49 protein-coding genes and 1 riboswitch (2 of these 50 running past the window's edge) are annotated in these 56,561 nt (G+C 73.3%); of the genes, 13 read left to right on the forward strand and 36 right to left on the reverse strand.

All coding sequences use genetic code 11. From position 1 onward, the window contains the following. The 6 genes from ABD332_RS36850 to ABD332_RS36875 form a co-directional block, all read right to left on the reverse strand. Positions 1-62: the 5' portion of a hypothetical protein gene (locus ABD332_RS36850; protein ID WP_344507548.1), read on the reverse strand. It extends 82 nt beyond the left edge of the window; the window shows 62 of its 144 coding nt (coding positions 1-62); its start codon is at positions 60-62; its stop codon lies off the left edge, out of view. A gap of 21 nt (positions 63-83) precedes the next feature. Then, positions 84-965, reverse strand: a complete 882-nt coding sequence (locus tag ABD332_RS36855; RefSeq protein ID WP_344507550.1) for an ADP-ribosylglycohydrolase family protein — start codon at positions 963-965, stop codon at positions 84-86. A gap of 109 nt (positions 966-1,074) precedes the next feature. Next, entirely contained in the window at positions 1,075-1,479 is a 405-nt protein-coding gene (locus ABD332_RS36860; RefSeq protein ID WP_344507552.1) for a VOC family protein, read from the reverse strand. A 23-nt stretch (positions 1,480-1,502) separates the two neighbouring features. After that, a complete protein-coding gene (locus ABD332_RS36865; protein ID WP_344507554.1) occupies positions 1,503-2,492 on the reverse strand; it encodes a C40 family peptidase in 990 nt (329 codons plus the stop codon). A gap of 7 nt (positions 2,493-2,499) precedes the next feature. Beyond that, positions 2,500-2,679, reverse strand: a riboswitch (cyclic di-AMP (ydaO/yuaA leader). A 121-nt stretch (positions 2,680-2,800) separates the two neighbouring features. Beyond that, entirely contained in the window at positions 2,801-4,057 is a 1,257-nt protein-coding gene (locus ABD332_RS36870; RefSeq protein ID WP_344507556.1) for an MFS transporter, read from the reverse strand. Between the two features lie 70 nt (positions 4,058-4,127). Further along, a complete protein-coding gene (locus ABD332_RS36875) occupies positions 4,128-4,745 on the reverse strand; it encodes a TetR/AcrR family transcriptional regulator (RefSeq protein ID WP_344507558.1) in 618 nt (205 codons plus the stop codon). 62 nt (positions 4,746-4,807) lie between these two features. Here ABD332_RS36875 and ABD332_RS36880 point away from each other — a divergent pair, with 62 nt between their 5' ends. Together ABD332_RS36880 and ABD332_RS36885 are read left to right on the forward strand one after the other, a co-directional pair. Next, a complete protein-coding gene (locus tag ABD332_RS36880) occupies positions 4,808-5,800 on the forward strand; it encodes a protein kinase family protein (RefSeq protein ID WP_344507560.1) in 993 nt (330 codons plus the stop codon). Between the two features lie 63 nt (positions 5,801-5,863). Continuing rightward, positions 5,864-8,020 carry an SNF2-related protein gene (locus ABD332_RS36885; protein WP_344507562.1) on the forward strand — a complete coding sequence of 719 codons (2,157 nt, stop codon included), beginning with the start codon at positions 5,864-5,866 and terminating at the stop codon, positions 8,018-8,020. A gap of 7 nt (positions 8,021-8,027) precedes the next feature. On the opposite strand, the gene ABD332_RS36890 is transcribed toward ABD332_RS36885, so the two are convergent. After that, positions 8,028-10,268 carry an Hsp70 family protein gene (locus ABD332_RS36890; RefSeq protein WP_344507564.1) on the reverse strand — a complete coding sequence of 747 codons (2,241 nt, stop codon included), beginning with the start codon at positions 10,266-10,268 and terminating at the stop codon, positions 8,028-8,030. Positions 10,269-10,297: 29 nt separating this feature from the next. Here ABD332_RS36890 and ABD332_RS36895 point away from each other — a divergent pair, with 29 nt between their 5' ends. Beyond that, positions 10,298-11,536, forward strand: a complete 1,239-nt coding sequence (locus tag ABD332_RS36895; protein WP_344507566.1) for a hypothetical protein — start codon at positions 10,298-10,300, stop codon at positions 11,534-11,536. A 12-nt stretch (positions 11,537-11,548) separates the two neighbouring features. Here the strand turns inward: ABD332_RS36895 and ABD332_RS36900 are convergent, their stop codons facing one another. Genes ABD332_RS36900 through ABD332_RS36910 form a run of 3 tightly spaced genes read right to left on the reverse strand, consistent with a single transcriptional unit; the run spans position 11,549 to position 13,847 of the window. Then, positions 11,549-13,018: a hypothetical protein gene (locus tag ABD332_RS36900; protein WP_344507568.1), complete on the reverse strand. Its 1,470-nt coding sequence runs from the start codon at positions 13,016-13,018 to the stop codon at positions 11,549-11,551. Next, positions 12,994-13,551, reverse strand: coding sequence for a signal peptidase I (gene lepB, locus ABD332_RS36905; protein WP_344507569.1), 558 nt, complete (start codon positions 13,549-13,551; stop codon positions 12,994-12,996). Before lepB ends, ABD332_RS36900 begins: the two co-directional genes overlap by 25 nt. Beyond that, the gene (locus ABD332_RS36910) at positions 13,548-13,847 is read right to left on the reverse strand and encodes a YciI family protein (protein ID WP_344507571.1); all 300 of its coding nucleotides are present in this window, start codon (positions 13,845-13,847) and stop codon (positions 13,548-13,550) included. Before ABD332_RS36910 ends, lepB begins: the two co-directional genes overlap by 4 nt. Positions 13,848-13,944: 97 nt before the next feature. On the opposite strand from ABD332_RS36910, the gene ABD332_RS36915 reads away from it, so the two are divergent. Together ABD332_RS36915 and ABD332_RS36920 are read left to right on the forward strand one after the other, a co-directional pair. Then, positions 13,945-16,017, forward strand: coding sequence for a PAS domain-containing sensor histidine kinase (locus tag ABD332_RS36915; protein WP_344507573.1), 2,073 nt, complete (start codon positions 13,945-13,947; stop codon positions 16,015-16,017). Positions 16,018-16,025: 8 nt separating this feature from the next. Then, positions 16,026-16,388, forward strand: coding sequence for a response regulator transcription factor (locus ABD332_RS36920; protein ID WP_344507575.1), 363 nt, complete (start codon positions 16,026-16,028; stop codon positions 16,386-16,388). Here the strand turns inward: ABD332_RS36920 and ABD332_RS36925 are convergent, their stop codons facing one another. The 5 genes from ABD332_RS36925 to ABD332_RS36945 all read right to left on the reverse strand — a co-directional run bounded on the left by ABD332_RS36925 (position 16,389) and on the right by ABD332_RS36945 (position 22,381). Then, entirely contained in the window at positions 16,389-17,795 is a 1,407-nt protein-coding gene (locus ABD332_RS36925) for a TerD family protein (protein ID WP_344507577.1), read from the reverse strand. Between the two features lie 42 nt (positions 17,796-17,837). Further along, positions 17,838-17,972 carry a hypothetical protein gene (locus tag ABD332_RS36930; RefSeq protein WP_344507579.1) on the reverse strand — a complete coding sequence of 45 codons (135 nt, stop codon included), beginning with the start codon at positions 17,970-17,972 and terminating at the stop codon, positions 17,838-17,840. 17 nt (positions 17,973-17,989) lie between these two features. After that, positions 17,990-18,358: an HNH endonuclease gene (locus ABD332_RS36935; RefSeq protein WP_344507581.1), complete on the reverse strand. Its 369-nt coding sequence runs from the start codon at positions 18,356-18,358 to the stop codon at positions 17,990-17,992. A gap of 16 nt (positions 18,359-18,374) precedes the next feature. Continuing rightward, positions 18,375-20,738 carry a putative bifunctional diguanylate cyclase/phosphodiesterase gene (locus ABD332_RS36940; protein WP_344507583.1) on the reverse strand — a complete coding sequence of 788 codons (2,364 nt, stop codon included), beginning with the start codon at positions 20,736-20,738 and terminating at the stop codon, positions 18,375-18,377. A 74-nt stretch (positions 20,739-20,812) separates the two neighbouring features. Further along, complete coding sequence (locus ABD332_RS36945; protein WP_344507585.1) at positions 20,813-22,381, reverse strand: putative Ig domain-containing protein; 1,569 nt, start codon at positions 22,379-22,381, stop codon at positions 20,813-20,815. Between the two features lie 169 nt (positions 22,382-22,550). Here ABD332_RS36945 and ABD332_RS36950 point away from each other — a divergent pair, with 169 nt between their 5' ends. Next, complete coding sequence (locus ABD332_RS36950; RefSeq protein ID WP_344507586.1) at positions 22,551-24,158, forward strand: amidohydrolase; 1,608 nt, start codon at positions 22,551-22,553, stop codon at positions 24,156-24,158. Here ABD332_RS36950 and ABD332_RS36955 read toward each other — a convergent pair. The 7 genes from ABD332_RS36955 to ABD332_RS36985 all read right to left on the reverse strand — a co-directional run bounded on the left by ABD332_RS36955 (position 24,146) and on the right by ABD332_RS36985 (position 34,352). Next, positions 24,146-29,032 carry an FtsK/SpoIIIE domain-containing protein gene (locus ABD332_RS36955; RefSeq protein WP_344507587.1) on the reverse strand — a complete coding sequence of 1,629 codons (4,887 nt, stop codon included), beginning with the start codon at positions 29,030-29,032 and terminating at the stop codon, positions 24,146-24,148. The genes ABD332_RS36950 and ABD332_RS36955 overlap by 13 nt on opposite strands. Continuing rightward, positions 29,029-30,177, reverse strand: a complete 1,149-nt coding sequence (locus tag ABD332_RS36960) for a VWA domain-containing protein (RefSeq protein WP_344507588.1) — start codon at positions 30,175-30,177, stop codon at positions 29,029-29,031. Before ABD332_RS36960 ends, ABD332_RS36955 begins: the two co-directional genes overlap by 4 nt. A 3-nt stretch (positions 30,178-30,180) precedes the next feature. Beyond that, on the reverse strand, positions 30,181-31,125 hold the full coding sequence (locus ABD332_RS36965) for an AAA family ATPase (RefSeq protein ID WP_344507589.1): 945 nt from the start codon (positions 31,123-31,125) through the stop codon (positions 30,181-30,183). Continuing rightward, positions 31,125-32,366, reverse strand: a complete 1,242-nt coding sequence (locus ABD332_RS36970) for a S1 family peptidase (RefSeq protein ID WP_344507590.1) — start codon at positions 32,364-32,366, stop codon at positions 31,125-31,127. Before ABD332_RS36970 ends, ABD332_RS36965 begins: the two co-directional genes overlap by 1 nt. After that, the gene (locus ABD332_RS36975) at positions 32,363-32,710 is read right to left on the reverse strand and encodes a CU044_2847 family protein (RefSeq protein WP_344507591.1); all 348 of its coding nucleotides are present in this window, start codon (positions 32,708-32,710) and stop codon (positions 32,363-32,365) included. The genes ABD332_RS36970 and ABD332_RS36975 overlap by 4 nt, the downstream gene beginning before the upstream one ends. Before the next feature lie 105 nt (positions 32,711-32,815). Beyond that, the gene (locus tag ABD332_RS36980; RefSeq protein WP_344507592.1) at positions 32,816-33,352 is read right to left on the reverse strand and encodes a hypothetical protein; all 537 of its coding nucleotides are present in this window, start codon (positions 33,350-33,352) and stop codon (positions 32,816-32,818) included. Positions 33,353-33,467: 115 nt separating this feature from the next. Further along, positions 33,468-34,352 (reverse strand): fructosamine kinase family protein, encoded by an 885-nt coding sequence (locus ABD332_RS36985; protein ID WP_344507593.1) that lies wholly within the window; start codon positions 34,350-34,352, stop codon positions 33,468-33,470. Positions 34,353-34,523: 171 nt separating this feature from the next. On the opposite strand from ABD332_RS36985, the gene ABD332_RS36990 reads away from it, so the two are divergent. Next, the gene (locus tag ABD332_RS36990; protein WP_344507594.1) at positions 34,524-35,618 is read left to right on the forward strand and encodes a hypothetical protein; all 1,095 of its coding nucleotides are present in this window, start codon (positions 34,524-34,526) and stop codon (positions 35,616-35,618) included. Then, positions 35,611-36,276 carry a DNA alkylation repair protein gene (locus ABD332_RS36995; protein WP_344507596.1) on the forward strand — a complete coding sequence of 222 codons (666 nt, stop codon included), beginning with the start codon at positions 35,611-35,613 and terminating at the stop codon, positions 36,274-36,276. Before ABD332_RS36990 ends, ABD332_RS36995 begins: the two co-directional genes overlap by 8 nt. A 12-nt stretch (positions 36,277-36,288) precedes the next feature. Here ABD332_RS36995 and ABD332_RS37000 read toward each other — a convergent pair whose 3' ends face one another. Both ABD332_RS37000 and ABD332_RS37005 read right to left on the reverse strand, forming a co-directional pair. Next, positions 36,289-36,954, reverse strand: a complete 666-nt coding sequence (locus ABD332_RS37000) for a hypothetical protein (RefSeq protein WP_344507598.1) — start codon at positions 36,952-36,954, stop codon at positions 36,289-36,291. 105 nt (positions 36,955-37,059) lie between these two features. Then, a complete protein-coding gene (locus ABD332_RS37005; protein ID WP_344507599.1) occupies positions 37,060-37,467 on the reverse strand; it encodes a DUF6069 family protein in 408 nt (135 codons plus the stop codon). 118 nt (positions 37,468-37,585) lie between these two features. On the opposite strand from ABD332_RS37005, the gene ABD332_RS37010 reads away from it, so the two are divergent. Beyond that, entirely contained in the window at positions 37,586-39,808 is a 2,223-nt protein-coding gene (locus ABD332_RS37010; protein WP_344507600.1) for a DUF4132 domain-containing protein, read from the forward strand. Between the two features lie 31 nt (positions 39,809-39,839). On the opposite strand, the gene ABD332_RS37015 is transcribed toward ABD332_RS37010, so the two are convergent. Then, a complete protein-coding gene (locus tag ABD332_RS37015) occupies positions 39,840-40,304 on the reverse strand; it encodes a methyltransferase family protein (RefSeq protein ID WP_344507602.1) in 465 nt (154 codons plus the stop codon). Positions 40,305-40,360: 56 nt separating this feature from the next. Here ABD332_RS37015 and ABD332_RS37020 point away from each other — a divergent pair, with 56 nt between their 5' ends. Beyond that, positions 40,361-41,011 (forward strand): TetR/AcrR family transcriptional regulator, encoded by a 651-nt coding sequence (locus ABD332_RS37020; RefSeq protein WP_344507604.1) that lies wholly within the window; start codon positions 40,361-40,363, stop codon positions 41,009-41,011. Between the two features lie 58 nt (positions 41,012-41,069). On the opposite strand, the gene ABD332_RS37025 is transcribed toward ABD332_RS37020, so the two are convergent. From ABD332_RS37025 to ABD332_RS37055, 7 genes are all read right to left on the reverse strand, one after another. Then, the gene (locus ABD332_RS37025; RefSeq protein WP_344507606.1) at positions 41,070-42,134 is read right to left on the reverse strand and encodes a glycoside hydrolase family 11 protein; all 1,065 of its coding nucleotides are present in this window, start codon (positions 42,132-42,134) and stop codon (positions 41,070-41,072) included. 191 nt (positions 42,135-42,325) lie between these two features. Continuing rightward, positions 42,326-43,318 (reverse strand): ABC transporter permease, encoded by a 993-nt coding sequence (locus ABD332_RS37030; RefSeq protein WP_344507608.1) that lies wholly within the window; start codon positions 43,316-43,318, stop codon positions 42,326-42,328. Then, entirely contained in the window at positions 43,315-44,832 is a 1,518-nt protein-coding gene (locus tag ABD332_RS37035) for a sugar ABC transporter ATP-binding protein (RefSeq protein WP_344507610.1), read from the reverse strand. Before ABD332_RS37035 ends, ABD332_RS37030 begins: the two co-directional genes overlap by 4 nt. After that, positions 44,832-45,872: a sugar ABC transporter substrate-binding protein gene (locus ABD332_RS37040; protein WP_344507612.1), complete on the reverse strand. Its 1,041-nt coding sequence runs from the start codon at positions 45,870-45,872 to the stop codon at positions 44,832-44,834. Before ABD332_RS37040 ends, ABD332_RS37035 begins: the two co-directional genes overlap by 1 nt. A 20-nt stretch (positions 45,873-45,892) precedes the next feature. Further along, a complete protein-coding gene (locus ABD332_RS37045) occupies positions 45,893-47,209 on the reverse strand; it encodes an enolase C-terminal domain-like protein (protein ID WP_344507614.1) in 1,317 nt (438 codons plus the stop codon). A 438-nt stretch (positions 47,210-47,647) separates the two neighbouring features. Next, positions 47,648-48,424, reverse strand: a complete 777-nt coding sequence (locus tag ABD332_RS37050; RefSeq protein ID WP_344507616.1) for an alpha/beta fold hydrolase — start codon at positions 48,422-48,424, stop codon at positions 47,648-47,650. Positions 48,425-48,510: 86 nt separating this feature from the next. Beyond that, the gene (locus ABD332_RS37055; RefSeq protein WP_344507618.1) at positions 48,511-48,978 is read right to left on the reverse strand and encodes a hypothetical protein; all 468 of its coding nucleotides are present in this window, start codon (positions 48,976-48,978) and stop codon (positions 48,511-48,513) included. 164 nt (positions 48,979-49,142) lie between these two features. Here ABD332_RS37055 and ABD332_RS37060 point away from each other — a divergent pair, with 164 nt between their 5' ends. Continuing rightward, complete coding sequence (locus ABD332_RS37060) at positions 49,143-50,684, forward strand: penicillin-binding transpeptidase domain-containing protein (protein ID WP_344507619.1); 1,542 nt, start codon at positions 49,143-49,145, stop codon at positions 50,682-50,684. A gap of 23 nt (positions 50,685-50,707) precedes the next feature. On the opposite strand, the gene ABD332_RS37065 is transcribed toward ABD332_RS37060, so the two are convergent. From ABD332_RS37065 to ABD332_RS37075, 3 genes are read right to left on the reverse strand one after another with little or no spacing between them, the layout of a single operon-like run. Further along, positions 50,708-51,625: a GNAT family N-acetyltransferase gene (locus tag ABD332_RS37065; RefSeq protein WP_344507621.1), complete on the reverse strand. Its 918-nt coding sequence runs from the start codon at positions 51,623-51,625 to the stop codon at positions 50,708-50,710. A gap of 37 nt (positions 51,626-51,662) precedes the next feature. Continuing rightward, entirely contained in the window at positions 51,663-52,298 is a 636-nt protein-coding gene (locus tag ABD332_RS37070) for a response regulator transcription factor (protein WP_344507721.1), read from the reverse strand. After that, positions 52,298-54,232 carry a sensor histidine kinase gene (locus tag ABD332_RS37075; protein WP_344507623.1) on the reverse strand — a complete coding sequence of 645 codons (1,935 nt, stop codon included), beginning with the start codon at positions 54,230-54,232 and terminating at the stop codon, positions 52,298-52,300. Before ABD332_RS37075 ends, ABD332_RS37070 begins: the two co-directional genes overlap by 1 nt. Positions 54,233-54,363: 131 nt before the next feature. Between ABD332_RS37075 and ABD332_RS37080 the strand changes: the two genes are divergently transcribed. Further along, complete coding sequence (locus tag ABD332_RS37080) at positions 54,364-54,915, forward strand: hypothetical protein (protein WP_344507625.1); 552 nt, start codon at positions 54,364-54,366, stop codon at positions 54,913-54,915. A 420-nt stretch (positions 54,916-55,335) separates the two neighbouring features. On the opposite strand, the gene ABD332_RS37085 is transcribed toward ABD332_RS37080, so the two are convergent. Continuing rightward, positions 55,336-56,229: a DUF998 domain-containing protein gene (locus ABD332_RS37085; RefSeq protein ID WP_344507627.1), complete on the reverse strand. Its 894-nt coding sequence runs from the start codon at positions 56,227-56,229 to the stop codon at positions 55,336-55,338. Between the two features lie 167 nt (positions 56,230-56,396). On the opposite strand from ABD332_RS37085, the gene ABD332_RS37090 reads away from it, so the two are divergent. Then, positions 56,397-56,561, forward strand: partial view of a hypothetical protein gene (locus tag ABD332_RS37090; protein ID WP_344507629.1) — the 5' end (the start) only. Its footprint extends 615 nt past the window's final position; the window shows 165 of its 780 coding nt (coding positions 1-165); its start codon is at positions 56,397-56,399; the stop codon falls past the right edge of the window.

Here is a 56,561-nt window from a genome sequence, read left to right on the forward strand (position 1 = left end):
CCCGGGTCGGTGCCGTGCAGGACGGCGAGCTGTACCCGGCAGCGGTCGGGCCTGCTGGTCACGGTCGACTCCTCGGTCGTGTCCTACCAGGTTGGAAGCGGTTCACAGGCGTCGACCCACTCGGCGGGCACGCCGTCGAGGCCGGTGCGGGCGGCGACGATGCCGCCGACGATGGCGCAGGTCGTGTCCATGTCGCCGCCGGCGCTGACCGTCGCCCACAGCGCCTCGGCGAGGTCGTCCAGGTGCCGGGCCGCGCACCAGATCGCGTAGGGCACGGTGTCGGGGGCGGAGATCAGCGTCCCGCAGCCGACCTCGCCGGCGATCCACCGCGGATCCCGGTCGAACGGTCGCCGGTACAGCAGGCGGAGCCGGGCGGCGACCTCGCTGTCGGGTGTGCGGTCGGCGACCCGCGGCAGCAGCTCCCCGGCCGGCACCCGCCGTGCCGCCAGCGCGGCCGCGACGGCCACGGCGACCGCGCCGGCGGCCGCCTCGGGGTGCGCGTGGGTGACCGCCGCAGACAGGGTCGCCTGCTCCACGACCAGGTCGAGGTCGTCGGCGAACCAGGCGCCCAGCGGGGCGACGCGCATCGCGGCGCCGTTGCCCCACGAGCCCTGGCCGTCGAACTGGGCGGCCGTGACCGACCGCCAGGCCTCGCCGTCGCCGATGGCCTGGAGCACGCCGTGCATGGACGGGCCGTAGTTGCGGTACGGGTCGGCGGCGTACGCGCCGGCGAACCGGCCGGCCAGCTCGTCCTGCTCGACCCGGCCGTGCTCGCGCAGCGTCCGGTACAGGGAGACGGCCATCGCGGTGTCGTCGGTCCACGGCCACGTGCCCTGCGGCACCAGCCGCTCCTCGATCTGCCACCGCATCTGGTCGGCGGGCCGGAAGAACCAGGTCTCGCCGAACGCGTCGCCCAGCGCCGTCCCGTGCAACGAGCGGGTCGCGGCGTCGACGTCGGTGATCACCGTCCGATCGTGGCAGCCGGTCACCGCGCCTGTCGAACCGTTTCCGCGCACCACCCGCCACGCCGTGCAGCCGGGCGGCCGGGCGGCCGGGCGCATGACAGGCCGGCGGTCAGGCGAAGTCGGCCGCGGTCATGCCCTCCGGATGGCCGGGCGGCCACTGTACGAGCTCGATGCGGTACCCGTCGGGATCGGTGAGCCAGGACGTGGCCATGCCCTCGCCGTGGTCGGTCGGTGGCTCGGCCGCGATGCCCCTGCCGGCCAGGTCGGCGACCGTGGTGCCGAGGTCGCCGACCTGGATGACGAGGTGGCTGACGGCGCCGGTGTCGGTGACCGGCCGGGCGGGGTCGTGCACCAGCTCGAGGCTGACGAACGGGTCGCCGGGCAGCTGCAGCATCGTCAGGCTGCCGAACCCGGTCTCCGGGACGTGGCCGACCTTCGCGTAGCCGACCGCGGTGTAGAACGCGAGCGAGCGCTCCAGATCCGTGACCCGCAGCCCGAGATGCAACATGCGCATGCCCGGCAGACTACCGTCCGTGACTACGCGACCCTGCCGTAGCCGTACAGCGTGTCGATGTCGACGGGAGCGACCTTGACGACCGTGCGGCTGTTCGGGGCGTGGATGATCTGGTTGTTGCCGATGTAGATGCCCACGTGCCCGAGGCCGTTGTAGAACACCAGGTCGCCGGGGGCGAGCTGGCTGCGGGAGATGTGGCGGACCTTCGACCACTGCTGCGCGGCGTTGTGCGGCAGCGTCACGCCGGCCGCCTTCCACGCCATCATGGTCAGGCCCGAGCAGTCGAACGTGTTCGGTCCGGCCGCGCCCCACACGTACTTCTTGCCGAGCTGCGCCCAGGCGTAGTTGACGGCCTTGCCGGCGTTGCCGGACACGGCCGGCGGCTTGGCCGGGGTCGTCGCCGGGGGCGGGGTGGTGGTCTTGACCTTCGCCGCCGCGGCGGCCGCCTCGGCCTTGGCCTGCAGCGCGTCGAGGCGGGCGATGTCACCCTCGATCTTCTTGCGGCGGGTCTCCAGCTCCGTCTTCTGCTGGCTCTGCGCGGCGAGGGTCTCGTCCAGGCGCCGCTGCTCGGTGTCGAGCGCGCCCTTCGCCGCCGTGTACGCCGCCAGGTCCCGCTGCTGGCTGTGCGAGATCTGCTGGAGGGTGCCGACGCGGGCGGTGAGCGTGTCGGTCGACGTCGCCCCCAGCATCAGCGACAGGGTGCCGAGGTCGCCCCCGGTCTTGTACGCGTTGACCGCGAGCGCCGAGGCGTTGTCCTGCGCCGTCGCCATGGTCGCCTGCAGCGGCGCCATGTCGGCCCGGAGCTTCGTGATCGCCGCCTGGGTGGTCTCCAGGTCGCCGTTGACCTTGTTGTACAGCTCGACGACGTGCTCGACCTCTTGGTTGCCCTTGTCGATCTGGGCCTGGAGCTCCTGCGGCGTCGGGTCCGCCTGCGCGGCGCAGGCCGGGGCGATCATTGCCGCCACCGCCAGCGCGACGACCGAGGCGCGGAGCGTCGTACGTCCGTTGAACACGGCACAGTCCTTCTTCGCTGACCGCCTACCGGGTTAGCTGACGGATTCGGGCGAGAAGAAGGCGCGCCCTACCGCGCCCCGGTGTGGCGGGCGCGGATTCACCCCATGGGGAAGCCCCGATTGGTTCCCCGGCTCACCGGCCGCACGCATCGTGCCCGCGCGACCGACAACTCGGCGGTGGCTGCCCGGCCACCCCGGCGGGGCGGGCGATGTCCGGCAGGCCGGCCCAAACGTAACGCCGGACCACACTGCCGGCGCTCGATCTAAGCCACACTTAACGTAGACACAAGACTGACCTGCCCGGCTCGTCACCGGTGGCGGTCGGTGGAGCGGGCCATGACGGCCAGGCCGGCGACGGCCAGCAGGGCGAGGGCGGCCGGGATGAGGAACACCCGCGGGAGCCCGATGGCGGCGGCGCCGGTGCCGCCGGCCGCACCGCCGAGGGCGGAGGCGAGCGCGGTGGAGCTCATGAAGATCGCGGACGCGGTGGCGACGGCGGTCGGCAGGAGCCGCTGGGCGACGATGATGCCGAGCGTGGCGAAGACGCCCCACACGCCGCCCATGAGGATCTGCCCGGCGAACAGACCGGCGGCGTTGCCGGTGACGGCGAAGCAGACGTTGGCGGCCACGCCGAACCCGGCGCCGAGGACCATCAGCTCCATCATGCCGGTCCGGCGGGCCACGACCACGGCGACGGGCATCAGCACGATCTCGACCAGCGGCTGGATGCCGATGACCGCGCCGCTGAGGCCGGCCGGGAAGTGCAGCTGGTCGTTCATGTACAGCGGGAGGTACGCGTACTTGACGGGCTCGCCGGCGTACACGAGGACGTAGAGGCCGGTGAACGCCAGCAGCGGCAGCATCGCCCGCAGGCCGGGGCCGCGGTGGCCGGCCCCCGGCGCGTCGCCGGGTCCGGCCGGTGCCGCCGGTGCTGTCCGGAGCGCGCCGAGCGGCACGATCTGGGCGAGCGTGCAGACCGCCGTGGCGACCAGCATGGTGCGCAGCGACGTCTGCGCCGCCAGGAACGACCCGGCCACCGGGCCGACGACCCAGCCGCCGGTCAGGGCCATCCGCACGACGGCGACCACCCCGTCGTTGTTCGGGCCGGGGTGCGCCTTGAGCTCGTCGTGGACGGCGGCGAAGAGCTGCGACGTCGCGGCGCCGCCGAACCCGCCGACGACGGCGCTGATGACGTAGGGCATCCACAGCTCGGTCGAGTACGCGATGCCGATCCAGCCCACGAACCCGGCGGCGGCGCAGACGCGGAACAGCCCGAGACGGCGCCCGGTGCGGTCGGACCGCCGGCCGACCAGGAATCCGGCCACGGGCGCGGCCAGGTTCGTCAGGTAGAACAGCCCCGCCGCGGTGAGCGAGGCGTGCAGGTCGTTGACCAGGAACGTCGCGATCTGCGGGGCGGCGGCCGAGAAGCCGAGCGCCGACAGGAACACCGCGAGCGTGGCGCCCCGGTAGAGCGGCGACGCGAGGGTCAGCCGCAGCGCCGACGCGTGCGCCGTGGGCTTGTCGAGCGCCGGATCCGCCGGCTCGACCTGCTCGGGAAGGACCATGTCTGCGTGCCTCCGCTCCGCGCTGCGGGGCAGCGGCTCGGCGTGATTCTTCCAATGGAAGAATCTGGGGTCAAGCGGCTCCGGGCCCGTCCGCCGGCGACGAGGGGAGCAGCCGCTCGAGCAGGGCCAGCGCGCGCCGTACGTCCACCGCCTCGGGATCGAGGAGCCACTGCAGCTGCAGCCCGTCGGACGCCGCGATGACCAGCGACGCCGCGTCGTCGGGATCGATGTCCGCGGCGATCGCGCCGGCGCGCTGGCCGGTGCGGACCCGCTCGGCGAGGTGCGAGCGCAGCAGCCGGAAACGGTCCCGCACGAACTCGTGGGTGAGCGGGTGCTGCCCCGCCTGCAGGGCGTCCGTGGTCAGCGTGGCGTAGAGCTCGACCAGGCCAGGGATCGTGCGGTTGCGCTCGGCGCTGCGCTCCATCAGCCGGACCGCCGACACCCCGTCCTGCGGCGCGTCGCCGTGTTCGACCTGCTCGTGCGCCCGGTACACCTCGACCAGCAGCTCGTCGCGCGACGAGAAGTAGTACCGCAGCGCCGCGTGCGAGACCCCGATCGCCGCACCGATCGCGCGCAACGACGCGTCCACGCCCCGCTCCGCGAACAGCGCGATGGCCTGGGACAGGATCTCCGCCCGCCGCACCGCGGCCTTGCGGTAGGAGCGTCCCTCTGTGCCGTCGTTGCCCATGCGCGCATCGTACGGAGCGCCACCCGCCCCCGGCGGCGCCGCGCACGGGCTAGGCTGCCGCCATGTCCCGGCTGAGCAGGTTCTGCGCGGTCTCCACGGAGCTGGCCCTGCTCAGCGACGCCAGGCTCGCCAAGCTCGTCGACAACGCCCAGGCGCTCGGCGTCGGCGTCGGCGGCGCCTCGGCCCTGGTGGACGTCGCCGGCACGCCGGTCTTCGCGAAGCGGCTCGCGCTGACCGACCTGGAGCGGCTCCCGCGGCACGTGCGTTCGACGGCGAACCTGTTCGACCTGCCGACGTCCTGCCACTACAGCGTCGTCGCGCACGGCGGCGGCGGCTTCGGCGCGTGGCGGGAGCTCGCGGCGAACACCATGACGACGAGCTGGGTGCTGGACGGCAGGACCGAGGCGTTCCCGCTGCTCTACCACTGGCGCGTGCTGCCGGGCGCGCCGCCGCCCGCCGAGGAGCACCAGGACATCGACCGGGCCGTCGCGTACTGGGACGGTTCGACGGCGGTGCGGCGGCGCCTGGAGGCGCTCGCGGCGGCGTCGGCGAGCGTGGTGCTGTTCCTCGAGTACGTCCCGCAGCGCCTGGACGCGTGGCTGCGCGAGCATCCGGACGCCGTCGGCACGGTGGAGCGCCGCCTGAAGACCGCCGTCGCCTTCATGAACGCCAACGGGCTGCTGCACTTCGACGCGCACTTCGGCAACATCCTGACCGACGGCGACCGGCTCTACCTGACGGATCTCGGGCTGGCCACGTCGCCCCGGTTCGAGCTGACCGCGCAGGAGCGGGCGTTCGTCGTACACCACCGGGAACACGACGCGAAATACGCCGTGCGGGAGCTGCTCAACTGGATCGTCGCCAACGTCGCCGGGATCACCGGGCCCGCCGAGCGCCACGCCTACCTGCGCCGGTGCGCGGCGGGAGCGGCACCCGGCGGGCTCCCCGCACCGCACGCGGAGATCGTCGCGCGGCACGCTCCGGTCGCCGCGGCCATGAACGACTTCTTCTGGCAGGTGTACGGCGTGACCCGCACCCCACCGTTCCCGGAGTGACCCGCCGAGCGGCACCGGCGCTGTATCGGTACCTTCAAGAACATGTATGCCGGCGCAGCGAGCATGAGGCCGCGGGAGGCGCGTGCCCTGCTGGCGCGGGCGGGCGAGATGCAGGGCGACGCCGAGACGGTCACCGGGACCGTGGCGGCGGCGCGGCAGGAGGTCGTCGCGGCGTACGAGGTGGCGCGCGAGCCACAGGTGTGGGACGCGATCGGCAAGATGTCGATCGAGACGGTCAAGGACACCGTGGACGGCCGGGCGCGGCTCGACGAGCTGCCGGCGCACGGGATCTGTTCGGTGGCGGACGTGCTGCGGTCCGGGCCCGAGCGGCTCACGAAGGTGCCGGGGATCGGGGCGGAGACGGCCCGCAAGACCATGACCGCCGCGGAGCAGCTCAAGCGGGCGGCGACGGACTCGCTGCAGTTCAGGATCGAGTTCGACCCGAAGAACGCGGACATGACGCGGCTGGTGCGGGCCCTCGCGGTGTGGCGCGGGGTGTGGCAGGCGGCCGGGGCGCAGGAGACCGACGCGCAACGGTGCCAGGAGCGGCTGGAGGCGCAGCGGCCGATGGCCGGGCCGGCCGCGGCGGGCCCGTGGCGTCGGATGTTCATGCGGGCCGCGCACAGGGCCGCCGCGGTCGAGGCGGCGCAGGCCGTACAGGCGACGCTGCAGGAAGCGGAGCAGGCCGGCCTGCCGGAGGCGGCGCGGGAGGTGCGCAAGGTCCGCACGCCGGGCGACCGGTGGGTGTGGCGGGACTTCGAGCGGCACTCGGCGGACTACTACGGCCTGCTCAGCCAGGTCGTCGGGCTCGGCGGCGACGTCGCGGCCAGCGAAGGGTTCCTGCCCGCCGACATCGTCGAACGCGTCGGCGCGCAGCAGCTGGACACGTCCCGGCTCAGCGACAGCCTGCGGCTGCGCGGCTACCAGTCGTTCGGTGCGCGGTTCGCGCTGGTGCAGCGGCGCGTCGTGCTCGGCGACGAGATGGGGCTGGGCAAGACGGTGCAGGCGATCGCCGCGATGGCGCACCTGGCCGCCCGGGGAGCGACCCACTTCCTGGTCGTCTGCCCGGCGAGTGTACTGATCAACTGGTCCCGCGAGATCGCCCGCCACTCGACGATTCCCGTCGTCACGCTGCATGGCAACGGGCGGGCGCGGGCGGCGGCCCGGTGGCGGGCGCAGGGCGGCGTCGGGGTCGTCACGTTCGGGTCGCTGGGCGCGGTCCCGCTGCCGCCGCCCCGGCCGGCGCTGCTGGTCGTCGACGAGGCGCACTACGTGAAGAACCCCGACGCGAAGCGTTCGCAGGCGGTGAACCGGGTCGCGGCGGAGTCCGACCGGGTGCTGTTCCTCACCGGCACCCCGATGGAGAACCGCATCGACGAGTTCCGGGCGCTGATCGAGCACCTGCGGCCGGAGATCGCCGCGGACATGGGGCCGGAGCACGCGGCGATCAGCGTCGAGGCGTTCCGCCGGGCGGCGGCACCGGTGTACCTGCGGCGTAACCAGCCCGACGTGCTCACCGAGCTGCCGGAGCTCGTGCAGGTCGACGAGTGGGAGGAGTTCGGCGCCGAGGACGCCGCCGCCTACCGCGCCGCGGTCCAGGAGGGCAACTTCATGGCGATGCGGCGGGCCGCGTTCGTGACCCGCCGCCCGCGTGACTCGGCGAAGCTGACCCGCCTGCTGGAGCTCACCCAGGAGGCGCTGGCGGCCAAGCGGCACGTGGTGGTCTTCTCGTACTTCCGTGACGTCCTCGCCGTGGTGCACGCGGCGCTCGGCGCCGACGCCCGAGGGCCGATCACGGGGTCGACGCCGGTGGCCGACCGGCAGCGCATCGTGGACGAGTTCACCGCCTCCCGGAAGCCCGCCGTGCTGGTCTGCCAGATCGAGGCGGCCGGCGTCGGCGTGAACATCCAGGCCGCCTCCGTCGTGATCCTGTGCGAGCCGCAGGTGAAGCCCTCGATCGAGGCCCAGGCGATCGCCCGCGCCCACCGCATGGGCCAGGTCCGCGCCGTCCAGGTCCACCGCCTGCTCATCGCGGACTCCGTCGACGAGCGCATGATCGAGATCCTCGGCTCGAAGGCCCAGCTCTTCGACGCGTACGTGCGGCACAGCACGATCGCGCAGGCCTCGCCCGGCGCCGTGGACATCTCCGAGGTCCAGCTGGCCCGGATGATCGTCGCCGAGGAGCAGCAACGCCTCGCCGGCGCCCTGGTCAACCAATGACGTCCGGCTATTCGGCCAGGCCGCGGAGCCGGCGCTTGATGCGGTGCGACAGGGTGGCGTTGCGCTCGGCGACGTGCGCGAGGCGGTCGCGGGCCTTCGCCGCCAGCGGGCTGTCGTCGCCGAGCAGCCGGGGGAGCGCCGCCGCGGCGTCCCGGTAGATCTGCTCGGCCTCGTCGGTGTCGCCGCCGTCGGTGAGCCGGCCGGCCAGCTCCAGCCGCAGCTGCCACGTGCGGGGCCGGTCGCGGCCCATGACCTCGTCGGCGGTGCGCAGGGCGGCGCGGAGCTCGGCGATCCCGGTGGCGCGGTCGCCCGCCTCGATCAGGCAGTCCCCGAACCGGAACCGGGCGAGGACCGTCCGGGGATGGGCGTCGCCGTTGAGGTCGCGGTGCTTGCCCAGCGCGGCCCGGGCGACGCGGACCGCGTCGGCGTGGATTGCCTTGACCTCGTCGGCGCGGGCCGGGCCGGCGGGCACGGCCCGCGCCTGCCGGGTGCGCAGGTGGCAGTACGCGTCGGCGGCCGTCAGCCGCAGCGGGTGGCCGTCGCCGTGCTCGCGGAGCCGCCGGTTGAGCGCGGCCGCCTCCGTCCGCGCGGCCTCCCAGTCCTTCCAGGCGCTGAGCGCCCGCACCAGCGCGAGCCACGTCCGGTACGTCGCCGGGTCGTCCGCGGCGAGGCGACTGCGCTGCGCGTCGAGCACCGCGCGGAGTGCCGGCTCTGTCCGCGCCCGCGACTCGCCGAGCGAGATCTCCACGACGGTGGCGAGCGCGCGGGTGGCCAGGGTGTCGGGGTCGTCCGGGCCGGCCGCCCGGCGCTGCTCGTCGTGCAGGGCGTTGACCCGCGTGAGCACCCGTACCCGCTCCGCCCGCGACAGTCCGACCTCCTCCACCCGGCACCGAGCCAGGTGGTGGCGGGCCTGCAACGCCACCCGGTCGCCGGCGCCGTGCGCGTCCCGGACGAGCTGGAACTGCCGGGCGGCGGCTTCCTGGTCGTACCGGAGCAGCAGCAGCTCACCCCACAGCAGCCGGCCGGCGTCGCTGGGCGCGGTCCCGACCAGGCCGGCGATGGTCCGCTCCGCCTCGACGAGCCTCCCGTGCCGGTACTGGTACTCGGCGTAGTGGAGCCGCTCGCCGTCGTCTTCGTGCGGGACTGCCGGCTCGTCGGGCGCTGGTGCACCGCCTGCGGTCGTCCGGCGCGGGGCCACGGTGAGGCTGCCCTCGGCGACGGCGAACTCCGGCTGGTCCGGCCGCACCGGCGGGATCCGGAACCGCTCGAGCAGCATCGTCGACACCAGCGGCAGGCGGCTCGCCCCGCCGACGAGATAGACCGCGTCGAGCTCGCCGGGGCGCAGCCCAGCGTCGCGCACCGCCTCGAACGCCGCGCGGACGGTCCGCTCCACGACCGGCCGGGCCAGCCGGTCCAGGGTCTCCCGCCCGAGCACCGCGTCGGTGTCCAGGATCGGCACGTGGACCGACGTCGAGCCGGCCTCCGTCAACGCCTCCTTGGCCTCGCGCAGGTCGTCGCGGAACAGGTTGCCCGCCCGGCGGGACGCGGCGTCGCCCGGCGCCCGCAGCTGGGCCCAGCCGGGCCGGTCGCCGTACACCTCGGCGAGATGGTCGAAGATCGCCTGATCGATGTCGAGCCCGCCGGCGTCCGGCAGCCCCGCCGAGGCCAGCACCGTCAGGTGCTCGTCGCAGCGGATGACGGACGCGTCGAACGTGCCACCGCCGAAGTCGTAGACGAGCACCCGGGCCCCGGGCCGCACGCCCACGTCGTGCCGCACCAGGTGCGTCCCGGCCGCGACCGGCTCCGCCACGAGGTCGACCTCCGCCACGCCGGCACACTCCGCGGCCACCCGCAGCACGTCCTGCCGGAGCCGCCCCCAGCCGGCCGGATGTGTCAGCGTCACCCGCCGCACGCGCTCGCCCCCGGTCAGCTCGCCCGCCGCCCGGAACACCCGCCCCAGCACCGCCCCGACGAGGTCCTCCACCCGCACCTCGTGCGCCCCGAGCAGCACCCTGCCGTCGTCGACGCGCTTCTTCGGGTGCGGCTCGAAGCACTCCGGCCTGATCCTGGCGGCCCGCAACGCATCCCGCCCGACCAGCAGGCTCCCGTCCTCCTGCGCACACACCGCCGACGGCAACAGGTTGTCCCGCCCGAACACCAGCCTGCTCCGCCGCCCATCCGGTCCGGCCAGCACCGCCGCGGTGTTCGACGTCCCGAAGTCCACACCCAGCCGGTATCCATCGACCACGCCTGCAGCCTAGGCCCTACGCTCACCGGGTGCCCGACACCGACCGCGCCCGCCTGGCCCGCATCTCCGCCAAGCTGACAGCGGCCCGCGCCCTGCCGTCGCTCCCACCCGCGTTCGGCGTGGAATCACACAAGTTCGTGCTCGAACCGCCGGTCCCCGAGGCGGCGGTGACCGCGTTCGAGGAGCGGCACGAGGTCACGCTTCCCCCGGCGTACCGGCTGTTCATCACCGAGCTCGGCGGCGGTGGGGCCGGCCCCGGCTGCGAATTGCTGAGCTTTGCGGGCGCGTGCAGTGATGCGCGGTGCCGGCCGGGGCACCTCGCACAACCCAGCCCGTACCTGCCGGGACCGCGGTACCCCGACGACTGGGAGCAACGCTACGAGGACCCGCCGGCGATGGACCGGATCTTCCTGCGCGGCACGCTGCCGATCGCCTTCCACGGGTGCACCCTGTACACGCGCCTGGTCGTGACCGGGCCGGCGCGGGGGCGGCTGTTCAACCTCGACACCGATGGACTCGGCCCGTACGTGGTCGAGGACGCCGACTTCCTGGCCTGGTACGAACGGTGGCTGGACGAGGTCATGGCCGGCTACGACGTCGGCTGGTTCGGCGAACGGCTCCCACTGGACGAGCCCGCATTGATCGCGGCCCTTGCCGGAGATCCGTCACCGCAGCGCCGCACCCGCGCCGGCGAGTCGCTGCTGCTGTCGCCGGTGATCAGCGAACAGGCCCGGACGGCCGTCGCCGACGCGATGTCCACCGACGGCGACCCCACCGTCCGGGCGCACCTGTATCAGCTGCTGCGGTGGCAACACCGTGACCCTCGCCGCACCCCCGCGAAGGCCGTCGCTGACGCCATCGCCAGGCACGCGAGGTCGCAGACCCCACCCGACATCGAGGCACTCACGGCGCTCGGGATGCTCACCCTCGCTGACGTCCTGCCGGCCCTGGCCGGCGAGGACCTCGAACGCCGCCGCCGCGCCGCGTACATCCTGGCCCGAAAACTTCCGAGGAACGACCGCGAGCGGGACGTCATCGAAGGCGCGGTCCGCGACCTGCTCGACGACCCCGACCCGCTGGTCCGCACCCACGCCGCCACCGCGGTGCGCGAGCACGCGCTCGGCGGCCTGAACTCCCTGCTCCGCGACCGCCGGCGAACCGAGGCCGACCCCTGGACGCAGGACTCCCTCGCCTGGACCCTCAACGGACCGTACCGCGACTGGTGGATCGATCCGGCATTCACCGGCGCGGACGACCCGCCGTTCTGATCCGGGGTGGTGTCAGCGGTTGAGGAGGCGGGACAGGCTGGCGACGACGGCGGTGGTGAGGACCCAGCCCATGATGATGAGGGTGGCCGCGACGTACTGGGTGGAGCCGGTGGCGTGCCAGGCCGAGTCGTGGCCGAGGTCGATGATGGGGAGCAGGAGGTCCAGCGCGTAGAGCGCGGGGTTCCAGTCCGGGGAGTCCGCCGGGGTACGGGCGTCCGGCGGCCACACGGTGAAGGCGAGCGTGCCGAGCACCCAGCAGGCCAGCAGCCACAGGGCGGCGAGCCAGGTGCGGTAGCCGTAGCCGACGAGGGCGTCGAGCAGGTAGCCGGCGAGCCGGCCGGGCCAGTGCTGCGTCGCGCGGCGGCGGCGGTGCTGCTCCAGCAGGACGCGGCGGGCCTCGGTGTCCTGGCCAGCGGCGCGGTACGCCGAGGCGAGCTGCTCGTAGGGTTGCGGCGCGTAACCGTCGGGGCTGCGGCGCAGCCAGTCGAGTCGCTGCCGGACGTCGACCGTGGCCAGGTGGCCGGGGTCGTCGGCGCCGTCGTCGAAGGTGCGCGGGATCAGCAGCCGGTACGTGCAGCCGACGAGGTCCAGCCGCTCCGGCCACACCCGCGGGTCGTCGAACAGCGTGTCCACCTTGAGTCCGGACAGCCGGACCCGGCCGTCGGGTGGGGTGCGGAAGCACATCCACAGGCTGCCGGCGGTGGTGCCGCCGAGGTGCAGCGCCCAGCGGTCCGGGCTGCGGACTCCTGCGTCGACGAACCGGACCTGCCCGCCGATCTCGGAGTGGATGAGCAGCAGGTCGCCGTCGGCGGTGAAGCCGCCGCCGGCGCGCAGGTTGCCGCCCACGCACAGCCGGTCGGCGCCGATCGCCCGGCCGTCGGGGTTGGTCAGCGTGGCGCCGTCGAGCAGGAGGTTCCCGCCGATCTGGGCGCCGCCCAGCCACAGCTCGCCGGCGGCGTGCAGGCCGTAGCCGCGGAGGCTGCCGCCGACGGTGAGGCGGGCGGCGGCGAGCGCGTTGCCGCCCGGGTTGTGCAGCCGCGCCTCCGACAGGTCGAGGTCGCCACCGACCCGGGTGTCGCGGAGGTCGAGCGCGCCGCCGACCTCCGAGGCGGCGCAGCTGACGTCGCCGCGCACGGTCGCGAGCCGGGCCTGCAGGGCGGGCAGCCGGCAGCGCACCAGGTGCAGGTCGACGAGGTCAGCGCCGGAGACGTCGACCGGCGCGTCGAACGTGCAGTCCTGGAACTCGACCGGCACCGCCACCACGGCGTGCGCGACGTCGAGCGGCCCCGTGACCGTGGCGCCGCGCAGCCGGAGCGCCGCCCGTGGGTGTGCCGCGCGGTCCACCGGCCGGCTCAACAGGTCGGCGAGCGCAGCCGCTCGTACCGACGCCGCCGCCGCCGAAAGGTCGACCAGATCGCCGGCGAGGAACCCCGCCCGGACCTGCCGCTCGGATGACGTCAGCGAGTGCGGGGGCCGGCGCATCCAGCGATGATCGCAGATGTCGCCGGTCGGCGCTCACCCGGCCACGGCGACGATCCGGTCGCTGGGGACGGTGCCGAGACAACGCGAGTCCATCGAAACATGCCGCGGCTGTCGCCCATCAGGAACACGTGGCCGGTCGCGACGTGCACGGGCCCGAACCGCCGCGACGCGCACCGGTCGTCCGGGAGGACGTCGAGGTCGGAGTTCTCGCCGAGGTACGGCTCGTCGAGGGCGATCCCGTCGACCGTCACCCACCCCCGGACGTCGCAGCAGGCGATCTCCGACCCGCCGACCGCCACGACCCGCGCCACGGACGCGCCGCGCCGGTCCCAGGACGAGGGTGCGGTGAAGACGACGACGTCGCCGGCGTGCGGCTGGTACGAGCCCGGTGGCACGCGCTTGGCCGTGAACCGCTGATCCGCGCTGAACTTCGGCTTCATGGCGTCGGTGGCCATCGTGTACTCGACGCGGTCGTCCGCGGCGGTGCAGCCGGCCAGCAGCAGCGCCGCGCAGAGCAGGATCCGCGGGGTCACGGGCGCCCCCGCAGCAGCGAGACGCGGAACTCCCGCAGCTCGCCGGTCGCGAACCCGCCGGCGATCGCGGGATCCTCTTCCATGATCCGCCGGGCCGCCGCCTCGTCGGGCGCCTCGAAGACCGCCACGCCGGTGTTGGTCTCGCCGAGCGTCGGACCCGCCAGGATCAGCACCCCGTCGGCCAGGAGCCGCTGCAACCGCTCGAAGTGCAGGCCCCAGGCGGCCCGCTCCTCGTCGGTCATGGTCGCCGCGAAGTCGGCCCGCGGCGGGTGAATGAAGTAGATCCATTCGGCCATGGCACCGATCGTCCCACGGGCCGCGCGGCGCCGGGATCTCCGCACCCTGCTTGGATGATAAGCGTAAAATGTCCGGATACGAGGCACGACGGGGGCGATGCCGGTGGAGACGACTACGACGGTCGGCTACCGATTGCTGTTCCAGCACGCTCCCGCGGCGCTGCTGGTGCTGGATCCGCAGCTGACGATCGTCGACGCCAGCGACGCGTACCTGGCCGCCACGATGCGCACCCGCCACGGCCTGATCGGGCGGCACGTGTTCGAAGCGTTCCCCGTCAACCCCGACGACCCGGACGCGCCGGGGGTCGCGTCGCTCGAGGCCTCGCTGCGGCGCGTGCTGCGGGAGCAGACGACCGACGTGATGGCGATCCACCAGTACGACATCCCGCGCGTCGGCGGCGGCTTCGAGAAGCGGTTCTGGGCGCCGGTCAGCGTGCCCGTGTGCGACGAGGACGGCCGGCTGCGCTGGATCGTGCACCGCGTGGACGACGTCACCGCCTACGTGGAGTCCCAGCCGGACGGGCTGCGCTTCGCGCAGCTGGCCGAGCAGCTGCGCAGCAGCAACGCCCGGGCGGAGGCGGAGGTCTTCGCCCACCAGCGGCTGCACGAGGAGCATCAGGTGCTGCAGGCGCTGCTCGACAGCCTCGACGCGGCCGTGGTCGGCTGCGGCCACGACGACCGGGTGGTGCTGGCCAACGACGCCGCCCGCGACCTGCTCGGGGCCCAGATCGCCGTGCCGCCCACAGAGTGGGGACCGGCGCTGCACCTGCACCACCCGGACGGGCGCCCGATCGCCCCGGAAGACCTGCCGCTGGTGCGGGCGTTGCGCGGCGAACGGGTGCGCGACGCCGAGATCGTGCGGCGCACCCCGGGCGTGCCGCGCCGGCACTTCCGCGTGAACGGCCGGGCGGTGCTCGGCCAGCCGGGGCTGGCGGCGGTCGCCGCCATCCACGACGTGACCGCGCACCGCCGCGCGGCGGCGCTCAAGGAGTGCGAGATCCTGGTCGGTCAGGCCATCAGGGGGCCGGGGCCGGTCGACGGCATCCTCGCCCGGGTCGTGGAGCTGGTGGGTTCGAAGGCCGAGTGGGCCGCGGCCGAGTTCTGGACCGTCGACGCCGTGGCGCACGTGCTGCGCCGCGCCACCCACTGGGTCGACCGCGACCACGAGCTGCCGCGCCCGGTGCGCGACCCGCTGGCGTGCGGCGAAGGCATCCCCGGCCGGGCCTGGCAGGCCGCCGCGCCCGTGCACGAGGGCGACCTGCGCGCCGAGGACGGCTGGGGGTCGGTCAAGGTCGCGCTGGCGGTGCCGATCCCCACCGGGTCGGCGGTGTTCGGTGTGCTCGTCTGCTACAGCGATCTCGTCGAGGTCCCCGACGACGTGCGCCTCGCCATGGTGACCGGCGTCGGCGCCCACCTCGGCGAGTTCCTGGAGCGCCGGCGGGCGGTCCGGCTCACCGCCGAGCTGGACCGCACCCGCGACGAGTACATCGCCCTCGTCGGCCACGAGCTGCGCACCCCGCTGACGACCCTGCACTCCTACACCGAGCTGATGCTGGAGGACCCCGGGCTCGCCGACGAGCACCGGCAGATGCTCGCCGTGATGCAGCGCAACGCCGGCACGCTGCACACCCTCGTCGGCAGGCTGCTGGAGGTGGCCGGCATGCGGTCCGGTCACATCAGGCACGTGCCCGCCCCGATGGACCTGGCGGCGGTGGTGCGGGCCGCCGCCGACAGCGCCCGGACCGGCATCACCAACGCGGTGACCGTCGACGTCAACGCCCCGGACGCGGTGCCGATGGACGGCGACGCCGAACGGCTGCGCCGCGTCGTGGACGAGCTGCTCGCCAACGCGCTCGCCTGGGCGGCCGACGGCTCCACCGTCGGGGTGCACGTCCACGGCGACGAGCGCACCACCACCCTCAGCGTCTCCAACATCGGCGAGCGGATCCCGGCCGAGGACCGTCCCCGGCTCTTCGACCTGTTCTTCCGCGCCGACTCCGCCCGCCACAGCGGCGTGCCCGGCACCGGCCTGGGCCTGACCCTCGCCCGCGCCGTCGTCGAGCAGCACGGCGGCGCGATCGCCGTCAGCGAGCCCGACGAGCCGGCCACCATCTTCACCGTCCGCCTGCCGACCCGCCAGCCGGTGCCGCCGGCGTCCTCAGGGAGCTGACGGCGGCGATGGCGACGGTACTGATCGCGGAGGACGTCGAGGACCTGACGTATGCGCTGACCCTGCTGCTCACCCGGGCCGGCTTCACGGTCCGCACCGCACCGGACGGCGCGCGGACGCTCGCCGAGGTGCGGGCCGAGCTCCCGGACCTGCTGCTGCTGGACCTCGTGATGCCGCGACTGAACGGGCTGGACGTCTGCCGCGCGCTGCGCGCCGACCCGGCCACCGCAGGCGTGCCGATCCTCATGCTGTCGGCCTACGCCATGCCCGCCGACCTGCAGGCCGGCCTCGACGCCGGCGCCGACGACTACATGATGAAACCGTTCCAGAGCGACGAGCTGATCGCCCGCTGCACCGCGCTGATCAAGTGATCAGACCTCGTACGGCTGCACCACCACGAAGTGGCCCTGCAACCCCATGAACTGCAGCGCGAGGCCTTCGCCGCTGTCGCCGGCGTAGAGCTGCCGCGACACCCTGACCTGCGTCGTCACCGACACCCGCATGCCGGAGGTCCAGGCGACGACGGCCTTCATGTCGGCGAACGTCGGCCCCTGGCACAGCAGCGTCACCGGCGTGCCCCGGGTCATGACCACGATCGCGCCCTGCCCGGACACCACCAGGTGGAACATGCCGCCGCCCGGGATGCCGGGGCTCTCGATCCGTGCGATCTCCGTCTGCAGGGTGGCGTCGAACGCGAGCACGTTGTCGGCGTTGACGCACAACGACTGGCCGTTGAGCTCGACGATGTGCAGGTCGGTGGCGTTCTCGGCGAGGAACACCTCGCCCTGGCCCTTGCACGTCATCAGCTTCAGGCCCTGGCCGGTGACGGCGCCCTCGAACATCGCCCGCAGGCCGCCGGAGCCCTTGTAGATGAACTCGACGTCGCCCTGGTAGGCGACCATCGACCCGCGCCGCGCGTGCACCTCCGGCCCGAGCGTCACCTTCACCATCTTGCTGCTCTGCTTCGTCCACCGGCCGGTGGTCGGCGCCTCCCGGTACTTGTCCAGGCTCGTCATGACCCCGGGCCGGACCCGCTCAGGCTGCGGCGGCACCGGTGCACCGTGTGGCACCGGTCCACCGTGTTGCGGCGGCCGGTGTTGTACGGGCGGCGGCGGCGCGAAGGGCTGCGGCGCCTGGACAGGCGGCGGCGCTTGTACGGGCCGCGGCGCTTGGACTGGCGGCGTTGCTTGCACGGGCGGTGGCGCGAATGCCGGTGGCGCCTGCACAGGCGGCGGTGCTGGCTCCGGCTCTTCGTCCACGGTCCCGCCGTAGGAGCGGATCAGGTCCGCCAGCCCGCCGGCGAACCCCTGCCCGACCGCCCCGACCCGCCAGACCCCCTTGCGGTACACGTCGCCGATGATGATCGCCCGCTCGGCGCCGAAGTCCGCGCCGGTGAAGCCGTACCGCACGACCTCCTGCCCACCGGCCATGATCCGGATGTGCCCCGACCGCAGCTGCCGGGCGGTCCCCGCCCCGTCGATCGACGCGCAGAACGACAGCTTCGCGATCTTCTCCGGCACCCTGCTCAGCACGGCCCGGAACCCCTCGGTGTCCCCGCCCTGTGGGCCGACCTTCTGGATCGACCCCTCCGGCGAGCTCGGCTGGTTGAAGAAGATGAAGTACGCGTCGTCGGCCATCCTGTTGGCCGCGTCGAGCCCGAAGCACGAGATGTCCCACGTCAGCCCGGGCCCGTCCAGGAACACCCCGACGTACAGCTCGTCCGCGCTGGTCAGCGCCGACAGCGGGCTCTTCTGTCCCCGGGTGAACACCTGAGCCACGTGCCCCTCCTCGGCCTCGACATCATCGCGTCCCTGAAGAACCTACCGCGCCCCACGGAGGCGCTGCAGCAGCACGTACAGGCCGCGGTGGGCGACGAGTGCGGCCCGCGCCTGCGGCGGAGCGGCGCCGGACAGCGCGTGATCCCGCCACCGGGCGGCGGCCTGCTGCGCGGCCACTCGGTCATGCGGGCAGCTTAGAGCGCGGGGCGGGCGTCGCGGTGGCGGCGCAGGGCGTCCAGATCCGGCCAGACGCGGGGGTTGATCGGCAGGTGAAGAGACTGGCCGTGCCAGTGGCGGTAGGTGGCGTCGGTGATCGACTCGGCGACGTGGACGGTGTAGTCGTCGTCGAGCCACAGCAGGTGGGCGTCGAAGAGGTTGTGCAGGTCGGCCCGCAGGAGCAGGCAGTTGGTCACGGCGTCGGCCGCGGGGCCCGTGGCGGGTCCGATGTGGGCGGCCTCCAGCACGTCCCGGGTGGCCACGCTGCTGATGGCGCAGCGTCCCTCGTACGCGGCGAGCAGCTGGTCACGCAGCTTCGGCCGCCACGGGCGGACGGTCAGCGGCATCGGACCTCCCTGGTGGTCAGGCGTGGGCGGGGCGCCGCAGGGCGTGGCGTTCGAGGTCGGCGGGGAGCAGCGGGCGGGCGTAGTGGTAGCCCTGGGCGTAGCGGTAGCCGAGGCGGCGCAGCTCGGCGGCCTGTTCGGGGGTCTCCACGCCCTCGGCGACGGCGCGCAGGTGCAGGCCGTTGCTGATGTCGATGAGCGCGGCGGCGATGACCGCGTGCTCGCCGCCGTGGGTGACCGTGTCGACGAACGACTTGTCGACCTTCAGCAGGTCGACGGGGCAGGTGCGCAGCAGGCCGAGCGAGGAGTGGCCGGTGCCGAAGTCGTCGAGGGCGACCGCGACGCCGAGCGCCTTGAGCGCGTGCAGGGTCTCCACGGCGGTGCCACCGTCGAAGACGGCCGTCTCGGTGACCTCGATGGTGAGGCGGTGGGCCGGTAGGCCGGTGCGGTGCAGGACGGCGGCGACGTCGGCGGCGAAACCGGCCTCGCGCAGCTGGCGGGCGGAGACGTTGACGCTGACGATGGCCGGGGCGTCCGGGCCGAGCTCGAACTGCCAGCGGGCCGCCTGCGTGCACGCCTCGGCGAGGATCCACGCGCCGAGGGGCACGATCAGGCCGGTGCGCTCCGCCGCCGGGATGAACTCGGCCGGCGAGATCGGGCCGCGCTCGGGGTGGTTCCAGCGGACGAGGGCCTCCACGCCGTACAGGGACCCGTCGGTGATGTCGACGATCGGCTGGTACACCAGGTGCAGCTGCCCGGTGTCCAGCGCGGTCCGCAGGTCGGCGGCGACGCGGGCCTGCTCGGCGCCGCGCTGGTCCATCGCGGACGTGTAGACGCTGAAGCGGCCCTTGCCCTGGTTCTTCGCCTCGTACATCGACACGTCGGCGCGGCGCAGCAGCTCCGCGGCGGTGTCGCCGGGCCGGGCGCCGGCGAGGCCGATGCTGGCCTCGACGACGAGGTCGTGCCCGGCCGCCTGCAGTGGGCGGCGCAGCTCCGCGGTGAGCGTGTTCAGCGCCGACTCGTGCGCGGCCTGGTCGGTGCCGTGCAGCAGCAGCGCGTACTCGTCACCGCCGAGCCGGGCGACGGTGCTGCCGGCGGGCACGTGCGCGGTCAGCACGGCGGCGACCGCCTGCAGCAGCGCGTCGCCGACCGCGTGTCCGAGCTGGTCGTTGATGCCCTTGAAGTTGTCCAGGTCGATCACGGCGACGCTGAGCGCCACCGACCCGCCGCCGAGCGCCGTCGTGGTCGCCTCGGCGAAGACCGTCCGGTTGGCGAGGCCGGTCAGCGCGTCATGGCCGGCCTGGTGGGCGAGCTTGCGCTGGTACGAGTGGAGATCGCGCAACCGGGAGTCGAGCTGTTTCACGAGCCGGGCGTTGTCGTGCAGCCGGGCGTCGAGCTCCTGCAGCAGGGCGGCGTTGTCGCGCAGCGCGATGATCTGCCGGGCGGCGACGAGGACGGTGACGGTGATCGCGCCGACGGCCACGACGACGACGTCCGCGGAGTCCTGGATCGTCGACACCAGCAGCAGCGCGCCGGTGGCGACGACCGCCGCGTACGGCATGACGCTCAGCCGCCGGCCGGGCAGGCGGTCCGGGGGCGGCGGGACACCCAGCGCCCGCACCTGGCGGTCGGCGGCCAGGCACAGCACCAGGCAGGTCGCCGGCAGGATCAGGTGGGAGGTGTTGAGGTGCGGCCGGGACGCCAGCAGCGGCGCGAGGGACCCGCCGCCCGCACCGACCGCGCCGGTGAGCGCGAGCAGGTGCAGCGCCCGCCGGTCGATCGGCCCGGTGCCGGTGAACGCGACCTTGATGAACGCGAAGACGCAGATGAAGCCGCCGCCGACCACGGTGAGCGCCGACCAGGTGTCGCCCGCGCTGCCCGCGAACCACGACTCCCACCGCGGGTACACCAGATGCCAGGCGAACGTGATGGTGGTGACGATCACCGTGGCGATGTCCAGGCCGAAGCGGGTCCACGCCCCGCCGGTCCGCCGGATGCCCGGGATGCGCAGCAGGCCGATCATCATGACCAGCAGGCCGCTCAGGTAGATCGCCGACGTGACGCCGCTGACGTGCTGGTTGCGGTCCACGCCGACCAGGTTGTCGCGGGCGTTGCTCATCGCGCCGCAGCCGACGAGCACGAGGCCGACGCTCACGTACCGCCAGAAGGTCCGCTGCGGACCGCCGGCCCGCCACGAGCTGGTGGCGGCGACCGGGACGCTGACCAGCAGCGTCGACCATCCGAGCAGCGCCGGCGTCCGGTACACCAGACCGACCGCGAACCAGAGGGCGGCCACCACCACGAGACCGGCGGTGATCGCCAGGGGTGCGGTCAGTCGCAGCGGCGTCACCGAACCGTCAGAGGGCGGGGACGTCACGTTCATGGCCGCACCATCGGTCCGTGACCGCCCGGCATGAGGCCCGCACCCGGTTTACTCCGGGTGCGGGCCCCCGCGGGTCAGCTGACCGTGACGGCCAGGTCGTCCAGGACGAAGGACGTCTGCAGCGACGAGTCCTCGGTGCCGTTGAACTTCAGGGTGACGGTCTGGCCGGCGAAGGCGTTCAGGCTGTAGGTCTTGGCCTGGTACCCGGTGGCCTTGTTCAGGTTGGAGAGCGTGCCGAGGGTGGTGGAGCCCGCGGTGACGGTGAGCTTGTCGTACGCCGTCGTCGTGGTGGTCTCGGCGGTGTCGATGTGGACGTAGAAGGTCAGGGTCGCGGAGCAGCCGGCGGGGATGGTGACCGACTGGGAGATGGACTCGGTGTGGGTGGAGCCGTAGCCGAGCAGCCACGCCGAGAACGTGCCGGTGCGGGCGGGCTGGCCCTGCGACGCCCACTGGCCGATGGCGCCGGTCGTGCCGGTCCACGAGGTGGCGCCGGACTCGAAGCCGGGGTTGAGCAGCTTCTGGCCGCTGCACGTGCCGCCGCCGCCACCGGTGACCGTCCAGCCGAACGACGCCGTGCCGCTCGCGCCCGTGGTGTCCGTCGCCGTGACCGTCGACGTGGTGGTCTGGGCGGTCGTCGGGGTGCCGGAGATGAGGCCGGTGCTGGAGTTGATGGTGAGACCCGCGGGCAGGCCGGTCGCCGAGTAGGTCAGCGTCTGGCCCGAACCGGACGACGAGGCCGAGATCTGCAGCGACTTCGCCGTGCCGACCGTCGCGGTCTGCGCGCCCGGGTTGGTGACGGTGACCGTGTTGCCGGTGCCGGCGGGCTTGGTGAGCAGGCAGCCGGCGATCGTCAGGTCGATGGCCCGCGACGAGTTGAGGCAGGTGGTGAACCAGTAGGTCTGCTCACCGTAGCTCTGGCCCTGCACGACCGTGACGTTGCCGTTCGCGTCGACCTCGCACGGGTTGTTCAGCGTGCAGCGGGCGCCGTCGTCGTTACCGGTGTTGTTGATGCCGATGACGGTGTTGTTCGCGGACGACACGATCGGCGAGCCGGACGTGCCGTGCGTGGTCTGGCAGCCCGTGTTGTAACGGATCGAGTCGTGCCAGGTCCACTGGTCCTCGCGCAGCGTCGGCACGAAGCCGTTGATGGTGCAGGTCCAGACCTGTTTCCAGTAGCTGGACGGGATCGTCATCGCCGCGCCGTCGGCCGGGTGGGTGCCGGCGATCGTCAGGGCGGTGGTGTTGAAGCTGGTCTTGATCTGCGCGAACGTCTGGGTCAGCTGGTACAGCGCGACGTCCGTGTTCGTCATCGTCGCGTAGATCAGCTTGTCGGCGCGCACGGTGCCCAGCGAGTTGCCGGTGTTGCCCAGCAGCGTGCCGGTGCGCGAGCTGGTCCGGTTCTGCAGCACGACCCCGGCGTTGATGAAGCCGCCCTCGTAGCAGTGCCCGTTGGTGAGCAGCATCGCCCGGTCGCTGTCGACCGACGTGGGGTACCGGACCAGAGCACCGGAGCAGTTGTTCAGGGCGATCGTCGCCGTCAGACCGGTGACCTGGACCGCCTGGGCGGGTGCCGGCCCGGCGACGACGCTCGCGGCGACGGCGAGCATTGCCGCGCCGATCGCGATGACCCGTCTTGTGCGCATGGGTGGGTGGTCCCTTCGGGTTGGGGGGAAACGCAGCGGGCGCCCGCGGGGATACCGCGAACACTTCGCCGACCGTCGATGTGGTGATGGCACCATCACATCGACGGGCATGCCGGTCAACGGGGCGGACCCTTTGCGTACCCCCACCGTTGCCGTCATGCTGCCCTGCATGAGTGCGCTGTTGTTCATCGGCGGCCGGATCTTCGGCTCGCCCGCCGCGGACGCGGTCGCCGTCCGGGACGGCCGGATCGTCGCCGTCGGTCCCCGCGCCACGGTGCTGCCCGAACTGGCCGGCGGTGCCTTCGACGTCATCGACCTGGACGGACGCGCGCTCGTGCCCGGCCTGCAGGACGCCCACATCCACCCCGTCTCCGGGGCCCTGGAGCGGCTGCGCTGCGACCTCACGCCGTGGCACACGAAGGCCGAGTACCTGGCCGCCGTCGCCGCGTACCCCGGTTCCGGCTGGATCACCGGCGGCGGCTGGTCGATGGCCGCGTTCCCCGGCGGCCTGCCGCACCGCGACGACCTGGACGCCGTCGCCCCCGACCGGCCCGTCTTCCTGCCCAACCGCGACCACCACTCGGCATGGGTCAACAGCCGCGCGCTGGCGCTGGCGGGCATCTCCCGCGTCACGGCGGACCCTCCGGACGGCCGGATCGAGCGGGACGCCGCCGGCGAGCCGACCGGGGTGCTGCACGAGGGCGCCATGGACCTGGTCACCGGCCTGCTGCCGGCCGACACCGCCGAGGACTACGACCGCGCGCTCGCCGAGGCTCAGCGGTACCTGTTCAGCCTCGGCGTCACCGGCTGGCAGGACGCGATCGTCGGTGCGTATGCCGGCGCTCGCGACCAGTTCGACACCTACCTGTCCGCGGATGCCGCCGGTGTACTGCGCGCCCGCGTCACCGGTGCGCTGTGGTGGGACCGCGCGGGCGACGAATCGCAGATCGCCTTCTTCGAGTCCCGCCGCGCCGCCGCCGCGCACGGCCGCTTCCGCGCCACCGCCGTGAAGATCATGCAGGACGGTGTCGCGGAGAACTTCACCGCCGCGATGATCGACCCGTACGTCGGTCAGGGCGCCCACTGCGGCCACTCCAACGTCGACCCCGCCCACCTCGCCCGGTACGTCTCCCTGCTGTCCGCCGCCGGCTTCGGCGTCCACTTCCACGCGATCGGCGACCGCGCGGTCCGCGAGTGCCTGGACGCCGTCGCCGCCGTGGGCCCCTCGCGGGCCCGCCATCACCTCGCCCACCTGCAGGTCGTCCACCCCGCCGACGTGCCCCGGTTCGCCGCCCTCGACGTCACCGCCAACATCCAGGCCCTCTGGGCCACCCACCACGAGCAGAACGACACCCTCTGCGTCCCGTTCTTCGGCCCCGAACGCTCCGGCTGGCAGTACCCGTTCGGCTCGATCGCCCGCGCCGGCGGCCGCCTCGCCGCCGGCAGCGACTGGCCCGTGACGACCCCGAACCCGTGGTGGGCCATCCACGTCGCCGTCCACCGCACCGAACCCCCGGTCTCCGCCGAGGCCGACTGGCCGACCTCCCAGGTCCCGATGCTCCCGCGCGAGGCGCTGACCCTGGACCAGGCCCTGACCGCGTACACCCTCGGCTCGGCCTACGTGAACGGCACCGACGACCTGACGGGCTCCATCGAGCCCGGCAAGGCCGCCGACCTGGTCGTCCTGGACCGCGACCCCTTCGAACCCGACGCCAAGCTCTACGACACCGCCGCCGACCTCGTCTTCATCGACGGCCAGGTCGTTCACGAACGCTGAACGTCGAGCCTGACCGGCCGCCCATCGAGCGTCATCGCGGCGTCGGTGAAGACGACGGCAGGCGTGTTGAGGTCTGACAGCTCCCGAGCGGCAAGGGACGGCTCATCCTGCGTCGAATCCCTGGCCAGCACGAGGTGGAAGCCGAGATCATGGGCTTGAGGCAGGAACGGCAACACCGGTTCCATCGGCCCGACCGCATCGGGACCGACCTCGCTGGTGACGACCCACATCTCCGCTCCGGTCCACCAGGTCCGCATCAGCAGGTCCTGAGCCGAAACGGTCCGGCTCGGTTGGCGGCTGCGGAGTATGTCGCGAAGGTCCAGCACGTCGGCAGCGCCTCCGCGGAACATGTAGCCGTCGGCCCAGTCGGCGATCACGGCCAGAAACTGCTCGACGACGGCGCCAGTTCCTTCGATGATCAGATGGGGATCCTGGGCGAAATCGAGCACTGCTTCACTGCCGTCGTCCTCATACACGCCGATGCGCAACCGCAGATCCGGCTCGACACGCGGCGCCCACCCGCCGGACCAGGCGTCTGCCAGCTCGCCGATATAGGCATGGTGGTTGCCGCCGACCTCTCGAGTCGGTGCCGCCAGCTGGACCCGCCCACGACCGTCGGTCTGGCCGTGGCCCGGGCGGCTCAGCTGGATCCGGCGGGCGTCGTCCACGGAGAACCGTGACGTCGTGGGGTCCTCCAATGACAGCTCGACCAGGGTGTCCATGCTGGCGAGGTCCGATCGGTATCCGACCCACTCCGGGCAGGTCGTCACGAGGCGGACGTGATCGCCGAGGAAGAGCAGGTCGCGGATCTCCGGACAGTGACGCATGACCCTGCGCCAGTTATCGACGACCACCACGACCGGCGGGCCTTCGCCGGCCGGGCGGCGCTTGAGGAAGGCCACCAGCCGGCGCAGTCCCGGGTCGTCGTCGCGGTGGAAGACGCCGCCGACGAACGGCAGGCCGGCAATGGTGTTGAGGCCGCCGCCGAGGCAGTACACGTGACAGGGCTCGCCCCGGCGGGCCAGGGCGAGCACCACGGTCTGCAAGGCGGTCGTGGTGCCGCTGCCACGTTCGCCGACGATCGCGACGTGTCCGGACAGGTCGAGTGTCAGCGGTGCCTGGCGGTGCTCCCGCGGCAGGTCGACCAGGCCGATCGTGACGCCGTCGGCCGGCAGGTCACCGAGCGCGACGACCTCGGGCAGCGGGGGCAGCCAGATCTGGTGCACGGGCCCCCCGAGCCCGGCGAGCCGAGCGGCGAGGAGATCGGGCAGCAGCCTGACCTGGAACGTGCGGCGACTGTCATCCGTTGCGCTCCACAGGTAGCCCTCCTCGAGCGCCGCGGACGGATCGGATGTTTCGAGGTCCCCGGCCATCAGTCGAAACGTCAGGTAGTCGCTCAGCCCTCCCAGCAGACGTGCGCGCACGGTCGGCATGTTCACGAGGAGGTGGATGCCTACCGACGGCCCGATGCGACAGACGTCGATGAGCGTGTCCAGGATCGAGGGCCGCGTGGCGTCCAACCTGCTGGGTTTGTCGACGACGATGAGGAGGCGCGGGAGGCGCCCGGCGGCCGGTTGTCGCCGGCGGTCGATCTCGCCGGCGACGACCTCCTCGAACCGTTCGATGAGCGACGGCGCACTGCCCGTGCCGAGGACGAGCCCGGCGAGGTGCGGAAGCGACTCGAGCCCGGCGAACCCGCTGCCCTCGTCGAGGTCGACCACGAGGATGTTCAGGTCCGCCGGACTGTTGGTGAGTGCGAGGCCGAGGACGATGGTTCGCAGGAGCCCGGTCCGATCGGAGCCCGTGGCGTCCAAGAGGACGCCGTGGGGGCCGGTGCCGCCTTCGCCCGGGTCGCGCAGGTCGAGCAGAACAGGGTTGCCGTCCGGATCGGTGCCGACCGGCACGGTCATGTTGCCGGGCACGGACCAGGCTTGTTCGGGGTCGAACGTCAGCGGGTCGAAGCCGAACAGGGCGGCCGGTTCGTCTGCGGTGGGGATGGGCGGATCGAGGGCGAACTTCCGCGCCGGGTGACGGTGACCTGCGGCCAGCAGCTCGCCGGTGGCGCGTCGGGTGGGGTCGGCGGGCAGGACGACCACCGGAACCGCGAGGGAGCTCAGCTCCGATACCACGGGGTTGTCGGCGGATGACCGGGCGAACACGATCAGGTGCAGCCGCAGGTCACGGCCGTGCACGAGCCAGCTGCTCAGTGCGCTCAGCCTCGCCCGATCGCCGTCGGCGAGCACCCACAGGTCGGCGAGCATCCACAGGTCGGGGCCGGCTCTCCTGGTGCCGGTCGATTGCCGCAGCTCTTCGGCGAGGCGTTCCGCTTGATCGGGGCTGACGATCTCGCCGGAGACGGATCGCTCGATCGCCTGACGCACCCTCAGCCGGTCCTCGGGGAGGCCACCAAAGACGAGGAGGTGCGGGTCGGCGGCGAAGTCGACGGCGAACTCGGCACCGTCCGACTCGAAGGTGCCGAGCCGGACCCGTCGGAGCGGCTCCGCGCGGCGGTCGGCGGCGAGTTCGCGGACGAAGGCCTCGTGTGAGCCGCCGAGCTCGCTGATGGGCAGGGCGATCTGCAGGCGTCGCCGCCCGTCGCCGGTCAGGGCGCGGCCGGGTTCGTCGCGCCAGAGCTGCCGGGCGTCGTGGGCGGAGATCTCGGAGGTCTCCGGTTCGTCGAGGCGGAGTTCGATCATCGTGCCGAACTCTGCGAGGTCGGCCTCGTCGAACCGGTTCCAGCGCTCGTCGGCGGCCACGATCACCGTCTGGCGACCACGCAGCAGCTCCCCGAGGTCCGGATACCGGTCACGGACGCTGTTCCAGCCGTCGACGACCAGCACTGTGTAGGGCGACGGGTGGCGCCGCAGCGACGCGATCGTCGTGGCCACCAGGTCGTCCCACGGTTCGAAGACGTCGATGACGACGGGCAGGTCGATCAGGGATCCGAGCCCCCCGCCGATGCAGTAGACGCTGTACGGGCGCATCGTCCGGCTCAGGGCGGTGACCACCGTCAGAAGGGCCGTCGTCTTTCCCGAACGGCGCCCGCCGATGATGGCGAGGTGGCCGGAGGCGCCCGACAGGTCGATCGTGAACGGTCGGCGGCGGTGTTCGCGGGGGATGTCGACCTCGCCGATGACGACGCCGTCGGCCGGTAGTGCGCCGAGGGCCAGCTCCTTCGGCAGCGGCGGGAGCCACACCTGGTGCACCGGGCCGCCCTGGCCGGCCATTGCGCGCACGAGGAGGTCGAGCAGCGTGTCCGCGCGTGGGCGCCGGTACGGGTCGAAGACGTCGTCCCAGGTCGGGGGCGGCGGCGGGTACGGGCCGGAGACGTACGCGGCGCGGAAGCGGTGCGGGGCGTCGTCGCGCGTGCGTAGGTAGCCGTGGCCCGGACCGTACGGGAGTGCGGACGCGTCAGGGGTGCCGATGGCGTCCTGGGACTCGGACGCGGAGCCGGTGCGCAGGGCGATCCGGAGGGACAGGTCGGCCTCGAGACCGCGCAGCCAGCCCCGCTGGACGCGCTGGCCGGCCAGCAGGAGGTGGATGCCGAGAGCGCGGCCGTGCCGGCAGATCGTCCCGAACGTCTCGATGAGCGACGGGTCCGTGGTGAGCATGGCGTCGAACTCGTCGACGACGACGAGCAGGTGCGGGCGGCGTTCGGTGAACGGCTCCTGACGGCGCACCACCTCGCCTTGCACGACGTCCTTGAACCGGTCGACGAGGGACAGGTCGTCGCCCAGGTCGAGGGCCAGGCCGGCGAGGTGGGGGAGCGTCTCGAGGCCGGCGAAGGTGGCGCCGCCGCGGAAGTCGACGGGGAGGATGTTGAGCTCGGCCGGGCTGTTGGTGACGGCGAGGCCGATGATCAGGGTGCGGAGCAGCTCGGACTTGCCGGAGCCGACCGCGCCGACGACGAGGCCGTGCGGGCCCGTGCCGCCGTGGCCAGGTTCGCGTAGGTCGAGCAGCACCGGGCGGCCGTCCGGGTCGGTGCCGATCGGGACGGTCAGGTTGCCGGGCGTGGTCCATGTCGCGGCGGGGTCGAAGGTCAGCGGGTCGATGCCGTACAGGGTGGGGAACGGTACGGCCTGGAGGCCGTCGGCGGACTCTTCGACGAGTGGACGGCGGGGCGGGGGCGGGACGAGCCGCTTCAACGTCTCGAGGACGTCGCCGGCGAGCGGGCGTAGGTCCGGGTCGCTGCGGGTGGTCCGCTCCAGCTGCAGGGCGATGGCCCGCACGTCGGTGCCGGGCAGGAGCGCCAGCTCGCCAAGTTCGGCGACGGCCGACAGTCGCAGCTCGAGCGACGGTGCGTCCGCGGCGGTGAGGGCCTTGGCGAGCCGGTCGTCCAGCGACGTCCGCGGGCGGAGGCGGCCGGTCATGGCGACGAACCACTCGCGGGTCAGGGCGGGGCCGCCGGCGGAGGTGCGGTTCGCGGCGAGCCAGTCGGCGGCGCGGGCGGGGTCGACCAGGTTCAGGGCGGTGAGGCGCTGGGCGTGTTCGAGTTCGGGCTGGGTGTGCCAGGTCGGGTGCTGGTCGGTGTACTGCTCCAGCAGCACCGCGACGCGCGCCGGTCGTTCGGGGCCGAAGCGGGCCACGAGGGAGGCGAGCAGCGCGTCGCGCAGGGTGGGGTCGATCTCGTACAGGTCCTCGCCGACCTCGCGGAACACGGGCGACAGCAGCAGGGCGGCCTCGGCCTCGAACGGCAGGACGGCCGGCGGGTCGAGGAAGAAGTTGATGCGAAGCAGGTGCAGCAGGCCCGCGTCGACGGCGACCGGGACCGCCGCGTGGCAGGCCAGCTCCAGCGCGCCCGCGGGCAGGCGGGCCCGGGCCGCGGCGAGGCCGGCCGCGACGGGGGAGGAGCGCACCCACGAGCCGGCGGTCACAGCGGCCTCGGCACGGGGAACGGGCGGCCGCGCAGCACGTCGACCGCCTGGTACATGCCGGCGCGGGTCAGCGGGAACATCGGCACGTGCCGGGCGACCTGCTCGGCGGTGCTGCGCCGCCAGCGGGCCGCCGGGACCGGGTTCAGCCAGGTGAGGGCGCCCGCGGCGGACCGCAGCGCCTTGCCGAGCGCGACCGTGTCGAGCAGCCGGGCGGGGCTGAGCGTGCCGCGGGCCGCGCCGGCGTCGCTGATGACGGCGGCGCCGGTGGTCGCGGCGACCGTGTCGAGCACCTCGCGCAGGGGGAGCGGCGAGGTCAGCGCGGGATCGCCGTACACGGTGCCGTCCAGCAGCGGCTCGACGGACGGCAGGACCGCGTCGAGCGCCGGGTCGAACGGGTCCGGCACGGCGGACAGCAGTGCGGGATCCGCCGCGCCGGCCGTGTTGTGGAAGTAGACGACGGTGAGCGCGCTGAGCCGGCCGGCGCGCCGGACCGCCTGCTCGACGTGCTCGACGTACCGGTGGAACGGGGCCATCGAGCCCTGCCGGTCCACGAGCAGCAGCAGCCGGGTCGTGTTGCGGCGGGCCGGCACCAGGACCGGGGGCACGGGCACGCCGAGGCGCGCCGAGCGGCGCAGGGTCTCGTCGACGTCGAGCTCGACGGGTGGGCCGTGCCGGGTCGGGCGGCGCAGCCCGCGCCACACCTGGACGATCTCGCGTTCGGTCAGCGGGTACTGCGGGGTCAGCACCAGCGTCGTGTCGATCCGTCCGGTGCCGGGAGGAGCCGCGGGAAGGTCCCGGTTCGGCGCGGCGACAGGCGGCGGCGCGGGCTCCGGGGAGGCCGGCTGCGCCGCCGGCGCATCCACAATGGACGGCGGTGGTAAAGGTGCGGGATCCACCGTGGCAACCGGTGCGGGAGCCGTGAGGATCCACTGTGGAGCGTCGATCCGGGCGAACGCCGCCCGCACCATGTCCGCCTCCGCCGCGGTCTTCGCCCACAGCGTCACGCACAGCTCCGTCAGCGCGGCGCCGGACGTCCAGCCGAACCCGGCGGCGAGGGCGCGGCGCAGCGCGTCGCAGTCGTCGACGCCGAGCGGCAGGCCCCGCCGGCGCAGCTGGTCGATGAGCGCGTGGACGAACGGCGGCACGGCTCAGCGCTCCAGCCGCAGCGCATCCGACTGCTGCTTGACGAGGGCGCCGGCGAAGGGCAGCCGGCCGTGACCGGGGCGCTCGCCGACGGCCTGCAGGTAGCTGACCCAGTCGAGCAGCTCGCTGAGGCCGGGCTTCTTGGCCAGGTCCAGGGCCCGCAGCCGCAGCAGCGTGTCGATCGCCTCCGCGCGCAGCTGGACGTCGCCGATGCCGTGCAGGGTCAGGATCGCGTCGAGCTCGGCGGCGGCGTCGGGGAACCGCACGTGGTGGAACACGCACCGGCGCAGGAACGCGGCCGGCAGCGCCTTCTCCTCGTTGTTGGTGACGACGATGACGGGCCGCAGGTCGGGCCGGTCGGCGGGCACCGCGTGCCGCTCGCCGTGCGCCTCGGGCACGTCGAACGCCAGCTGGTCCAGCTCGCGCAGCAGGTCGTTGGGGAAGTCGATGTCGGCCTTGTCGATCTCGTCGATGAGCACCATCGACCGGCGGCCGTGCCCGGCGCGCACGATCGCCCGGCCGAGCGGCCCGAGCCGCACGTAGTCACGCTCGTCCGGAGCCGAACGACCGAGGCGGCGGCCGACGCCACGGCCGAGTTGGGTGTCGTACAGGCGGCGCACCGCGTCGTACACGTACAGCAGGTCCTGCCCGCGGCTGGTCGACTTGATGTACGCCTCTTCCAGCGGCAGCGACAGGGCAAACGAGACGGCGTGCGCGAGACGGGTCTTGCCCGCACCCGGGTCGCCCTGCAGCAGCAGCGGCCGGCCGAGCGCGATCGCGACGTTCACCGCCTCTTCCAGCTCGGCGGAGGCGCGGTACGGCTCCCGCTGCCGCGACTCGAACCGCGGCTGGGGACCGGACGAGCCGGCGGCCTCGATGTCACGCCGGTCCGGCAGCTCCGCGAGCCGGTCGAAGCGCAGCGACGTGTCGACGCTGTGGCGGGTGAGCATCAGGCCTCCTGGTCTTCGAGGTCTTCGAGGTAGCCGCGCAGCTCGTCCGGCTGGAACCGGACGCGGTCGATGCACTCGGCGAGCTCCTCGTACGTGTACCGCACGTCGAGGTCCTCGCCGATCCGGGCGACGATGTCGCTCGTCCACGCCGCCGCCAGGGGCCGCGGCCAGCGTTTGTACACGGTCACGTGGGCCGCCCACCGCTCGACGTCGCGGTGCGCGAACCGCGGCCGGGGCAACGCGGTCACCCCGTCCGGGAACCCGCCGTCGGGCACGCCGAGCAGGAACAGCATGCACCAGCGTTTCGGCTGCCCGTACGCCTCCCGCACCCGCCGGGTGAGCTCGGCGACGTCGGCGGCCGGTGTGCCCCGCACCGACACCGGACAGATCACGTTGCGCGCCCGCAGCACGCCCGTGTACCGCGTGACCGCCCGCACCGCGGTGTCGACGGAGTGCAGCTCGGCGCTCAGGTCCAGCCAGTGCTGCCGGGCGATCTCGCCGACGTACTGCCGCAGCCACGCGCACAGGTTCTCCACCACGGCCTGCTCGCCGGCGTCGACGCCGAACGCGAGGAACCGCCCGCCGGCCGCGGCCATCGCCTCGAGGATCTCGGTCTTGATCAGGTCGAGGTCGAAGTACGCCGTGTCCAGCAGCTGGTGTACGGGCAGCGCCCGGTCCGACCGGCCGACCGCCACGCCGAGCCGGAACCTGCGCACGATGTGCGCGACGGGCACCGCGTACAGCACGTTCGCGGCCCGCCCGCCCTCGACCCGCTCCCGCACCTGCTCGACCAGCACGCCGACGACCGCCCCGTCGACGGTCACCGCGCTGCCGGAGTACCCGCGGTAGTCGTGCAGCGCCTCCGCCACGTGCAGCTGCAGCACGGTCATCTCGTCGCCGCCCTGGTTGACGATGAGGTGGTCGGTGGCGGTCACGGTGCCCGTGAGCTGCGCGTCGTGGCCCCTCGGCCGGGCCGTCACCCGCCAGTCGGCGCGCAGCACGGCGTGCGTCAGCGCGGGCACGATCGCCAGCGACTCCGCGACCCGCAGCGTCGCGACGTCGAGCGTCGGCTCCGCCTGGACCGCCTCGACCGGGAGCCGTACACCTGCCGCCGTGACGAACTCGAGGTCCCCGGCGAGCCGGTCCCGCACCACATGCGCCGCCGTGGCGACGATCCGGTCCGTCAGGACGAACCCGCTGCCCAGATCCCTGCCACCGGCGACGATGCGCCCGTCGATCATCCGGTCTGGCCGCCGGCCGCGTCCGTCTGCTCCGCCGGGGGCTTGCGCCGCAGCGTGACGGTCACCTCGAACGTCGCACCGGTCGTGGCCCGCGACACGACGACACCGGCCTCGGCGGTGAGCGTCACGCCGAACTTCGCCTGCAGCTCCGCGACCTCCCAGCCGGACAGGTCAGGCGTGACGTTCGCGGCGACCGCCCGCACCCCGGCGACGACCGCCGACTGCACGTCGCCGAGCCGGTCCCGCAGCCGCTCGACGGCGTTGTCGCCCCACGAGATCTCCCGCCCGCCGCCGACCTCGACCACCTGCACCACAACACCGTCAGCCACCACCGCGTCGCTCATGGCCACACCGTACCCGGGCATGCATGACGCTCACTATCGGCGCTCCGGCCGCCCGGATCACACCGTTCAGCGCCCGGCTGGGCGGTTCGGTGTGCAGTCGTGCTCTCAGCCGCGACGGAGCGCGCCGGCGAGGGTCGACACCGCGTAGCCGAGCAGCGCCAGCCCGGTCCCGGCGCCCGCGACCAGCCCGGCCTCGACCGCGGTGGCGAACCCGGTGACCAGCGCGGCGGCCGCGACGGCGCAGACGGCCGCGCCGAGCACCCGCAGGCGCGGGTCGCGAAGCACCGGCACCAGCGGGAAGAAGTGCGCCCCGACCACCGCCGACACCAGCACCGGGATGTACTCCCGCTGCCCGGCGACGGCCAGCAGCCACGCCCCGAGCCCGGCCGCGGCGAACTCGGCGACCACGATCAGCAGATACCGCCGGTCCGCGGCCCGGTCCCGCTCCACCGCCGGCTCCCGCCTGGCCCGGCCGAGCAAAGCCATGCCGCAGACCGCCGTGGCCAGACCCGCCACACTCCCGATCACCAGCAGCGTCCGGAGCAACCCGTCGGACTTCGGCACGCTGAACCAGACCGTCGCGAACACGCCGAGGTACAGCCCGGTGAGCCCCGCCTGCTTCAATGAACGCCCCTCCACCACCGACGACACCACAACAAACACCCCTTCCGGACGACAGCGACGCGGCGAACATGACGACCGCGGCCGCCCAAAGGTTGCTCCGATGATCAACCGATGCGCAAATCGGCGCCCGTCGTCAGGTGCGTGTCCGGAACGGGGCCAGGGTGGCACGGATGTGGTCGGCCGCGCCCCAGTCGTCGTCGAACTGGGCCAGCACGGCGAGGTGCTGCCGCAGCTGGATGATCGGCATCCGGTCCGGCCAGCCGGCGTCGAGCGCGGTCAGCTCCGCATACACCTCGAAGAACCGGCGCGCCTCCGGCGGGGGAGCGGTGGACCAGACGTGGGCGAGGTCGACCTCGGCCCACGTGTACGAGACGGCCGGGTCGATCACGGCGGGCCGCCCGTCGGGGGTGGCCATGACGTTCTGCGCCCACATGTCGCCGTGCGTCAGGCAGGCGGGCCGGTCCGGCAGCAGCTCCGGCAGCCGGTCGCAGAGCCGCTCCAGCGCCGCCCGGTCCGCGGGTCCGAGCGCCGCGTCGACCCGCGGCTCCCCGAGCCACCGCAGCAGCCGGTGCTGCGCGAAGAACGCGAAACCGTCGTCGTCCCAGGCGTTGCGCTGCCGCCGGCGGCCCAGCCAGTTGTCGCGGTGCCAGCCGAAGCGGGCCTGGGTCGTGCCCGTGTGCAGCCCGGCGAGCGCGTGCGCGAACTGCTCCCAGAACGCCTCGCCGCCCGGCCGCGGTGCCAGCACCGACAGCACGAGCAGCTCCCGGCCCGCCAGGACCACGTCGGGCGTCGCCAGGCCGCCGAGCTCCCGCAGCGCGGCCAGCCCTTCGGCCTCGGTTTCGAACACGTCGTCGCCCGGCGCGTCGGCGAAGGCCTTCACGAACAACGGCGGCCCTTCCCGGCGGCTCGCGATGCCCGCGAGCGCCGCGAGCCCGCCGCCGGCCGGCTCCACGGCGTCGACGTCCCGCAGCCCGGCCCGGCGCAGCCCCTCCAGCAGCAACGTCGTCGGCGCGGTCATGCACGTGCCTCCTGTGCCCGCTGGTTGGTCCGCATGTGATCATCATGATCGGTCGCGGCTCGCCGGAGAAGGCAGGGTCGCCGGCCGAAGGTCAGGGACTGCGCGAGCCGGCTGCTCATTGCGGCAGCGTAGAACGCTCAGGCCACGGCGGCGGTCGCTACGATCGCTGGCATGGACGCACCGAAGGCGCCGCTCGCCGGTCAGGTCGACGCGCTGCTCGCGGCCCTGAACGGGCAGGACCTCGACGGCTTCAACGCCGCAATGCCGGGCATCGCGGGTGCCGTGCCCGGCGCCACCCCCGACGAGGTGCAGGCCGCGCTGGCGCGCATCGCGCCGTACCTCGGCCGCCTGCCGTTCTTCATCGGCGGCGACCTGGCGCCGCTGGTCGGCGCCATGGCGGGCCTCGGCACCGACCCCGGCGTGGTCGTGCCGGCGCTCGTCGACCGGGCCGCGGCGGCGATGGAGGCGGCCGCGCGCTTCGCCGAGCTGCACCGGGCCGCGTTCGGGGAGCCGCCGTCGCCCGGCGCGCACGACGAGATCGACGCGACGCTGGAGCGGTTCACCGGTCCGGGCGCCGGGCACGGCCTCGCCGAGGACGAGGCCGCGGCGCTGGTCCAGGCGTGGTTCTGCGCCGACGATCTGGTGCAGCCCGTGTTGTACCTGAGTCAGCGCGCCGACGTACGGGCGGCGCTCCCGCAGCGGGACCGGCTCACGGCGGCGGTCGAGGGCGTCGCCGAGACGCACGGCGCACCGTCCTGGCTGGGCGGCCTCCTGCGGGTGCTCGACGGCGAGCAGCTGCTGGTCCTCGACCGGGGATTCGCCGGCACGGGCCGTGGGTTCCGCGTGACCATCGGCGGGATCGGCGACAACTTCCAGCTGCACACCCTGCTCGCCGCGGCCCTGATCGGCGACCCCGCCGAGGGTCTGCTCCCGGGCCGCCCGCCGACGGCGGTGGAGGCGGCCGCCGCCGGCACCGGCGAGGACCTGCAGCCCGCCGGCGGCCTGCGCGGCAACTGGAACCTCGCCGACGCCCACGGCGGGTGGATCTGGAACGAGGGCACGCCCGCCGACATCCCGCACCTCGACGGGGTCCGGGTGGTCGTGCTCGACGCCGAGCCGTACTCGCGCAGCTGGGACACCGGCCGCGCCTACCCGCTGATGACGCCGCTGCTCAGGGTGGACGCCGCGGTCCCGGCCGAAGAGGCCGCGGCGTGGCTGAGCCGCGTGAAGCCGGCACCCGGGTTTGGCGGTCGCCGCGATGGCTGACACGACGGTCGCCGAGGTGCTGGCCGAGCTGGCGGCGCTCGAGGACCCGAAGGCGCGCGCCGTGAACGAGAAGCACGGCGACGACCACGGCGTGAACCTCGGCAAGCTGCGGGCGATCGCCAAGCGGCTGAAGACGCAGCAGGACCTCGCCGTCGGGCTCTGGGGCACCGGCGACACGGCGGCCCGCCTGCTGGCGCTGCTGATCTGCCGGCCGAAGGCGTTCACCGGCGACGAGCTCGACGCGATGCTGCGCGACGCCCGGGCACCCAAGGTGCACGACTGGCTCGTCGGTTACGTGGTGAAGAAGCACCCGGCCGTCGAGACGCTGCGGGTGGCCTGGCTGGCGGACGGAGACCCGGTCGTCGCGAGCGGCGGCTGGGCGCTGACCACCGACCGGGTCGCGAAGCGGCCCGCCGGCCTCGACCTCGCCGCGCTGCTCGACACGATCGAGGCGCACATGAAGGACGCCCCGGACCGGCTGCAGTGGGCGATGAACCACTGCCTCGCCCAGATCGGCATCGAGCACCCCGACCACCGCGCCCGTGCCGTCGCGATCGGCGAGCGGCTGCAGGTCCTCAAGGACTACCCGACCCCACCCAACTGCACGTCCCCGTTCGCGCCGGTCTGGATCGCCGAGATGGTCCGCCGGCAAGGGTAGATCCGCGGTCGGTCAGGTGCGGGCGTCGGCGGCGGCGAGGGCGGCGCGCATCGCCTCCCGGTCCTCGGGGAGCCAGGGGCCGGAGCCCGCCAGGGGGATCTCGGTCATGAAGCGCCGCTCGGACTCCGGGATGAGGGCGGCGACCCGGTCCGGGTCGTTGGCCGCGGTCGCGTACAGGTTCGGGCCGTCGGCGTAGTACGGGTCGACCAGGACGAGCCGCCCGTCGGCGGCGCGCATGACGTTGGCCGGGTTGGTGTCCAGCGGCCCGCACCACGGCAGGGCCGCGCACGCCCGGTCGTGGACCTGGCGCACGACGTCGACGAGCGCGGCGACGTCAGGTGTACGGGCGGCGACGGCGCGATGGAAGGCGGCGGCCTCGTCCCCGCCGACGGGCCGCAGCCATTCGAGCACCTGCAGGTCGCCGCCGCCGGCGAGGCGACGATGCGCGAACAGCGCCGGGACCTGCCGGGTGTGGGCCGCCTCCCGGTACAGCGCCGCGGCGTACGGTCCCGTCGGGTCGAACGGGCTGATCCGCGCGACGACCTCGCCGTCCGGCGAGCGGAGCGCGACCGCCCAGTCACCCGTGCCGCACCAGGCCCACCCGTCCGCGAGCAGCGCCCGCTCCACGTCCCGGTGATCGGCGTCCGTCCCCAGCGACGCGAGCGCTTCCCCCGTCATGCCCCGATGATAGACCGGTGGCACTACGCCATGATCGAACCTGCCGCCGGCGGGGTGCGCCGGGGTGGAGCTGGCACCGGCGCACTCCCCGCCGAGCCGTAGCGCTCAGGCGCTCAGACGGCGGGCGATCGCCGGCACCACGATCGCGGCGGCGACGAGGTGGGTCAGCATCAGCAGCGCCTTCGTCGCGGTGGCGGCGTCGGCGGTCACGTCCGGCACGAGCGACAGCACGGTGAGCGCCACGGTGGTGCGCACGAACGTGAGCCGCGGCCGCCGGGCCTTGTAGGACAGGACGATCGCGAGCGCCAGCCCGATCAGCGAGAAGAACGCCGTCAGCATCGCGAACCCGGACACGGGGATCGGCGCGCCGCCGACGTCCAGGCTGATCCCGGCCGCGTTCCCCGCCGCGGCGACGACGGCCGTGGCAGCACTGGCCAGCGCGATGGCGACGAGCCCGGTGCCGACGAGCGAGCCGGTCGTCGAGGTGCGGGTGGTGGTGATGGTCGCGGACATGATGACCTCCGGTGCTGGTCCGACCGGCCCGGTGCCGGTTCCTGCACAGAGGTCGGACCGGACGGCGCCGGCTCGACAGCTCCGCGGAAAAAGTTCCGCCGGGCCGGGGAGTACGGTCGTGCGGCGGGCGTACATGGGAGGCGTGATGGCGGCGGGCAAGCCGGTGGTGGTCGAAGGGCTGGTCTGTGCGGAGCCGACCGTCATGGCGTGGGAGGACGGGGAGCGGGAGCGCTGGTGGGCGCGGGCGGCGGCGCTGGAGCACGGGCGGGAGCAGGACGACTGGGCGGCGGCGGTGGCGGGCGCCGACCGCCTGTCGGACCTGACCCCGGAGCAGCAGTCGTGGCTGCTGGTGCGCGGGCCCGAGTCGTCCGCGCGGGCGCTGCTGGGCAAGTCGCTGGTGCTGCTGCACCACCGGCAGCAGATGGACGTGGACCGGGTCGCGGTCGCGCGGTTCGAGCTGGACGCGTGGCCGCTGGTGCTGCGCGACGTGAGTTCGGGCGCCGACCGGCTCGGCTTCCTGGTGCTGCCGTTCCGGGGGCCTGAGATGGCCTCGCTGGTCGCCGGGTGGCTGCGGCATCTCGGCTCGGCGCGGCTGTGGGCGCGGCTGTGGCTGGAGCGGCACGCCGAGTTGGCGGCGTCGGCGCTGGTGCCGGCAGCGGTCGGCCGCCCGGGCAGGCCCCGGCAGCAGGCCGAGGACGCGCTGCGTCACCTCGTCGCGAGAGGCCACGAAGCCACCGTGGTCGAGGCCGCCGGACGGCACGGCGCGGCCGCGCTCGCAGCGCTGCGTGCAGCGGGCACGGGCGCTCTCGCGGCACGGCGCGACGAGGGCGGGGTGCGGCTGGCCCGGAAGGCGAAGGCGAAGGCGTGGACGCTGCCGGAGATCCGGCTGGTCACCGGCGAAGCCATGCCGCAGGAGGACACCGGGCGGCTCGTGGAGGCGCTGACCTGGTCACGGCTCGAGGCGGCACCCGAGCCCGCACCGGGCGATCCGGCGCCGGACACCGGGGGCGTGCCGCTGGCGGTGGAGTCGACGGAGGCGCCGCAGCCGTTCGTACACCACGCGGAACCGGAAGCGGAGAAGCTCATCGCCGACTGTGACCGCGGCAGCCTCGCCGCCTTCGGGCGGGCGCTGCTGGACGCCTGGCTGGCCGACGGCATGCAGGCGGCGGACGCCTGGGTGGTGCTGGCGCAGGCCCACGTCGGCGACGACACCACGATGGACGTGCTCGCGCCGCTGGTGCGGTCGTGGCCGCCGCGCAGCCGCTACGCGCGCGCCATCGACGGGCTGGCGGTGCTGGCGACCGTGGGCACCGACGTGGCGCTGCGGCACCTGCTCGCGATCGAGGAGAACATGTCGGGCGGGCCGACGAACGACCGCGCCACCGCGTACCTCACGCAGGCGGCCGCGCGACGTGGGCTGTCCGTGACGCAGGTGGCCGACCGGCTGGCGATCACCCATGGCCTCGACACGGGCGTGACCTTCGACTACGGGCCGCGCACGTTCACGGTGGTCGCCGACGAGCACCTGACGGCGTTCGCGCTCGACGAGAGCGGCACGCGGCTGGCGCGACCGCCCAAGCCGGGCGCCGGGGACACCAACCCCGAGGCGTATGAGCAGTTCCTGCAGTATAAGAAGGACCTGCGGGCCACCGCGGTGGCACAGACCGCCCGGCTGCAGCGCGACATGCTCGCCCGCCGCCTCCGCCCCGCCCGGGACGTGCGGGAGGTGCTCCTGCCGCACCCGATCCTCGGCCCGCTCGCGAGGCGGCTGCTGTGGGGCGAGTACGACGCCGCCGGGCGGCTGGCACGGGCGCTGCGCGTCGCGGAGGACGGCAGCTTCGCCGACATCGACGACGCGACCGCGAGCACCGACGGCATGCTCGGCATCGTGCACCCCGCAGACCTGGGCGGCGACCTGAAGCGCTGGGCGCGGATCGTCGCGGACTACGAGCTGCTGCCGGCCTTCCCGCAGCTGGGCCGGCCCGTGGTGCTGCTGACCGAGGCGCAGCGCGCCGCGACGAGCCTGGCGGGCTTCCGCCCGGTGGCGTCCGACCGGATCGTGGCGCTGCTGGACCGTGGCGGCTGGCAGGGCGACGGGCTGTCGCAGCGCCCGCACACGCAGCTGGCCCGCGCCCTGCCCGGCGGTCTCGCCCTGGTGGCCGAGATCTCGCCGGGCCTCACCAGGTATAGCATGGGCAACCCGGCCGAGCAGCGCATCACCGAACTGTGGGTCGACGACGTCTGGTCGAACCACCTGCAGCCGGCCCGCCGCGTCCCGCTGGGCGCCTGCGACCCCGCCGCCCTGTCGGAGCTGCTCGTGGCCCTGCACCAGGCGCCCTGACCGCCGGGCTCGCGAAGGCCCGGGACCGTGGTCAGAGCCAGCGCCTCACGCGGGACCGGTAGTCGGTGTAGGTCTGGCCGAAGCGTTCGGTGAGGTACCGCTCCTCGGGCCGGATGACCAGCAGGCGCACGGCGAGCAGCACGAGCGGTAGCAGGACGAGCGGCCACCAGGAGCCGAACAGCAGCGCCAGGCCGAGGTAGACGACGGCCAGGCCGGTGTACATAGGGTTGCGGGACAGCCGGTAGGCGCCACCGGTGACCAGCGTGGACACCGGGTGGTGCGGCACGATCGTGGTGCGGTGGCGGACGACCGCGGCCACGCCGGCCGCGGCCAGCGCCAGCCCCGGGACGGCGACGGCAATCCCGACGGCGGGGTGCGCGCCGAGCGGCGCCGCGACGGCGCTGTCGATCGCCATGCCGCCCGCCAGCCCTACGGCGTAGTACGCCGGCGGCGGGATGAAGATGACCCGCGCGCCCTGCGCGGGGGATGCGGACATCGGACGACTCCTTCGGTAGAGTGAAGCTCTAACGAATAGAGGACTACACTCACCCGATGGCCGTCAAGCGGCGTTACGAGTCGGCTCACCGACAGGAGCAGGCGAAGCAGACCCGCGGGGCGATCCTGCGGGCCGCCGCGGTCCTGTTCGTCGAGCCGGGTTACGCGGCCACGCCGCTGACCGCCGTCGCGGCCGAGGCGGGGGTCGCGATCCAGACGGTCTACAAGGTGTTCGGCAGCAAGCAGGCGCTGCTGTCCGCGCTGGTCGACGTGACGGTGGCGGGCGACGACGAGCCCGTGGCGCTGCCCGACCGGCAGTTCGTCGCCGACATCGAGGCGCTGAGCGACGCCCGGGCCAAGCTGGAGCGCTACTCCCGGCACCTTGCCGAGACGCACGCCCGGACGGCGCAGGTGATGCTCGCCCTCGCCGGCGCGGCGACGGCCGACGCGGAGGCGGCCGCGATCTGGCGCAAGAACGTCGACGACCGCCGCGCCGGCATGGGCATGTTCGCCGCCGAGCTGGCCTCGACCGGGCAGCTGCGGCCGGAGCACACCGCCGGCACGGCGGCCGACGTGCTGTGGCTCGCCATGGACGTGCGCAACTACGACTGGCTCGTCCGCCAGCGGGGCTGGCCGCCGGAGCGCTTCCAGCGCTGGTACGTCGACACCGTCGCCGCGGCACTGCTCGACCCGCCGGCAACCCGCTGAAGGTGCGAGGCATGCAGCGGGCCGCGCCGGAACGGGAACCGGCGCGGCCCGGGGAACCTCAGCGGCAGGCGGCGCCGTTGAGGGTGAACCCGCTCGGCGCGCCGGCGTTGCCGGTGTGGTTGGCCTGGAAGCCGATCGTCGTCGAGGCGCCCGGAGCGAGGGAGCCGTTGTAGCTGACGTTGGTCGCGGTGACCTGGCCGGTGCTCGGCGAGTACGTCGCGCTCCAGCCCGACGTGATCGTCTGGCCGGAGGCGAGGTTGAACCGCAGCGACCAGCCGTTGATCGGTGCCGTTCCGGTGTTGGTGATGGTGATGTTGTCCGTCAGGCCGGTGTTCCAGGCGTTGACGGCGTTCGTCACCTGGCACGAGGCGGTGCCGCCGCCCGGCGGCGGGCTCGACGTGCCCTGCGAAGGCCGCGGCGACGTGGTGGTCGGGCCGGGGCCGGGGCCCTCGCTGACCGTGATGCTGGAGCTGCCGCTGCTCTGGTAGCCCTCGGTGGCGAGGATCTGGTAGTCGTGCGTGCCGAGGTTCAGCCCGAGACCCGCCCAGGCGTTGAAGTGGTTGGCGGTGGTGATCGTGCCGCCGGTCCGCTTCTGCTGCCGGACGCTCCAGTACTGGTAGAACGTCGCGGTGCCGATGATGGACGGCTGGTTCACGCGCTGCGTGCGGTAGATGTCGTACGTGCTGCCGTCGGTCGTCACCGAGCCGAGCCGCTGCGCGCCGGTGCTCGGGTTGTAGCTGCCGAAGTTCTCCACCACGTAGTACTCGATGAGCGGGTTGAGCGTCCACCCGTACAGCGCCAGGTAGCCGTTGCCGTTCACGTTGAACGTGCCGGAGTAGTTCACGGTGTGGCTGGAGCCGGGTTTCCAGCCCTTGCCGACGACGGTGTTGTTCATGTTGCTCCACTGGACGCTGTACGAGCCGCCGGCGCCCAGCTGCATGGTGACGTTGCCGGTGTCCTTCCAGTAGGAGAAGAAGTAGCCGTTGTGCGTGCCGGTGGTGTTGGCGGTGACGGTCCGGTCGGCCTCGGCGCTGGCGGTGCCGGTGGTCAGCGCGACCACGCCGGCGGCGACGAGCGCGACGCACGCCCCGCCGACCAGCAGGAGGCGTCTGGAATGGTTCATGCCTGCTCCCTTCGATGCAGTCAGCGCAAACTGTCGCCGAATGCGGGAGCGGGCTGTGGGATCGGGTATTTCGAAAGTTTGCGGCGGTCCTGAGCAGCGAAAACGGCCGCAGTACCGTGAAAGTTTCCGCAAAAGGCGTGGTGGGCGGTGACCGCCAAGACACCGCCCACCACGCCGGTCCAGAGGTGTCGCTAGGAGTCCTGCGCCTTGCCTGTCGTCACGCGGGCCAGGATCAGGGCGACGAGGATGATCAGGCCGTACACCGCCTGGATCCACTGCGCGGAGACGCCCGCGAGGGTCAGGATGTTGTTGATGAGGCCGAGGACGAGCACGCCGCACAGCGCGCCGAACAGGGTGCCCTTGCCGCCGTCCATGCTGACGCCGCCGATGACCGCCGCGGCGAAGACCGTGAAGATCATGCCCTGGCCCTGGGCGGCGGCGACGGAGCCGAGCCGGCCGGTCATCAGCAGGCCGGCGAGCGCGGCGAGGGTGCCGCCGACCATGAAGACGATCCAGATGACCCGGTCGCTGCGGATACCGGCGGCGCGGGCCGCGTCGACGTTGCCGCCGATCGCGTAGACGGCGCGGCCGTGGCGGAACCAGCCCAGCGCGGCGATGCCGATCGCGAACAGCAGCCCGCACAGCCAGATCGACAGCGGCAGCCCGAGCCACGTCGCGTTGCCCAGGTACAGCACCGACGGCGGCAGCTCGAACAGGTTCTGGCCGCCGGTGATGCCGATCTGCAGGCCGCGCAGCACGATGAGCATGCCGAGCGTGACGATGAACGCCGACAGGCCGAACCGCAGGATCAGCAGCCCGTTCAGCGCGCCGACCAGGAGCCCGACGAGCAGGATGATCGGCACCGCGAGCGCCGACGGCCACGACGTGCCCAGGCCGTTGCTGGCGGCCGGGATGACCAGCGCGACGCCGAGCGCGGGGGCGAGCCCGACGGTCGACTCCAGGGACAGGTCGAACCGGCCGCCGATGAGGATGATCGTCTCGGCGAGGACCAGCAGCGACAGCTCGGTCTGCTGCTGCAGGACGTTGACGATGTTGGCGCTGGACAGGAAGACGGGGTCGACGATCGCGCCGACGACGAGCAGGAGCAGGATGGCCGGGACGAGGGTGAGGTCCCGCATCCTGGCCAGGCGGATCCCGGACAGCCGGGCCGGGACTGTGGTCATCGGTTGACTCCTTCGACGGCGGCGACCACGTCGGTGTCGCTCCACCCGGCGGGCAGGGCCGCGACGACGCGGCCGTGGAACATGACGAGCACCCGGTCGCAGTGGCGCAGGTCGTCGAGCTCGTCGGAGACCATGAGCACCGCCGTGCCGGTGTCGGCGGCGGCCCGGACGGCGCCGAGCAGGGACTCCTTGGAGCGCACGTCGACGCCCGCGGTCGGGTTGATGAGGACGAGCACCGACGGTGCGGTGCTCAGGGCGCGGGCCAGCACGACCTTCTGGGCGTTGCCGCCCGACAGGCTGCTCACCGGCGCCGACGGGCCTTCCGCGTGGATGTCGTAGCGGTCGATGAACGACCGCGCGGTGTCCCGCAGCCGGCCGGGTGCGACGTAGCCGAACCGGCCGAACGACCCGGCGATCGGCAGCGTCGCGTTCTCCGCGATCGACAGCAGCGGGATGAGCCCCTCGCGGTGCCGGTCCTGGGGCACGAGCCCGATCCCGGCGGCGAGCGCGGCCGGCACGCTCCCCGGCGGCACCGGCGCGTCGCCGACGCTGACGGTCCCCGAGGTGGGGCGCCGCAGCCCGCCGACCGTTTCGGCGAGCGCGACCTTGCCGCTGCTGCCGGAGCCGGTGACGCCGACGATCTCCCCGGCGCGCACGTCGACGTCGATGCCGCTGTACGAGCCGTGCAGCGTCAGGTCCTTCAGGCCCAACGCGACACGGGTGTCGTCGCCGACGGGTGGGCGGGCCTCGACCTCGGTCAGACCGACCGCCTCACCGGTCATCGCGGCCACCAGTGCGTCGTGGTCCACGTCGGCCACCGGCGCCGTCAGTACGTGCCGCGCATCCCGCAGCACGGTCACGGTGTCGCAGACCGAGTAGATCTCCTGCAGGTGGTGCGAGATGAACAGCATGGTCACCCCGGTCGCGGACAGTGCCCGCAGCCGGCCGAAGAGCCGGTCGATCGCCGTCGCGTCGAGCCGGGCGGTCGGCTCGTCGAGGATGATGAAGCGGGCGCCCTGCGACAGCGCGCGGGCGATCTCGACGAGCTGCCGCTGCTCGACGCCGAGGTCGCCGGCGCGGGCGGCCGGGTCGACGTCGACGGCGTACTCCTGCAGCAGCTCCGCCGCCTTCCGCCGCAGCGCGCCCCAGCGGACCAGGCTGCCGTTGTCGCCGCCCTGGCGGTTGAGGAACAGGTTCTCGGCCACCGACAGGTCGGGGATGATGGTGGAGCGCTGGAAGACGCACGCGACGCGGCGCCGCCACGCGGACCGGTCCGCGACCGGCGGGGCCGGCTTGCCGTCGAAGGCGATCGCGCCCGCGTCGGGGCTCTGCAGGCCGGTGAGCAGCGACACGAGCGTCGACTTGCCGGCCCCGTTGCGGCCCACGAGCGCGTGGGTGCTGCCGGGCGCGATCGACATCGAGACGTCGTGCAGCGCTGTGGTGGCGCCGAAGCGCTTGCTCGTGTGGACGGCCTCCACCGCCGGGACGGTGGAGGCGCCGGTCGCGTCGGTCATCACTTGCCGATCTGGTTGCCCCACAACGCCGAGTCGTCGACGTTGTCCTTGGTGACGAGCGGGGCGGGCAGCTGGTCCTCCAGCAGACCCTCACGGACCTTGACGATGGTGCTGTCGTGGTCGGTCTTGCCGGGCTGGAACGTCTTGCCGTCCACCGCGGCCTTGGCGTAGAAGAGGGCGTACTTCGCGTACAGGTCGGCGGGCTGCGACACGGTCGCGTCGATCTCGCCCTTGCGGATCGCGTCGAACTCCTGCGGGATGCCGTCGTTGGACACGATGAAGATGTGCTTCGGGTCGCTCGGCGGCACGAGCAGGTTCTTGGTGCGCAGCAGCTGCAGCGTCGGGGCGAGGAACACGCCGCCGGCCTGCATGTAGATGCCATTGATGTCGGGGTGCTGGGCGAGGCGCGTCTGCAGCGCCGCGGACGCCTTCGCGCCCTCCCAGTCGGTGGGCTCGGCGAAGACGGTGATGCCCGGGAACTTGCTGGACATGCACTCCGCGAACGCCTCCGACCGGTCCCGGCCGTTGACGCTGGACAGCGAGCCCTGGAACTCGATCACCTTGCCCTTGCCACCGAGCTTGGTGCCGAGGAACTCGCAGGCCTTCTGCCCGTAGGCGCGGTTGTCGGCGCGGACCACCATGAAGACGTTGCCCTTGTCGGGGCGGGTGTCGACGGTGACGACCGGGATCTTCTTCTGCTCCAGCTGGGTGAGGGTCGTCGCGATCGCGCCGGTGTCCTGCGGCGCCATCACGATCGCCTTCGCGCCCTGGCTGGTGAGCGCCTGCGTGTTCGCGACGAGCTTGGCGATGTCGTTCTGCGAGTTCGTCGGCGTCATCAGGTTGATGCCGGAGTCCTTCGCGTACTGCGGGATGTACTTGGCGTAGGAGTTCCAGAAGTCGGAGTCGGCGCGGGGCAGGTCGACGGCGATCTGCCCGCCCTTGGCGTCGGTCTTGTCGGCGCTGGGCGTCGTGGACGAATCGCAGGCGGTGAGCGAGACGACCAGGGCGGTGGCCAGCAGGGCCGGTCGTAACAGCTTCATGGCGGATTCCTCAGGTTCCTTCAGGGGGTGTTCCAGACGGGGCCGTCCGGGAAGGCGTAGCGGGCCCGGCTCTCGGCCCGCATGGTGGAGCTGAACCCTGGCTGGAGGGGCGCCAGGTAGTGCCCCCGGTCCATGCGCACCGGGTCGGTGAAGTGTTCGTGCAGGTGGTCGACGTACTCGATGACCCGGTCGTGCATGGTCCGCGACACGGCGACGTAGTCGAACATCGACAGGTGCTGGACGAGCTCGCAGAGCCCGACCCCACCGGCGTGCGGGCAGACCGGCACGCCGAACTTCGCCGCGAGGAGCAGGATCGCGACGTTCTCGTTGACCCCGGCGACGCGGGCGGCGTCGAGCTGGACGAACGAGAGCGCGTTGAGCTGCAGCAGCTGCTTGAACATGACCCTGTTCTGCACGTGCTCCCCGGTCGCGACGGGGATCGGGGCGATCCTGCGCGCGATCTCGGCGTGCCCGACGACGTCGTCGGGGGAGGTGGGCTCCTCGACCCACCACGGGTCGAACGGCGCGAGCGCCCGGACCCAGTCGACCGCGGTCCCGACGTCCCACCGCTGGTTGGCGTCGACCGCGATCCGCACGTCGGGACCGCAGACCTCCCGGGCGATCCTCATCCTGCGCAGGTCGTCCTCGAGGTCGGCGCCGACCTTGAGCTTGATCTGCGTGAAGCCCGCGTCGAGCGCCTCGCGGCAGAGGGTGGCGAGCTTGGCGTCGTCGTAGCCGAGCCAGCCGGGTGACGTGGCATACGCGGGGTAGCCGCGCTGGAGCAGGGTCTGGATCCGCTCCTCCCGGCCGTCCTCGCCGCGGCGGAGCAGCTTCAGCGCCTCCTGGGGGGTGAGCGCGTCCGACAGGTACCGGAAGTCGACGAGGTCGACCAGCTCCTCGGCCGGCATCGACGACAGCAGCCGCCACAGCGGCAGCCCGGCCCGCTTCGCCTTCAGGTCCCACAGCGCGTTGACGACCGCGGAGATCGCCATGTGCATGACGCCCTTCTCCGGGCCGAGCCAGCGCAGCTGCGAGTCGTAGACGAGCTCGCGGTACAGGCCGCCGAGATCGTCGAGCACCTCCTTCACCAGACGTCCGACGAGATAGGGGGCGAGCGCCTCGATCGCGCGGGTCTGGACCTCGTTGCCGCGCCCGATGGTGAACGCGAACCCGTGCCCCTCGCCCTGCTCCGCCTTGCCGGCCCCGTCGTCGGTACGAATGACCACGTAGGCGGCCGAATAGTCCGGGTCGGGGTTCATCGCGTCGGAGCCGTCGAGCGCTCTGGAGGTCGGGAACCGTACGTCGTAGGTGTCCAGCGACACGAATCGGTTGGTCATGGCCCCTCCCTCTCTCCGGTACCGCAAGCCGTGCGAAGACATCCGATGTCTAGCAGGCTTCGCCACCGCTCTGCAAGGGCCAAAATCTTGGAGCCTGTCGCTTTTATTCGCGCGGACAGAAGTTCGGCACCCTTCTTGACGAACCGATACCTCCGATGTTCACTCAGTGTCGAGGGTTGTCCATGGTTCGATGAGCGGACCCACCGCTCGCAGACCTGCGGACGACACCCTGCAAGGCGACGCCGACGCTGAGCAGGGTAGGCACCCCGGTCGCGGAAGGCGCCTTCCGCGGCCGGCGTGCGCTGTCATGCTGCTCAGTGCCAGCTGCGCGCAGCATCCCGTCGCTTGCGCATGATCAAATCGCGGATCCGGCTGCCATGGCGACCGGATCCGCTATTCGATCAACTGGACGCCGCCCAGTCGGTTGGTTGCGTCGGTTCAGGCGGTGAAGAAGGCCCTCAGGACGGGGGCGAGGGCGGCGGCGTCGACGTTGTGGGGCTGGCCGTCGAGGAACTGTGCCTCGCCCGCCGGGAGGAGCGCGGCGAGGGCCGTCGCGGTGTCGCGCATGAACGGCATGTCCCTGCCGCCGGCCAGCACGAGGGTCGGCAGCGTCAGGTGCTTCGCGAGGTCGACCGGGAGCCGGTAGTCACCGAGGATGCGGGCGTCGTAGGCGAGCGTGTGCGCGAGCGCGACGGTCTCGGCCCAGAAGGGCTTTCGGTGCATGTCGGCGACGGCCTCCGGCGGCAGGCCGACGACCGTCGACATGAAGTACTCGACCGCGGCGTCGCGCCGGTCGTCGGCGACCATCGTCTCAAGCTGCTGGACGTGGTCCGGCGGTGGCGTCGGCATGCCTTCCGGCAGGTACGGCGGCTCCCACATCGCGAGCTTCGTGACCGGGAGGCCGGCGCTCGCCGCGAGCAACGCCAGGGCCGCGCCCGAGGACCCTCCGAACAGCCCGGCCTCGCCGCCGGCCGCGTCGATCACCGCCGCGATGTCCTCGACCTCGCGCTCGACCGCGTAGGGCTGCGTGTCGCCGCTGGGGCCACGGCCGCGGCGGTCGTAGTTCAGGACGGTGAAGTCGGGGGCGAGGTGCTCCCCCAGGGGAGACTTGTCCGAGCGATCGGAGGCCGACCCGGCGACCAGCACCACCGCCGGCCCCTGCCCGATCCGGTCGAACACGATCGTCGTGCCGTCCTTCGAGGTGATCTGTTCCATCGTCATCCCTCCTCGTCCGTTCCGACCCTACGAGGAGAACGGCCGGCCCGCTCGGTGCGGCGGCGGGCCGGGCGGCCGGGCGACGATCAGTAGTCGGCGTAGTCGGTGCCGGCGTCGGAGTAGGTGCCGTTGGAGTTCTGCACCTGCAGGACGGCGTGGGCGTGGGTGATGCTGGCGCTGGCCGGGGCGGCGAAGTAGACGATCCGGGAGTGCAGCGCGCCGTTGGGTGCGCAGAAGGTGCCGTCGTTGCGGCTGTTGACGAGGTTGTGGTTGGCGTCGTAGGACTCCAGCCGCATCCGGGCGCAGGTGCCGGAGGCGTTGTTGATGTACAGCGTGCCGGACAGGATCGCGCTCCGCAGGCCGTTGGTGTTGTCCCAGCCGAGGACGGCCCTGTTGAGCGGGGCGCCGATCATCCACGGGTCGGCGCCGAAGTCGAGCTCCTGCTCGGTGATCTTGATCGGGTCGGTGCTGACGAGGGCGGCGTGGGCCGGGACGCTGGACAGGCCGACCAGCAGGCCGGCGGTGGTGAGGACGACGAGCAGCTTCTGCAACATGACGGGCCCTTCGTGGACAAGCGCCGGTGGTGGCGCCCGTACACGGTGGACCGCCGACCTTCGGTATTCCTTGCACGAACCTTCGGTGGGCAGCGGGCAGCGGCGTGAGTCGATAACATCCGACCTTCACGACGAACGACGAACGACGAACGACGGGGGCTGTGGTGGCGGGGGACGGGCCGAACGTGTCGATCATCGAGTCGGCGCACCAGGACAGGCCGGGCGGGCGGCGGACGGTGCTGCTGGCGGCGGTCCTGGTCGTCGCCGCGGTCGTCGGCGTCGTGGTCTGGCGGTCCAGGGACACCGACCCGCCGAAGGGGACCGCCGCGCCCGCGGCGCGGGCCTCGGAGCTGTTCGCAGCGGACGGCACGACGCTGATCGCGCGGTTCGACACGGAGGACCCGCGGGAGAGCTGCCTGCGGGTGCCGGTGAACGACTGGGGCTTCATCTGCGACTCCGTCGTCACCTGGTGGCAGGGGCAGGAGGCGTTCGGGACCGAGAAGGCGGAGCGCACCGGCCGGCTGCGGCAGGGTGGGTACCGCATCGTCGGCTCGCTCGATCCGAAGCTGCAGGCCGCCGCCAAGCAGCGGGTCGACACGGTCGTGCCGGTCGCCGACCCGAACGTGTTCTCCGTCGCGTCGATCGAGCCCGGCACCGGGCTGATCCGGGCGATGGCCGTGAACAGGAACTTCCGCCGCGCGGCCGCCGCCGCGAGCACCGGCGTGCCGTCGGGCGACGGTCCGCCGGCGTGGCCGTACACGGGGCCGGACGCCACGGACTCGCTCGTCGCCGGCGACGAGAACATGCCCGGCACGCAGGCCGGCGCGCCGTTCATGATGTTCACCCTCGCCGCGGCGCTGGAGGGCGGGCTGACACTGGATCACGCGATCGACACGAAGAAGGTGTACCAGTCGAAGTTCCGCATCGACCCGCAGAGCCCGGCCGCCTGCAACGGCGGGTACTACTGCCCCACGAACGCCGGCGACAAGGCGTACCAGTCGGGGCGGCGGACCATGTGGGACGCGTTCGGGCACACGGTGGTGACCTACTTCGTGGAGCTGGAGGAGCGGATCGGCGTGGAGAAGGCGGTCGCCCTCGCGCAGCGCCTCGGCATCACCTTCCGCGCCAAGGAGGACCAGATGCTGGGCAAGAACAGCGCGACGTGGGGCGCGTTCACCCTCGGCGTCTCGGCGACCAGCACGCTGGACCTGGCCAACGCGTACGCCACCCTCGCCGCCGACGGCACCCACTGCGACCCGCTGCCCGCCGCCAAGGTCACCGACGCCACCGGCGCGCAGGTGCCCGGCGTCGGCCCGAACTGCGAGTCCGTGCTGCGCCCCGAGGTGGCCCGCGCCGCGATCGACGCCGCCCGCTGCCCGGTCGGCGACACGTCCGCGTTCGGCGACCGCTGCGGCGCCGGTGCCGTGCCGGCCACCACCGTCCGGGCCACCGTCGGCCGCCCGGTGGCCGGCCAGTCGGGCGTGATGGACAGCCGCCGCGCCTGCTCCGTCGTGATCACCGGACCCCAGCTGGCCACCGCCGGCATGATCGCGACCGCGCCGTGGGCCCGCACCGGCCAGGCCGGGATCCCCGCCGGCGTGCCCGAGGCAGCGATCGGCGCGGTCGCCGCGGTCCAGCACGACGGCCTCGCCCCGCTGCCGGTCCGCGACTTCACCGCCCCGCCGCGCGAGGTCGCGCTCGCCTAGCGCGCTTCGTGAGGGCGTCCAGGTCAGCCGGCGAGCTTCACGTCGATGACCGTCAGGTCCAGGTCGAGGTACACGACGATGGAGTGCTGCCCGAAGAGGCCGCCGTCGTCGAGGTACACCGTGACGTCCTCCTCGGTGACGTCGACGGCGGCCGGGGTGATGCGGGCGGTGAACGCCGGCTCGTCCAGCTCGGCGTCGTCCTGCCGCCAGGTGTCGTTGTACAGCTCCAGGCAGGCCTCGGCGACGGTGCGCCGCAGCGCGTGCGGCTCCAGGCGGCGCACGACGCCGGCCGCCGTGTCGAAGAGCGGGCTCTGGCCGTCGTCGACGCCGGCGATCGGCGTTAGGACGAGCGTCACCTCGTCCGTGCCGGCCAGCCGCACCGGGGACAACGCGCGCCACTCGAACGGCGACGCCTCGAACGCGCCGAGGTCGGGGTGGCGGTGCCGGCGGCGTACCATCCGGATCTCCCGGACGCCGTCGTCGTCCTGAGCGGTCCCGTCAGCGGCGAAGCCGTGCCGGCGGTAGAACGCCTGCGCGCGGGGGTTCGGGTCGGCCACCCACAGCGCCGCGGACTCGCCGGGGTCGAGGACCGCCTCCAGCAGGGCAGGCCCGGCGCCCGTGCCGTGGTCCTCCGCGTGCACGTAGAGCACGTACAGTTGCCGTGCCCACGCCGCCGCCGCGGGGTCCATCGGAGGGCCGGACATGGCGACGCCGATCAGCGAGCCGTCCCGCTCGGCGACGGCCACCCGGTTGCCGCGGTAGCGCTCGTCGGTCAGCGCCGCGGTCCAGAACCGCTCCCGGCGGGGCACGAGACCGGGGTCGTCGAGGACATCGTCCGGCATGAGCCCGCGGTACGTCTCCCGCCAGCACCGGACGATCACCCGCGCCATCTGCGCGACGTCCTCGACCCTGGCCGGGCGCACCGTCAGCGAGGAGCTCACGGTGCGCATCGTAGCCTCGGGCGCGCAGGAAGTAGCCTCAGGCGCGCAGGAACGTGAGGACGGCGAGGACGCGGCGGTGCTCGCGCTCGTGCTGGACCAGGCCGAGCTTGGTGAAGATGGACGTCACGTGCGCCTCGACGGTCTTGATCGCGAGGTGCAGGTCGGCGGCGACCGCCGCGTTCGACAGGCCCTGCGCCATCAGGGCGAGCACCGCGCGCTCGCGGTCGGTGAGGTCGTCGAGCGGGTCCCGTTCGCGGCGGCGGGCGACCAGCCTGGAGACGAGCTCCGGGTCGATGACGGTGTCGCCGTGCGCGACGCGGCGCAGGTCCACGGCGAACGCGGTCAGGTCCGACACCCGGTCCTTCAGCAGATACCCGACCCCGCCGTCGAACTCGGTGATGAGCCGCAGCGCGTGGTGCACCTCCAGGTACTGCGACAGCAGCATCAGCCCGACCCCCGGCGCCGACGCGCGGATCGCGGCCGCCGCCTCGATGCCCTCGGCGGCGAAGCCCGGCGGCATCCGCAGGTCGATCACCGCCACGTCCGGGGGAGCGGCGCGCACCTGCGCCAGCAGCGAGGCGACGTCACCCGCCTGACCGGTGACGGTGCAGCCGGCCTCGGTCAGGATGCGGGCCATGCCCTCGCGGAACAGGACGCCGTCGTCGGCGAGCATCACGTGCACGGGATCACCGTCCGCAGCCGGGTGCCGGCCGGTCCACTGTCGACGGTCAGCCGCGCGTCGAGGATCGCGAGCCGGTCCATGAGCCCCTCCAGGCCGCTGCCGGGGCGCACCGCCGCGCCGCCCGTGCCGTCGTCCGCCACCTCCACGACGAGACCCGCGGCGGTCAGCGAGACCGTCACCGAGACGACGGTGGCGCCGGAGTGCTTGGCGGCGTTCGTCAGGCCCTCGCTCACCACGAAGTACGCGGTCGCCTCCGCCTCGGCCGGCAGCCGCCGCCCCACCGACACGGTGAGCCGCACCGGCAGCGGCGAGCGGTCGGCGAGGAAGCCGGCCGCGGCCTCGAGGCCGTCCTGCGTGAGGACCGCCGGGTGCAGCCCGCGCGCCATCTCCCGCAGCTCGGCCGTCGCCTCCAGCAGTTGCTCGCGTACGGCGGAGGCCTGGGCGGCGACGTCGTCGGCGCCGGCGGCGGTCGCCGAGCGGACCACCCCGCCGAGCTCCATCGCGACCGTCACCAGGCGCTGCTGCGCGCCGTCGTGCAGGTCGCGTTCGAGCCGCCGCCGGGCGGCGTCACCGGCCGCGACCAGGCGCTGCGCGGTCGCCCGCAGCTCCAGCACCAGCCCCGCCTGCGCGGCCAGGTCACCGACGAGCCGCTGTTCGGCGGCCGACAGCGGCTCGCCGGGCGCCTTCGTCACGGTGAGCGCGCCGCGGAACCCGCCGTCATGCCGTACGGGCACCGCCACCAGGTCCTCCAGCCGCCGCGCCCCGTCCGGTACGGGCGATGCCGCGGGCCAGACCGACACCGCCCGCAGCGCGTCCGGCGGTCCCGTCCACAGGACGACCTCCCGGGCGCCCACCGCATCGGCGACGGTGGTGCAGATCCCGTCGAGCAGCCCGCCGGCGGGCGCCGTCAGGTGCGCCGACAGCCGGGCGAGCGCCTCGTAGGGGGTGGCGCGCCGCCCGTACACGAGCCGGTCCGCGACCCGCTGCACCCTGCGCCGCAACGGCTCGAACGCGACCGCGACCACCCCGGTGGCGACCAGTGACAGCAGCGTGCCGTGCCCGTCGACGAGCCGCCCCACGCCGGTCACGACGACGGCGTAGCCGGCGGTCACCGCCACGGCCATCGCGCCGAACACCAGCGACCGGTTGATGACGGGGTCGATGTCGTACAGGCGGTACTTGAGGATCGCCGCACCGGCCGCCGCCCCGATCAGCGGCGCGGTCAGCGCACCGGGCACGGGTGAGCGCCACACCGCGAGCCCGACGAGCATCACCGCCGCCGACACCGTCACCGCGTACACGAACCAGCGCAGCTGCCGCGCCTCGTCGCCGCGCGCCTGCCGCATCCGGACGACGACGCAGGCCACCCACGTCAGCTGCAGCAGCAGGTACCCGACCGGCCGCGCCACCCCGTAGAACGCCTCCGCCGCCGCGGCGCCCGGCAGGTGCAGCGGGTGCGCGGCGACGAGCCCGGTCCGCCCGTACTCGACCGGCCACAGCGCCGACACCGCCGACAGGACCAGCCCGACGGCGCCGAGCACGCCGACGACCGGCCGCCAGGCCCGCGACGGCAGCCGCCCGGTCGGGAAGCCCATCACCGTCACGCCGATCAGCACCAGGACGAGCGGCAGCGGCCACACCCCGCACCAGCCGACCCAGGACGCGCCGGGCAGCGGCCCCGGATGCAGCCCGTACTGGCGGCCGGCGTACATCACCGCGTGCGCGACGCCGGTGGCGACGAACAGCCGCCCCTCCGGGTTGCGCGGGCTGCGCCGCAGCACGAACAGCCCGACCGCCGTGAACGCCGCCGCGATCAGCCCGTTGTGCAGGTTCCCGACGTGCCAGCCGAGCGCGGCACCGCCGGCGACCAGCACGGCCGTCGCGGCACCCACCGCCGCTCTGCCCAGCGTCCCGTCGCGCGCCACGTCCACATCGTGCCAGCGCCGGCGCCCGACGGATGCAGGGTTAACCCGGCAATGTTCCAGGGCCGGCCCCGATGCCTCCCGATGGTGGTGGCGGCCACGGTACGGGTACCCGCTTCTCTCAGGAGTCCGACATGACCGTACGCCCCGCCACGCCCGTCGACCGCGTGCTGACCGCGGCACTGTTCGTCGCCCCGGTGATCTACCTGATCGCCGACGTCCTGTACGCCGTCCGCGGCTGGGACGACCCCCTCGCCGCCGTCTTCCACGTGCTCGGCGCCACCGCGTACATCCTGCTCATGCTGCGGCTCGTCGCCCTTGGCCGCGGCGCCCTTGCGGCCGTCCTGCTCGTCGTCGGCGCGCTCGGCGCCGCCGGCAACGTCGCCTACGGGTTCAACACCATCCACGTCTCCCTCGGCGACACCGATCTCGTCGACGCGTCCGGCGTCGCCACCCTGATCAAGCCGCTCGGCCTGTTCTTCCCCCTCACCCTCCTGCTCGGCGCCGCCGTCCTGCGCCGCACCCAGCCACTGTGGACGGTCGTCCTGCTCGCCGTCGCGTCCCTCGCCTGGCCCGTCGCGCACATCGCCAACATCGGCTGGCTCGCCGTCGCCGTCAACGCCGCCCTCGTCGCCACCTTCGCCGCCGTCGCGCTCCATACCCCCGCCGAGCACGGTGAGGCCTGAAGCACCGCCGACGCGGTCGCGACTCAGCCACTGCTTCATGGGTGCCGTCCGGTGTACCGCGGCGGCAAAGGCGTTTGCGGCGGCTCGCTCGGTGCCCGAGCATTGATCCATGCGGGCGATGCAGCGACCTTGGACCAACGGAGAGCTACTGGTCATGGTGGCCGTGGGATGGGTCGTCGGTGCGGGTCTGCTGCTGCTCGCCTGGCGCAGCGACGTGGAGGACGAGCGGCTGCGCACGGCGCCGCAGTGCACGCGGGAGCAGGAGTTCACGCCGGCGAGATGCCTGGCCGAGCTCGACGGGACGCTGGCCTCGGTCACGACGAGCCTCGCGCAGGTGGATGTCGCCGGGCGCCATCTGACGATGAGCACCAACGTCAAGTACCCGCCGAACGCGGGCGACCGTCCCGTCCGGGTGACGTTCTACCGGGGCGAGCCCATCCGCATCGAGGCGGACCACGTGCGGATCGAGACGGACGAGCGTCCGGCGGACGACCGCTGGATCTGCGTGCTTCTCGCCGCGCTCACGGTGGTCGGCAGCACCGGGACCGCCCTCGGCGCGCTCGCCCGGAGGAGATCGCCGGACGCCGCCTGAGCGGCGCGCATGTCCGCACCCCGCAGCCGGGTGGTGCGGCGGCGCTTCGCCCCGCGGGCCGGGCGGGCCGGTGCCCGGGTGCCGGGCGGTGCGGGCATGGCGCGGGACCAGACTGCCAGGGTGGCGATCATCGCGGCGTCGAGGGCCACCACGGCGCGTTCGACCAGGCCGAGCGCGGTGCCGGTCGCGGCGACGTGGCCGCCGTGGAGCAGGAACGCGGCGGCGAACGGGGCCGTGCACAGGATGGTGGCGGCGGCGAGGACACCGACCGTCCGGGCGTAGGCGCGCCATCGCCGGGACCTCCGGAAGCGCCACCAGAGCAGTCCGCACAGGGCCGGCAGGCTGGCGAAGTTGACGGCGGCGCAGAGCTTGTGGACCGTGCCGTACCAGGTGCCGTCGGAGCCGAGCGGGTCCTTGAGGAACACGGTCAGGCCCAGCAGGCTCGCGCACCAGATGACCAGCAGCGCCGTCACGAGCCGGCCGCGGAGCACGCCCTGCCGGACCATCGCGGCGCCGAGCAGGGCGGTGGCGGCGTTCGCGCTCAGCAGCGCGATCGCATACGGCAGCCCGACGTCCACGGAACGCAGCGGATACTCCGACAGGGTCTCGTGGACCGGGTCGACACCGCCGGAGCCCGGCAGGCAGTGCAGGACGACCAGCACGCCGACGGCCGTCGCGCCCAGGACGAGCTGCCGCCGTCCGCTTCGTGATCCCCGCTGCACGGGTACCAGCAAACCCGGCCCCACCCGGCCGGCGCAGTCCAGGCAGCAGGCCGGTTCCGTCGGGGGTTTGCCCTACCTTGCGGCACCCTTCGGTGGATTGACAGCCGGCGCGACGGTCCCCACGCTGATCGAGCACAGTCTGTAGTCGCGTTCGGGGGTCGCGCCTGATGCCATACCGTCACCGGGCGTACATCGCCGTCGTCGTGCTGCTTGCCGCCGTCCTGGTGTGGGTGGCGCCGCGGACGTCCCAGGGAAGCGCCCGCGCCGACGTGCTGGACGTGCTGTTCGTCGGCAACAGCCTGCTCGGCTCGTTCACCACCGCCACCGGCGAG

Origin of the sequence: Dactylosporangium maewongense, assembly GCF_039531485.1 — a bacterium.
Classification (GTDB): domain Bacteria; phylum Actinomycetota; class Actinomycetes; order Mycobacteriales; family Micromonosporaceae; genus Dactylosporangium; species Dactylosporangium maewongense.

What these genes read in the sequence shown, in the direction of transcription:
- ABD332_RS36860 (WP_344507552.1), bottom strand. Translation starts at nt 1,479, where the DNA reads ATGCGCATGTTGCATCTCGGGCTGCGGGTCACGGATCTGGAGCGCTCG.
- ABD332_RS36870 (WP_344507556.1), bottom strand. Translation starts at nt 4,057, where the DNA reads ATGGTCCTTCCCGAGCAGGTCGAGCCGGCGGATCCGGCGCTCGACAAG.
- ABD332_RS36875 (WP_344507558.1), bottom strand. Translation starts at nt 4,745, where the DNA reads ATGGGCAACGACGGCACAGAGGGACGCTCCTACCGCAAGGCCGCGGTG.
- ABD332_RS36880 (WP_344507560.1), top strand. Translation starts at nt 4,808, where the DNA reads ATGTCCCGGCTGAGCAGGTTCTGCGCGGTCTCCACGGAGCTGGCCCTG.
- ABD332_RS36885 (WP_344507562.1), top strand. Translation starts at nt 5,864, where the DNA reads ATGAGGCCGCGGGAGGCGCGTGCCCTGCTGGCGCGGGCGGGCGAGATG.
- ABD332_RS36900 (WP_344507568.1), bottom strand. Translation starts at nt 13,018, where the DNA reads ATGCGCCGGCCCCCGCACTCGCTGACGTCATCCGAGCGGCAGGTCCGG.
- ABD332_RS36910 (WP_344507571.1), bottom strand. Translation starts at nt 13,847, where the DNA reads ATGGCCGAATGGATCTACTTCATTCACCCGCCGCGGGCCGACTTCGCG.
- ABD332_RS36915 (WP_344507573.1), top strand. Translation starts at nt 13,945, where the DNA reads ATGCCGGTGGAGACGACTACGACGGTCGGCTACCGATTGCTGTTCCAG.
- ABD332_RS36920 (WP_344507575.1), top strand. Translation starts at nt 16,026, where the DNA reads ATGGCGACGGTACTGATCGCGGAGGACGTCGAGGACCTGACGTATGCG.
- ABD332_RS36935 (WP_344507581.1), bottom strand. Translation starts at nt 18,358, where the DNA reads ATGCCGCTGACCGTCCGCCCGTGGCGGCCGAAGCTGCGTGACCAGCTG.
- ABD332_RS36940 (WP_344507583.1), bottom strand. Translation starts at nt 20,738, where the DNA reads ATGAACGTGACGTCCCCGCCCTCTGACGGTTCGGTGACGCCGCTGCGA.
- ABD332_RS36945 (WP_344507585.1), bottom strand. Translation starts at nt 22,381, where the DNA reads ATGCGCACAAGACGGGTCATCGCGATCGGCGCGGCAATGCTCGCCGTC.
- ABD332_RS36950 (WP_344507586.1), top strand. Translation starts at nt 22,551, where the DNA reads ATGAGTGCGCTGTTGTTCATCGGCGGCCGGATCTTCGGCTCGCCCGCC.
- ABD332_RS36965 (WP_344507589.1), bottom strand. Translation starts at nt 31,125, where the DNA reads ATGCTCACCCGCCACAGCGTCGACACGTCGCTGCGCTTCGACCGGCTC.
- ABD332_RS36970 (WP_344507590.1), bottom strand. Translation starts at nt 32,366, where the DNA reads ATGATCGACGGGCGCATCGTCGCCGGTGGCAGGGATCTGGGCAGCGGG.
- ABD332_RS36975 (WP_344507591.1), bottom strand. Translation starts at nt 32,710, where the DNA reads ATGAGCGACGCGGTGGTGGCTGACGGTGTTGTGGTGCAGGTGGTCGAG.
- ABD332_RS36985 (WP_344507593.1), bottom strand. Translation starts at nt 34,352, where the DNA reads ATGACCGCGCCGACGACGTTGCTGCTGGAGGGGCTGCGCCGGGCCGGG.
- ABD332_RS36990 (WP_344507594.1), top strand. Translation starts at nt 34,524, where the DNA reads ATGGACGCACCGAAGGCGCCGCTCGCCGGTCAGGTCGACGCGCTGCTC.
- ABD332_RS36995 (WP_344507596.1), top strand. Translation starts at nt 35,611, where the DNA reads ATGGCTGACACGACGGTCGCCGAGGTGCTGGCCGAGCTGGCGGCGCTC.
- ABD332_RS37000 (WP_344507598.1), bottom strand. Translation starts at nt 36,954, where the DNA reads ATGACGGGGGAAGCGCTCGCGTCGCTGGGGACGGACGCCGATCACCGG.
- ABD332_RS37005 (WP_344507599.1), bottom strand. Translation starts at nt 37,467, where the DNA reads ATGTCCGCGACCATCACCACCACCCGCACCTCGACGACCGGCTCGCTC.
- ABD332_RS37015 (WP_344507602.1), bottom strand. Translation starts at nt 40,304, where the DNA reads ATGTCCGCATCCCCCGCGCAGGGCGCGCGGGTCATCTTCATCCCGCCG.
- ABD332_RS37020 (WP_344507604.1), top strand. Translation starts at nt 40,361, where the DNA reads ATGGCCGTCAAGCGGCGTTACGAGTCGGCTCACCGACAGGAGCAGGCG.
- ABD332_RS37025 (WP_344507606.1), bottom strand. Translation starts at nt 42,134, where the DNA reads ATGAACCATTCCAGACGCCTCCTGCTGGTCGGCGGGGCGTGCGTCGCG.
- ABD332_RS37030 (WP_344507608.1), bottom strand. Translation starts at nt 43,318, where the DNA reads ATGACCACAGTCCCGGCCCGGCTGTCCGGGATCCGCCTGGCCAGGATG.
- ABD332_RS37035 (WP_344507610.1), bottom strand. Translation starts at nt 44,832, where the DNA reads ATGACCGACGCGACCGGCGCCTCCACCGTCCCGGCGGTGGAGGCCGTC.
- ABD332_RS37040 (WP_344507612.1), bottom strand. Translation starts at nt 45,872, where the DNA reads ATGAAGCTGTTACGACCGGCCCTGCTGGCCACCGCCCTGGTCGTCTCG.
- ABD332_RS37045 (WP_344507614.1), bottom strand. Translation starts at nt 47,209, where the DNA reads ATGACCAACCGATTCGTGTCGCTGGACACCTACGACGTACGGTTCCCG.
- ABD332_RS37050 (WP_344507616.1), bottom strand. Translation starts at nt 48,424, where the DNA reads ATGGAACAGATCACCTCGAAGGACGGCACGACGATCGTGTTCGACCGG.
- ABD332_RS37055 (WP_344507618.1), bottom strand. Translation starts at nt 48,978, where the DNA reads ATGTTGCAGAAGCTGCTCGTCGTCCTCACCACCGCCGGCCTGCTGGTC.
- ABD332_RS37070 (WP_344507721.1), bottom strand. Translation starts at nt 52,298, where the DNA reads ATGCTCGCCGACGACGGCGTCCTGTTCCGCGAGGGCATGGCCCGCATC.
- ABD332_RS37080 (WP_344507625.1), top strand. Translation starts at nt 54,364, where the DNA reads ATGACCGTACGCCCCGCCACGCCCGTCGACCGCGTGCTGACCGCGGCA.